Source organism: Okibacterium sp. HSC-33S16 (assembly GCF_024171565.1).
Lineage (GTDB): Bacteria > Actinomycetota > Actinomycetes > Actinomycetales > Microbacteriaceae > Mycetocola_A.
In genome coordinates, this window is record NZ_JALJZZ010000001.1 from 455,566 (window position 1) to 513,236 (window position 57,671).

Annotated in this window: 51 protein-coding genes, 1 pseudogene and 1 riboswitch (2 of these 53 only partly in view); of the genes and pseudogenes, 25 read left to right on the top strand and 27 right to left on the bottom strand. The window is 65.2% G+C overall.

The window, feature by feature from the left end:
* The 7 genes from L1277_RS02235 to L1277_RS02265 all read right to left on the bottom strand — a co-directional run.
* Nucleotides 1–157, bottom strand: the 5' portion of a protein-coding gene (locus tag L1277_RS02235) for a GNAT family N-acetyltransferase (protein WP_253374718.1). 371 nt of this gene lie to the left of the window's left edge; the window shows 157 of its 528 coding nt (coding positions 1–157); its start codon is at nucleotides 155–157; its stop codon lies off the left edge, out of view.
* Nucleotides 158–184: 27 nt separating this feature from the next.
* On the bottom strand, nucleotides 185–436 hold the full coding sequence (locus tag L1277_RS02240; RefSeq protein ID WP_253374719.1) for a hypothetical protein: 252 nt from the start codon (nucleotides 434–436) through the stop codon (nucleotides 185–187).
* Between the two features lie 72 nt (nucleotides 437–508).
* A complete protein-coding gene (locus L1277_RS02245; RefSeq protein ID WP_253374720.1) occupies nucleotides 509–1,651 on the bottom strand; it encodes a cysteine desulfurase family protein in 1,143 nt (380 codons plus the stop codon).
* On the bottom strand, nucleotides 1,635–2,510 hold the full coding sequence (nadC, locus tag L1277_RS02250) for a carboxylating nicotinate-nucleotide diphosphorylase (protein WP_253374721.1): 876 nt from the start codon (nucleotides 2,508–2,510) through the stop codon (nucleotides 1,635–1,637). Before nadC ends, L1277_RS02245 begins: the two co-directional genes overlap by 17 nt.
* Nucleotides 2,504–4,072, bottom strand: a complete 1,569-nt coding sequence (gene nadB, locus L1277_RS02255; RefSeq protein ID WP_253374722.1) for an L-aspartate oxidase — start codon at nucleotides 4,070–4,072, stop codon at nucleotides 2,504–2,506. Before nadB ends, nadC begins: the two co-directional genes overlap by 7 nt.
* A 2-nt stretch (nucleotides 4,073–4,074) precedes the next feature.
* Complete coding sequence (nadA, locus tag L1277_RS02260) at nucleotides 4,075–5,373, bottom strand: quinolinate synthase NadA (RefSeq protein ID WP_253374723.1); 1,299 nt, start codon at nucleotides 5,371–5,373, stop codon at nucleotides 4,075–4,077.
* 2 nt (nucleotides 5,374–5,375) lie between these two features.
* On the bottom strand, nucleotides 5,376–6,086 hold the full coding sequence (locus L1277_RS02265; protein WP_253374724.1) for an NUDIX domain-containing protein: 711 nt from the start codon (nucleotides 6,084–6,086) through the stop codon (nucleotides 5,376–5,378).
* Nucleotides 6,087–6,251: 165 nt separating this feature from the next.
* Nucleotides 6,252–6,341, top strand: a riboswitch (glycine riboswitch).
* Between the two features lie 172 nt (nucleotides 6,342–6,513).
* Between L1277_RS02265 and gcvT the strand changes: the two genes are divergently transcribed.
* From gcvT to gcvP, 3 genes are read left to right on the top strand one after another with little or no spacing between them, the layout of a single operon-like run.
* Entirely contained in the window at nucleotides 6,514–7,635 is a 1,122-nt protein-coding gene (gcvT, locus tag L1277_RS02270; protein WP_253374725.1) for a glycine cleavage system aminomethyltransferase GcvT, read from the top strand.
* A 3-nt stretch (nucleotides 7,636–7,638) separates the two neighbouring features.
* Nucleotides 7,639–8,013: a glycine cleavage system protein GcvH gene (gene gcvH, locus L1277_RS02275; protein ID WP_253374726.1), complete on the top strand. Its 375-nt coding sequence runs from the start codon at nucleotides 7,639–7,641 to the stop codon at nucleotides 8,011–8,013.
* Nucleotides 8,013–10,874, top strand: a complete 2,862-nt coding sequence (gcvP, locus tag L1277_RS02280; protein WP_253374727.1) for an aminomethyl-transferring glycine dehydrogenase — start codon at nucleotides 8,013–8,015, stop codon at nucleotides 10,872–10,874. The genes gcvH and gcvP overlap by 1 nt, the downstream gene beginning before the upstream one ends.
* 133 nt (nucleotides 10,875–11,007) lie before the next feature.
* Here gcvP and L1277_RS02285 read toward each other — a convergent pair whose 3' ends face one another.
* From L1277_RS02285 to L1277_RS02295, 3 genes are all read right to left on the bottom strand, one after another.
* Nucleotides 11,008–12,588: a cation acetate symporter gene (locus L1277_RS02285; RefSeq protein ID WP_253374728.1), complete on the bottom strand. Its 1,581-nt coding sequence runs from the start codon at nucleotides 12,586–12,588 to the stop codon at nucleotides 11,008–11,010.
* Nucleotides 12,585–12,935, bottom strand: coding sequence for a DUF485 domain-containing protein (locus L1277_RS02290; protein ID WP_253374729.1), 351 nt, complete (start codon nucleotides 12,933–12,935; stop codon nucleotides 12,585–12,587). Before L1277_RS02290 ends, L1277_RS02285 begins: the two co-directional genes overlap by 4 nt.
* A gap of 99 nt (nucleotides 12,936–13,034) precedes the next feature.
* Nucleotides 13,035–13,802: a CPBP family intramembrane glutamic endopeptidase gene (locus L1277_RS02295; protein ID WP_253374730.1), complete on the bottom strand. Its 768-nt coding sequence runs from the start codon at nucleotides 13,800–13,802 to the stop codon at nucleotides 13,035–13,037.
* Between the two features lie 230 nt (nucleotides 13,803–14,032).
* Here L1277_RS02295 and L1277_RS02300 point away from each other — a divergent pair, with 230 nt between their 5' ends.
* From L1277_RS02300 to L1277_RS02350, 11 genes are all read left to right on the top strand, one after another.
* Nucleotides 14,033–15,724 carry an ABC transporter substrate-binding protein gene (locus L1277_RS02300; RefSeq protein ID WP_253374731.1) on the top strand — a complete coding sequence of 564 codons (1,692 nt, stop codon included), beginning with the start codon at nucleotides 14,033–14,035 and terminating at the stop codon, nucleotides 15,722–15,724.
* Between the two features lie 122 nt (nucleotides 15,725–15,846).
* Nucleotides 15,847–16,776, top strand: coding sequence for an ABC transporter permease (locus L1277_RS02305; protein WP_253374732.1), 930 nt, complete (start codon nucleotides 15,847–15,849; stop codon nucleotides 16,774–16,776).
* Entirely contained in the window at nucleotides 16,766–17,716 is a 951-nt protein-coding gene (locus L1277_RS02310) for an ABC transporter permease (RefSeq protein WP_253374733.1), read from the top strand. The genes L1277_RS02305 and L1277_RS02310 overlap by 11 nt, the downstream gene beginning before the upstream one ends.
* A complete protein-coding gene (locus tag L1277_RS02315) occupies nucleotides 17,713–19,461 on the top strand; it encodes an ABC transporter ATP-binding protein (protein ID WP_253374734.1) in 1,749 nt (582 codons plus the stop codon). The genes L1277_RS02310 and L1277_RS02315 overlap by 4 nt, the downstream gene beginning before the upstream one ends.
* A 309-nt stretch (nucleotides 19,462–19,770) precedes the next feature.
* Nucleotides 19,771–21,678, top strand: coding sequence for a translational GTPase TypA (gene typA, locus L1277_RS02320; protein WP_253374735.1), 1,908 nt, complete (start codon nucleotides 19,771–19,773; stop codon nucleotides 21,676–21,678).
* 134 nt (nucleotides 21,679–21,812) lie between these two features.
* Complete coding sequence (locus tag L1277_RS02325; protein WP_253374736.1) at nucleotides 21,813–22,547, top strand: AzlC family ABC transporter permease; 735 nt, start codon at nucleotides 21,813–21,815, stop codon at nucleotides 22,545–22,547.
* Nucleotides 22,544–22,858, top strand: a complete 315-nt coding sequence (locus tag L1277_RS02330) for an AzlD domain-containing protein (RefSeq protein WP_253374737.1) — start codon at nucleotides 22,544–22,546, stop codon at nucleotides 22,856–22,858. Before L1277_RS02325 ends, L1277_RS02330 begins: the two co-directional genes overlap by 4 nt.
* A 57-nt stretch (nucleotides 22,859–22,915) precedes the next feature.
* Nucleotides 22,916–23,428, top strand: coding sequence for a DUF6113 family protein (locus L1277_RS02335; protein ID WP_253374738.1), 513 nt, complete (start codon nucleotides 22,916–22,918; stop codon nucleotides 23,426–23,428).
* A 39-nt stretch (nucleotides 23,429–23,467) separates the two neighbouring features.
* A complete protein-coding gene (gene fdxA, locus L1277_RS02340) occupies nucleotides 23,468–23,791 on the top strand; it encodes a ferredoxin (protein WP_253374739.1) in 324 nt (107 codons plus the stop codon).
* A 3-nt stretch (nucleotides 23,792–23,794) separates the two neighbouring features.
* Entirely contained in the window at nucleotides 23,795–24,913 is a 1,119-nt protein-coding gene (dapC, locus tag L1277_RS02345; RefSeq protein WP_308215070.1) for a succinyldiaminopimelate transaminase, read from the top strand.
* Between the two features lie 146 nt (nucleotides 24,914–25,059).
* Nucleotides 25,060–26,367, top strand: coding sequence for a citrate synthase (locus tag L1277_RS02350; RefSeq protein ID WP_374110144.1), 1,308 nt, complete (start codon nucleotides 25,060–25,062; stop codon nucleotides 26,365–26,367).
* A gap of 62 nt (nucleotides 26,368–26,429) precedes the next feature.
* On the opposite strand, the gene L1277_RS02355 is transcribed toward L1277_RS02350, so the two are convergent.
* Nucleotides 26,430–28,964, bottom strand: coding sequence for a penicillin acylase family protein (locus L1277_RS02355; protein ID WP_253374740.1), 2,535 nt, complete (start codon nucleotides 28,962–28,964; stop codon nucleotides 26,430–26,432).
* A gap of 40 nt (nucleotides 28,965–29,004) precedes the next feature.
* Nucleotides 29,005–29,970 (bottom strand): 2,3,4,5-tetrahydropyridine-2,6-dicarboxylate N-succinyltransferase, encoded by a 966-nt coding sequence (gene dapD, locus L1277_RS02360; RefSeq protein ID WP_253374741.1) that lies wholly within the window; start codon nucleotides 29,968–29,970, stop codon nucleotides 29,005–29,007.
* 63 nt (nucleotides 29,971–30,033) lie between these two features.
* Here dapD and dapE point away from each other — a divergent pair, with 63 nt between their 5' ends.
* The 3 genes from dapE (at nucleotide 30,034) to L1277_RS02375 (ending at nucleotide 32,599) form a co-directional block, all read left to right on the top strand.
* Nucleotides 30,034–31,137: a succinyl-diaminopimelate desuccinylase gene (dapE, locus tag L1277_RS02365; protein ID WP_253374742.1), complete on the top strand. Its 1,104-nt coding sequence runs from the start codon at nucleotides 30,034–30,036 to the stop codon at nucleotides 31,135–31,137.
* Nucleotides 31,124–32,329, top strand: coding sequence for a hypothetical protein (locus L1277_RS02370; protein ID WP_253374743.1), 1,206 nt, complete (start codon nucleotides 31,124–31,126; stop codon nucleotides 32,327–32,329). The genes dapE and L1277_RS02370 overlap by 14 nt, the downstream gene beginning before the upstream one ends.
* 93 nt (nucleotides 32,330–32,422) lie before the next feature.
* A complete protein-coding gene (locus L1277_RS02375) occupies nucleotides 32,423–32,599 on the top strand; it encodes a DUF3117 domain-containing protein (protein WP_147782794.1) in 177 nt (58 codons plus the stop codon).
* Nucleotides 32,600–32,669: 70 nt separating this feature from the next.
* Here L1277_RS02375 and L1277_RS02380 read toward each other — a convergent pair whose 3' ends face one another.
* On the bottom strand, nucleotides 32,670–33,299 hold the full coding sequence (locus tag L1277_RS02380; RefSeq protein ID WP_253374744.1) for a class I SAM-dependent methyltransferase: 630 nt from the start codon (nucleotides 33,297–33,299) through the stop codon (nucleotides 32,670–32,672).
* An 81-nt stretch (nucleotides 33,300–33,380) separates the two neighbouring features.
* Between L1277_RS02380 and L1277_RS02385 the strand changes: the two genes are divergently transcribed.
* Nucleotides 33,381–33,812, top strand: coding sequence for a Sec-independent protein translocase TatB (locus tag L1277_RS02385; RefSeq protein ID WP_253374745.1), 432 nt, complete (start codon nucleotides 33,381–33,383; stop codon nucleotides 33,810–33,812).
* 7 nt (nucleotides 33,813–33,819) lie between these two features.
* Here the strand turns inward: L1277_RS02385 and L1277_RS02390 are convergent, their stop codons facing one another.
* The 4 genes from L1277_RS02390 to L1277_RS02405 are packed head-to-tail and all read right to left on the bottom strand — an operon-like array spanning nucleotide 33,820 to nucleotide 37,622.
* Nucleotides 33,820–34,659, bottom strand: a complete 840-nt coding sequence (locus tag L1277_RS02390) for a hypothetical protein (protein ID WP_253374746.1) — start codon at nucleotides 34,657–34,659, stop codon at nucleotides 33,820–33,822.
* Between the two features lie 12 nt (nucleotides 34,660–34,671).
* Nucleotides 34,672–35,844, bottom strand: coding sequence for a P-loop NTPase (locus tag L1277_RS02395; protein ID WP_253374747.1), 1,173 nt, complete (start codon nucleotides 35,842–35,844; stop codon nucleotides 34,672–34,674).
* On the bottom strand, nucleotides 35,831–36,283 hold the full coding sequence (locus L1277_RS02400) for a DUF1003 domain-containing protein (RefSeq protein ID WP_253375268.1): 453 nt from the start codon (nucleotides 36,281–36,283) through the stop codon (nucleotides 35,831–35,833). Before L1277_RS02400 ends, L1277_RS02395 begins: the two co-directional genes overlap by 14 nt.
* A 52-nt stretch (nucleotides 36,284–36,335) precedes the next feature.
* A complete protein-coding gene (locus L1277_RS02405; RefSeq protein WP_253374748.1) occupies nucleotides 36,336–37,622 on the bottom strand; it encodes a magnesium transporter MgtE N-terminal domain-containing protein in 1,287 nt (428 codons plus the stop codon).
* Nucleotides 37,623–37,721: 99 nt separating this feature from the next.
* Between L1277_RS02405 and L1277_RS02410 the strand changes: the two genes are divergently transcribed.
* On the top strand, nucleotides 37,722–38,231 hold the full coding sequence (locus L1277_RS02410) for a general stress protein (RefSeq protein ID WP_253374749.1): 510 nt from the start codon (nucleotides 37,722–37,724) through the stop codon (nucleotides 38,229–38,231).
* 67 nt (nucleotides 38,232–38,298) lie between these two features.
* On the opposite strand, the gene L1277_RS02415 is transcribed toward L1277_RS02410, so the two are convergent.
* Nucleotides 38,299–39,735, bottom strand: coding sequence for an aminopeptidase P family protein (locus tag L1277_RS02415; RefSeq protein ID WP_253374750.1), 1,437 nt, complete (start codon nucleotides 39,733–39,735; stop codon nucleotides 38,299–38,301).
* A gap of 46 nt (nucleotides 39,736–39,781) precedes the next feature.
* Complete coding sequence (locus L1277_RS02420) at nucleotides 39,782–40,822, bottom strand: endonuclease/exonuclease/phosphatase family protein (RefSeq protein WP_308215071.1); 1,041 nt, start codon at nucleotides 40,820–40,822, stop codon at nucleotides 39,782–39,784.
* A 78-nt stretch (nucleotides 40,823–40,900) separates the two neighbouring features.
* On the opposite strand from L1277_RS02420, the gene L1277_RS02425 reads away from it, so the two are divergent.
* Nucleotides 40,901–41,779, top strand: coding sequence for a PHP domain-containing protein (locus tag L1277_RS02425; protein WP_253374751.1), 879 nt, complete (start codon nucleotides 40,901–40,903; stop codon nucleotides 41,777–41,779).
* A gap of 172 nt (nucleotides 41,780–41,951) precedes the next feature.
* Here L1277_RS02425 and L1277_RS02430 read toward each other — a convergent pair whose 3' ends face one another.
* Both L1277_RS02430 and L1277_RS02435 read right to left on the bottom strand, forming a co-directional pair.
* Complete coding sequence (locus L1277_RS02430) at nucleotides 41,952–42,134, bottom strand: hypothetical protein (protein ID WP_253374752.1); 183 nt, start codon at nucleotides 42,132–42,134, stop codon at nucleotides 41,952–41,954.
* Between the two features lie 145 nt (nucleotides 42,135–42,279).
* On the bottom strand, nucleotides 42,280–43,698 hold the full coding sequence (locus L1277_RS02435; RefSeq protein ID WP_256481410.1) for a DEAD/DEAH box helicase: 1,419 nt from the start codon (nucleotides 43,696–43,698) through the stop codon (nucleotides 42,280–42,282).
* Nucleotides 43,699–43,849: 151 nt separating this feature from the next.
* On the opposite strand from L1277_RS02435, the gene L1277_RS02440 reads away from it, so the two are divergent.
* Nucleotides 43,850–44,563 carry a ferritin-like fold-containing protein gene (locus L1277_RS02440; RefSeq protein ID WP_253374754.1) on the top strand — a complete coding sequence of 238 codons (714 nt, stop codon included), beginning with the start codon at nucleotides 43,850–43,852 and terminating at the stop codon, nucleotides 44,561–44,563.
* On the opposite strand, the gene L1277_RS02445 is transcribed toward L1277_RS02440, so the two are convergent.
* The 3 genes from L1277_RS02445 to L1277_RS02455 all read right to left on the bottom strand — a co-directional run bounded on the left by L1277_RS02445 (nucleotide 44,553) and on the right by L1277_RS02455 (nucleotide 45,619).
* A complete protein-coding gene (locus tag L1277_RS02445; protein WP_253374755.1) occupies nucleotides 44,553–44,954 on the bottom strand; it encodes a type II toxin-antitoxin system VapC family toxin in 402 nt (133 codons plus the stop codon). The two genes, L1277_RS02440 and L1277_RS02445, sit on opposite strands and share 11 nt — an antisense overlap.
* Before the next feature lie 147 nt (nucleotides 44,955–45,101).
* Entirely contained in the window at nucleotides 45,102–45,389 is a 288-nt protein-coding gene (locus tag L1277_RS02450) for a hypothetical protein (RefSeq protein ID WP_253374756.1), read from the bottom strand.
* A 5-nt stretch (nucleotides 45,390–45,394) separates the two neighbouring features.
* On the bottom strand, nucleotides 45,395–45,619 hold the full coding sequence (locus L1277_RS02455) for a DUF3107 domain-containing protein (protein ID WP_253374757.1): 225 nt from the start codon (nucleotides 45,617–45,619) through the stop codon (nucleotides 45,395–45,397).
* Between the two features lie 137 nt (nucleotides 45,620–45,756).
* On the opposite strand from L1277_RS02455, the gene L1277_RS15740 reads away from it, so the two are divergent.
* Entirely contained in the window at nucleotides 45,757–48,912 is a 3,156-nt protein-coding gene (locus L1277_RS15740; RefSeq protein WP_253374758.1) for a UrvD/REP family ATP-dependent DNA helicase, read from the top strand.
* The gene (locus L1277_RS02465; RefSeq protein WP_253374759.1) at nucleotides 48,909–52,202 is read left to right on the top strand and encodes an ATP-dependent DNA helicase; all 3,294 of its coding nucleotides are present in this window, start codon (nucleotides 48,909–48,911) and stop codon (nucleotides 52,200–52,202) included. Before L1277_RS15740 ends, L1277_RS02465 begins: the two co-directional genes overlap by 4 nt.
* Here L1277_RS02465 and L1277_RS02470 read toward each other — a convergent pair.
* On the bottom strand, nucleotides 52,106–53,509 hold the full coding sequence (locus L1277_RS02470; RefSeq protein WP_253374760.1) for a phosphotransferase: 1,404 nt from the start codon (nucleotides 53,507–53,509) through the stop codon (nucleotides 52,106–52,108). The genes L1277_RS02465 and L1277_RS02470 overlap by 97 nt on opposite strands.
* A 95-nt stretch (nucleotides 53,510–53,604) precedes the next feature.
* Here L1277_RS02470 and nudC point away from each other — a divergent pair, with 95 nt between their 5' ends.
* Both nudC and L1277_RS02480 read left to right on the top strand, forming a co-directional pair.
* A complete protein-coding gene (nudC, locus tag L1277_RS02475) occupies nucleotides 53,605–54,696 on the top strand; it encodes an NAD(+) diphosphatase (protein ID WP_253374761.1) in 1,092 nt (363 codons plus the stop codon).
* Nucleotides 54,693–56,441: an ATP-dependent helicase gene (locus L1277_RS02480; RefSeq protein ID WP_253374762.1), complete on the top strand. Its 1,749-nt coding sequence runs from the start codon at nucleotides 54,693–54,695 to the stop codon at nucleotides 56,439–56,441. Before nudC ends, L1277_RS02480 begins: the two co-directional genes overlap by 4 nt.
* Here the strand turns inward: L1277_RS02480 and L1277_RS02485 are convergent.
* Nucleotides 56,413–57,222: pseudogene (locus L1277_RS02485) on the bottom strand (hypothetical protein); the annotation flags it as partial. The gene L1277_RS02480 and the pseudogene L1277_RS02485 overlap by 29 nt on opposite strands.
* 64 nt (nucleotides 57,223–57,286) lie before the next feature.
* Nucleotides 57,287–57,671 carry the 3' portion of a zinc-dependent metalloprotease gene (locus tag L1277_RS02490; protein WP_374110146.1) on the bottom strand. Its footprint extends 986 nt past the window's final position, so the window shows 385 of its 1,371 coding nt (coding positions 987–1,371); its start codon lies beyond the right edge, outside the window; its stop codon occupies nucleotides 57,287–57,289.

Sequence of the window (57,671 nt, forward strand, 5' to 3'; positions counted from 1 at the left end):
TGTCTGCGGCGTCGGCCCGATCACCTCGAGCCGCGCTGATCGGGTCATCCGACATCAACCTGATCAGCGCCGCCAGGTCGTCGCCAGTTGCGCGCCGGAGCGTCACCTCGCCAGAACGCGCGGTCAGGGCAGTGGGAAGGCTCAGCGCTGCAATCACTCGCCCAGTCTGGCACCGGCTTCGAGGCTAGAAGTCACTTCCCCGTGAGTCGTACCCCTTCGGGTAAACGCGACCGGGTGGCTTCGCTGGAGTCGAGCGCTGCGCCCGCGTCGCGCGGTACGGCTGACCGTCCGTCGGGTTGGCTGCCGGTAGCCAGTTCGAGAGGATGCTCACCTCCGGAACCACGACCTTCTCGGCCTTGCGCATGTTGCTTTTCTCGTCCGCCGGACGAGCCTCATCTGTGCCGACTCTGCGAACCGGCCCCCATGCCTTGCTCATACCCTCACCGTACGCCTCCGCCCGGGGTTGTCAAGCACTGCTGGTCGTGCGCCACCGCTGCGTCGGCGGGCGTCAGCGGCGAATATTCGAGAGCGAGAAAACGGATGCCGCGACGGCGTTCGCCACCGCCTCGAGCTCCTCCGCTGTAATGTCCGCCGAAAACGTGAATCGCACAGCCGTCTGCGCCAGCTCCGCCGGCAACCCCAGCGCGGTGAGTACGTGTGACGGCTCGCTGCGTCCGGCCGCGCACGCTGACCCGCTCGACGAAATGACTCCGCGCCGCTCGAGTTCGAGCAACACAGCCTCGCCGCTCGTTCCGGGAAAGCAGAACGAGGCGTGACCGGGGAGACGGCGGGAGGGATGCCCGGTCACGATCGCGCCCGGTACGAGCGCAGACACGCGCTCAAGGAACGACGTGCGAAGAATGGCGACGCGCGCCGTGGCATCCGCTCGCTCGCCTTCGGCCAGTTCAAGTGCCGTGGCGAACGCGACGGCGAAAGCGACGTTTTCGGTGCCGGAGCGGCGACCGCGTTCCTGCCCGCCGCCGTGGATCAGCGGCTCGATGGGGAGCCGTCCGCGGATGGCAGCGACGCCGATGCCCTTGGGTGCTCCAATCTTGTGGCCGGAAAGCGAGAGCGCATCGACGCCGAGCGTGGGAACCGAGAGGTCGAGCCAGCCCGCGGCCTGCACGGCATCACTGTGGAACGGGACACCGTGCTCCTGCGCGATCGCGGCGAGGGCCGGGATGTCCTGGATGGTGCCGATCTCGTTGTTGGCGTACATCACCGAGACGAGCGTGGTGTCGTCGCGGAGCACGCTCGCGAGCGCATCCGGCGTCACGGTGCCGTCGGCGGTCAGCGGAACGTACGACACCTCGAAGCCGTGCAGGCGGGTGAGGTACTCGACCGACTGCAGCACGGCCTCGTGTTCGATCGCTGTGGTGACGAGGTGCCTGCCGCGCGGTGCGCCAAGCGCGATGCCCTTGATCGCGAAGTTGTCGGCTTCGGTGCCACCCGACGTGAAGACGACCTCACTGGCACGCACGCCGAGCACGGCTGCCACGCGGGCCCGGGCGTCGGCGAGGGCGGAGGCCGCGCGCTCGCCGACGGTGTGCACGCTCGACGGGTTGCCAAATTCACCGGTCAGGTACGGCCACATTGCCTCGAGTGCCTCACGGCGCACCGGAGTGGTTGCGGCGTTATCGAGATACAGCATCGGGATCCGCCTCGAGCACGACATCGAGACCGAGGTCGAGTGAGCGCACGCTGTGGGTGAGCGCGCCCGAGGAGATCACGTCGACGCCGGTGTGCGCGATCTCGCCGACCGTGTCGAGAGTGACGTTTCCGGAGGCCTCAACGAGCGCCCGGCCGGCGATGAGGGCGACCCCGGCGCGCAGCTCGTCCAGGGTGAAGTTGTCGAGCATGATCGTGTCGACACCCGCGGCGAGCACCGGCTCGATTTGGTCGATGCGGTCGACCTCCACCTCGAGGTGCGTGGTGTGCGACAGCCGGGCACGCACGCTACGGAGCGCATCGGTGACCGAGATACCGCCGGCCGTGAGTACGGCCAGGTGGTTGTCCTTCGCCATCACGGCGTCGGAGAGTGAGAACCGGTGATTGAACCCGCCGCCCGAGCGCACGGCGTGACGCTCGAAGGCGCGAAGGCCGGGCGTGGTCTTGCGGGTGTCCACGATGCGCGCCTTCGTGCCGGCGAGCCGGTCAACGTAGCGGGCGGTCTGGGTGGCGATGCCCGACATGCGCTGCACAAAGTTGAGGCCAATGCGTTCGGCCTGCAGGACGCCGCGGGCCGGTCCGGAAACGGATGCCAGTGCATCACCCGGGGCGAACGTTTCGCCATCCGCGATTCGCAGGGTGACCGTGATGCTCGGGTCGGTGAGCCGGAAGGCGGCGGCAAACACGTCACCGCCGCTGAACACGCCGGCTTCCCGCGCCGTGAGGGTCGCGGTCGCCACCGCGGTCGCGGGAATCAGGGTCTCGCTTGTGAGGTCACCCCAGGGGGCGTCTTCCTCGAGTGCAGCCGAGACGACGCGGTCGATGTGGTTCGAAGTCAGCATGCGGGAGATACCTCTCGGGGACGGTGTACCGACGCGGGGTCGGTGAGATAGATCGGGCCGGCCAGTGTCGGCTCAGTGGCGGGGAAGTCAGTGCGGGTGTGTGCGCCACGCGATTCGGTGCGCGCGAGCGCGGCCGCGACGAGCGCGCAGCCGAGCGCGAGCAGGTTGCGGTCTTCAAGCTCTCGCTCGCTGGTGGCGGGCAGGTCGAAGGCGCTCCACGCCGCGAGAACGCCAGTCGCGTCGAGGAGCGCGTCGGCCGAGCGGTGCAGCCCGGCGCTCGACCACAGCAGGCGCTGAAGGGCGTCGCGGGAGAACGGTGGAATATCGCTCGTGAATCCCCGCTCGATCGGACCGAGCGCCGACGCGGGGCGCACTCCGTCGAACCGGGCTGCGTGAGTGAGGTCGCCCGAGAGGGCCCGTGCGGCGCGATGCCCGAACACGGCGCCCTCGAGCAGTGAGTTTGAGGCGAGGCGATTGGCGCCGTGCACCCCGGTGCGAGCCACCTCGCCGAGGGCGAAGAGCCCGGCAATCGACGTGCGACCGTCGAGGTCGGTGGCGATCCCGCCCATCCAGTAGTGGGCGGCCGGTGCGACGGGAACTCCGACACGCGACCAGTCGATGCCTGCCGCACGGACGGCCGCGTCGATGCTCGGAAAGCGCGTGGCCAGGAACGAGGCGCCGAGGGCGGTGGCGTCGAGGGTGACCGGCCGCCCGCCTTGCGCGGCCATGGCTGCCGCGATGCCCCGGGCGACGACGTCGCGGGGTGCGAGTTCTGCGTCGGGGTGCACGTCGACCATGAACCGGTGCCCGGTTTCATCGCGCAGCATGGCACCCTCACCGCGCACGGCCTCGGAGATGAGGAAGTTGCCGGCGGTAACCAGGGCGGTGGGGTGGAACTGGTAGAACTCGAGGTCTGCCATCACCGCACCGGCCCGCACTGCAGCAGCAGCCCCGTCGCCGGTGGCGGCCGGTGGGTTGGTGGTGAACGGGAAGAGTTGGCCGGCCCCGCCGGTCGCGAGGAGAACGGCATCGGCGTCGAGTCGGAACGGCACGGCGTCCGGTCCCTGCAACTCGGCACCGGCTACCCGGCCGTCGGTGAGCACCAGGTCGCGGAGGAAGGTGCCCTCGAGCACCGTCACGTTGCTCGCGCGGAGGCGTTCGACGAGCGCAGCCTCGATCACGGCCCCCGTCGCGTCACCGCCGGCGTGCAGCACCCGGGGGTAGGAGTGCGCGGCCTCGCGTCCCCGGGAGAAGTCGGTGCCGTCGCGGTCGAAGGCGACGCCGAGCTCGACCAGTTCGCGAATCCGCAGCGGTCCTTCCGCACAGAGCACCCGAACGGCGTCGACGTCGCAGAGGCCAGCACCGGCCACGAGCGTGTCGGCGACGTGGGCGTCAACGCTGTCGTCGTCAAACATCACCCCGGCGATACCGCCCTGGGCGAACCGGGTGTTGCTCATGCCGAGTGCACCCTTGGTGATCAACGTGACGGCGGAGCTGGCGCTCGCCGTGAGCGCTGCCGTGAGGCCGGCAATTCCCGACCCGACGACAAGAACCCGAGGCATGGTCAGGCTCCGGTGGAAATTGGAGGCTTGGCCGCAAGCATCCGCTCCAGGGCAAGGCGCGCCGGTTCGGCCACGTCGTCCGAGACCGTGATTTGGTTGAGCACGACCCCGTCGAGGAGAGAGTCGAGCACCCAGGCCAGGTAGCCCGGGTGGATTCGGTACATGGTCGAGCACGGGCAAATCACCGGGTCGAGGCAGAAGATGGTGTGCTCGGGGTGTTCGGCTGCGAGCCGCTGCACGAGGTTGATCTCGGTACCGATGGCGAAGGTGGTGCCGGCCGGCGCCGCCTCGATCGCCTTCCGGATGTAGTCGGTCGAGCCGTACTCGTCGGCCGCGTCGACGACGGGCATCGGGCACTCCGGGTGCACGATCACTCGAACACCGGGGTGCTCGACGCGGGCCTTCTCGATCTGGTCGACGGTGAACCTGCGGTGCACCGAGCAGAAGCCGTGCCAGAGGATGACCTGTGACGACTCCAGCGCGAGCGCGTCGTTTCCGCCAAACGGCTTGTTCGGGTTCCACATCGGCATTTGCTCGAGCGGCACACCCATGGCTTTCGCGGTGTTCCGGCCGAGGTGCTGGTCAGGGAAGAACAGCACACGCTGCCCACGCTCGAATGCCCACGCCAATACGGTTTCCGCGTTCGATGATGTGCAGACGATGCCGCCGTTACGGCCGCAGAATCCCTTGAGCGCAGCCGAGGAGTTCATGTAGGTGACGGGAATCACCGGAACGCGCCCCGTGGCATCCGGTTCCGTTCCGAACAGTTCGGTCAGTTGTTCCCAGCACTCCTCGACCTGGTCGATGTTGGCCATGTCGGCCATCGAGCATCCGGCCGCGAGGTTCGGCAGAATGACCGCCTGCTCGGGGGTCGAGAGCAGATCGGCGGTCTCAGCCATGAAGTGCACCCCGCAAAAGACGATGGCTTCGGCATCGGTTCGAGCTCTCGCGGCGGTGGCGAGCTGGAACGAGTCGCCCACATAGTCGGCATATGCGACAACTTCGTTGCGCTGGTAGAAGTGCCCGAGGATGACGAGTTTGTCGCCCAACGTTTTCTTTGCAGAGCGGATGCGACGGTCTAACTCGTCGCTCGACGCCTCGCGATAGAAGGCGGGCAGTTCCCCCTGGCGCGGGGAGCCGACCGGAATAAGATCACCCATCGATGATCCGGGGCCGTAGCTCGGTGGGCGGGAGTCGAATACCCAGGGCTTGGCTACGAGGTCGGGGCTGCAAGCGGCGCCGGGGGCGGAGCCGGACGCGATCTCGATGAGAGTGGTGTCGACGGAGGCGGTGAGGGTCATGATCATCCTTGAGTGCGGCCGGGGAGCGGGCGGGCGCCGAGGGGGCCGCTCGTCGTGTCGGGAGCCGCTGTGTTGTATCGATAGAGACGGGCGGGGCGATGACGTCCCCCGGTTCGCAGCTGTTCGGTTGGAACAACCTGGCCGGAGCTCTCGACCTGGCGCCGGAAGTTGGCGGGGTCGAGGGGTTTCTGCAGCACAGCCTCGTGGACTTCGCGCAGTTCGGAAAGGGTGAAGGTGTCGCCGAGGAAGGCGGAGGCGATGTGGCTGTACTCGAGCTTGTTGCGGAGCCGCCACAGGGCGTAGTCGACGATGACATTGTGGTCGAACGCCAGCTCAGGAACAGAGTCGGCCTCGAACCAGCGCACGTTCTCGGTCTCGACTGCGACGTCGGCCTCGTCAGACCGCACCAGTGCCCAGTAGACGATGGAGACGACGCGCTCGCCGGGGGAGCGGTCTGTGTTACCGAACGCGTAGAGCTGCTCGAGGTACTGCGGGGTGAGGAGCGTGGTTTCGGCCAGGGTGCGCGCGGCCGATTCTGCCAGGTCTTCGTTCGGGCCGAGGGGCCCGCCGGGAAGCGCCCACCTGCCGTCGAACGGTTCACGGATGCGGCGGACGAGGGGGAGCCAGACGGTCATCCGGTCGTCGGCTGGTGACCGACGCAGCGCGAAGATCACCGTGGAGACGGCGACCTCGACGGCAGCGGCTGCGGTCATGTCGGCCTCCGTTCAGATCCAGTTAAAGTCACCGTGACCATAACTAATCTCATCTTAGTGTCAGAGTGACCAGAACTGCGAGAAAAACTTTCCGCATGTCGCCGGCAGCCGAGCGCTGTCAGCGTCGCTCACTGTAGGCTGAAGCAAAACCAAATATCGGGCCGCGCACGCGATGCGGGAGAGCCGGGTTCGCCCCGGCACCGAAGGAGCAAGCCTCCCTGCCAATCTCTCAGGTTTATGTACCGCATCGAACTGGCCACTCTGGAAAGTGAACGTCCGCGTTCCGCCGACGGTGAAAGCCGCCTCCCGACATCGTCGGGTGGCGCGTGAAACTCTCAGGCTCATGACAGAGGGGGAGTTCCTCAGGCACCTCGAGTGCCGCGACCGCTTTTGCGACCGTCGCCGACGTGCGACACCTGGAGAACTCGTGTCAGATCCCGTACCAGAACGCACCAGCCCGCTACACGCGGTGCACACCGAGCTTTCAGCGAGCTTCACCGACTTTGCCGGGTGGCAAATGCCGGTGCGCTACACGAGCGACCTCGCCGAACACGCTGCCGTTCGTTCGGCTGCCGGTATTTTCGACCTGTCTCACATGGCGGAGATCCTCGTCTACGGAACACAGGCCGGGGAATTCCTCGATTTCGCGCTCGCCGGGCGACTCTCGGCGATCGATGTGCTGCAGGCGAAGTACAGCCTGCTGCTCACCGAGGGCGGCGGCATGCTCGACGACGTCGTGGTCTACCGGCTGGGCGAGACGACCTTCCTCGTGGTCGCCAACGCAGGCAACCGGGAGGCCGCGTGTGAGGCCCTGCAGAGCCGGGCGGCGACCTTCGACGTGACCGTCGACGACCAGAGCGACGACTACGCGCTCATCGCCGTGCAGGGCCCGCGCTCCCGCGCCATCCTCGAAGCGACGACGGGCATCAGCGAGCTCAGCGTCCCGCTCGACGAACTCAAGTACTACCGTGCCGCCGATGCCTTCTTCAACGGTGTCCCCATGGTCGTCGCGCGCACCGGATACACCGGTGAAGACGGATTCGAGCTCTACCTGCGCACCGACGCCGCCGTGCCACTGTGGCGCGCCCTGTCGGAAGCCGGAGAGGCGCACGGGCTCGTCCCCGCCGGGCTCGCCAGCCGCGATACCCTGCGCCTCGAAGCCGGCATGCCGCTCTACGGCCACGAGCTCAGCACCGAGACCTTCCCGGTTCAGGCAGGACTCGGCCGGGTCGTCGCGCTCACCAAGGAGGGCGACTTCGTCGGGCGTTCCGCCGTCGAAGCGGGGCCAGCCGCTGATGCCCGCGTTCTCGTTGGCCTGGTGTCAGAAGGCCGCCGTGCCGGCCGGGCCGGGTACGCGCTTGTCTCGGGCGACACCGAGGTTGGGATCGTGACGAGCGGTGCGCTGTCACCGACGCTCGGGCATCCGATCATGATGGCCTACGTCGACCCCGCCCTCTCAGAAGTCGGCACCGAACTCGCCGTCGATGTGCGAGGCACCAGAATTCCCGCAACCGTCACCACACTGCCGTTCTACCGGAGAGAGAAGTAAGCCATGTCGGACAAGACCACCCTCAAGTACACCCCCGAGCACGAGTGGCTCGACATCGACGGTGACGTCGCGACCGTCGGTATCACCGACTATGCCGCTGAGAAGCTCGGCGACGTCGTCTTCGTTGAGCTCCCCGCCGTGGACAGCGACCTGGCGTCCGGAACTGTCGTCGGTGAGATCGAGTCGACGAAATCGGTCGGCGAGCTCTTCGCACCGGTCAACGGATCGGTGGCCGAGGCCAACTCCGCCGTGGTCGACGACCCCTCGCTCGTCAACAGTGACCCGTTCGGCGACGGCTGGCTCATCAAGGTGCGGTTCACCGAACTGCCCGAGAACCTGCTCAGCTGGGACGAGTACTCCGCACTGGTCGGCGAGTAATGCCGGAGCTGTTTTCAGAACGCCACATCGGAACGGATGCCTCGGCGCACGCCAGCATGCTGGCTGCGGTCGGCTACGACTCGGTCGACGCGCTCGTTGAAGCCGCTGTCCCCGAGTCCATCCACGTCCAGGAACTGCTGAACTCCTCCATCCCGGCAGCGGCCAGCGAGCGGGAAGCCCTCGCCGAACTGCGCGAGCTCGCCAACCAGAACACCGTGCGCACCTCAATGATCGGGCTCGGCTACTACGGCACCCTCACGCCAGCCGTGATCAAGCGCAACGTGCTCGAGAACCCGTCCTGGTACACCGCGTACACGCCGTACCAGCCGGAAATCTCCCAGGGCCGGCTCGAAGCGCTGATCAACTTCCAAACCATGGTCACCGACCTCACCGGTCTCGACACCGCCAACGCGTCGATGCTCGACGAGGGCACGGCCGTCGTCGAGGGTATGCTGCTCGCCCGTCGGGCATCGAAGCTCACCACGAACGTTTTTGTGGTCGATGCTGATGCGTTCCCGCAGACCAAGGCGCTGCTGGCGAGCCGGGCAGAAGCCGTTGGCATCGATCTCGTTGAGGTCGACCTCGCCGGTGGCGCCGCGCTGCCCGAGGACGCGTTTGGTGTCTTCGTGCAGTACCCGGGAGCGAGCGGACGAGTGTGGAATCCGGCATCCGTTCTCGCAGCGGTGAAAGACCAGGGCGGGCTCGCCGTTGTCGCGGCCGACCTGCTCGCGCTCGCCCTGCTGACCTCGCCGGGTGAACTCGGTGCAGACATCGCGGTGGGCACGAGCCAGCGCCTCGGTGTTCCGATGGGCTTCGGCGGACCGCACGCCGGCTACATGGCGGTGCGCAAGGGACTCGAGCGCCAGCTGCCTGGCCGACTCGTTGGAGTGAGCCAGGACGCCGCCGGGCACCCCGCCTACCGGCTCACCCTGCAGACCCGCGAACAGCACATTCGCCGTGAGAAAGCCACGTCAAACATCTGCACCGCCCAGGTGCTCCTCGCGGTGATGGCATCGATGTACGCCGTGTACCACGGCCCTGCTGGCATCCGCCGGATCGCTGCCGAGACCGCGGCACGCGCGGACGCGCTCGCCGCTGTGCTCACTGGATACGGACTCACGCTCGTGAGCGAGTCGTTCTTCGACACGATCCGGGTCCACGTTCCTGGCGAAGCCTCGACCGTTGTGGAGCGCGCCCGCGAGCTCGGCATCAACCTGCACCTCGTCGACGACGCAACGGTCGGTATCTCCGTCGACGAGACCACCACCGAGGCCGAACTCCGCGCCGTCGTCGTGGCGTTCGGGTTCTCGGCCGACGAGTCCTTCGCCGGGCTCGGCTCCGAGTCGACGCGGCTGCCCGAGGACCTCGTTCGCTCGAGTGAGTACCTCACGCACCCGGTGTTCAACACCCACCACTCCGAGACCGCCATGATGCGGTACCTCAAGCAGCTCGCCGATCGCGACTATGCGCTCGACCGCGGCATGATCCCGCTCGGCTCGTGCACGATGAAGCTCAACGCGGCCACCGAGATGGAAGCCATCACCTGGCCCGAGTTCGCGAGCCTGCACCCGTACGCTCCCGAAGCCGACGTGCTCGGCTACCTGGGACTGATCGAACAGCTCGAGAGCTGGCTCGCCGAGGTCACCGGATACGATTCCGTCTCGCTCCAGCCCAACGCCGGCAGCCAGGGCGAACTCGCGGGGCTCCTCGCGATTCGCGGCTACCACCGGTCAAACGGCGATCTGAACCGCACCATCTGCCTCATTCCATCCAGCGCGCACGGCACCAACGCGGCATCCGCTGTGCTTGCCGGTATGAAGGTTGTCGTCGTCGCGTGCGATGACATGGGTAACGTCGACCTCGACGACCTGCGCGCGAAGATCGAGCAGCACGCCGAGAACCTGGCCGCGCTCATGATCACCTACCCGTCGACCCACGGCGTGTACGAGCACGAGGTGACCGCCATCACGCAGGCCGTTCACGACGCGGGCGGACAGGTCTACGTCGACGGAGCGAACCTCAACGCGCTGCTCGGCTACGCCCGGTTCGGTGACTTCGGTGGCGACGTCTCGCACCTCAACCTGCACAAGACGTTCTGCATCCCACACGGTGGGGGAGGCCCCGGCGTCGGACCTGTTGCAGCAAAGGCGCACCTCGCGCCGTTCCTGCCCGGTCACCCGATGGCGCAGCGCGACGACCACGGCGCATTCACGCACGCCGGCGGCCCGGTTTCGGCGGCACCATACGGCAGCCCGAGCATCCTGCCGATTTCCTGGGCATACGTACGCATGATGGGTGCGGAAGGGCTCAAGCAGGCCACCGGCGCCGCGGTCCTCGCCGCGAACTACATCGCCGTTCGGCTGCGTGAGCACTTCCCGGTGCTCTACACCGGCGACAACGGACTGGTCGCACACGAGTGCATCCTCGACCTGCGTCCGCTCAAGGAAGCAACCGGTGTCACTGTCGATGACGTCGCCAAGCGGCTCATCGACTACGGTTTCCACGCGCCGACGATGTCGTTCCCGGTCGCAGGCACCCTCATGGTCGAACCGACCGAGAGTGAAGACCTCACCGAGATCGATCGCTTCATTGATGCGATGATCGCGATTAAAGCCGAAGCGGATGCCGTCGGTGCCGGCACGTGGCCAGCCAACGATAACCCGTTGGTGCACGCACCCCACACCGCACAGTCGGTCATTGAGGGCGACTGGGACCACGCGTACACCCGTGCCGAGGCCGTCTACCCGGTGAGGTCGCTCATCCGCGGCAAGTACTGGCCGCCGGTGCGCCGTGTCGACAACGCGTTCGGTGACCGCAACCTGGTCTGCGCCTGCCCGCCGCCGGAGGCGTTCGCCGACTAGGCACCGCGCTGGCGCACGGATAACGGCCCGAGGTAAGGACGAAGTTTGACACGTCATCCATACCTCGGGCCGATTGCCGTATCTCGGGCGGTTTACTCTCTTCCACAGAGGCACCGGGGCGCGAGCGTGAGGCTTAGTGCGAGGAGGCTTTCTCCGCACCGTGACCGGTGAGGGAGCGCACCTCCATCTCGGCGGCGATACGCGGATCTTCCTTCACGCTTGAGGTGATCGTGCCGAGCCAGCCCAGCAGGAAGCCGAGCGGGATGGAGACGATGCCCGGGTTGTTGAGCGGGAACCAGGAGAAGTCCACGTCCTTGAACATTGACGTCTCCGCACCGGAAATGACCGGCGAGAAGATGATCAGGATCAGCGCCGATGCCAGCCCACCGTACATGCTCCAGAGCGCACCACGGGTGGTGAACTTGCGCCAGAACAGCGAGTACAGGATGGTCGGCAGGTTGGCGCTGGCCGCAATGGCGAAGGCCAGTGCGACGAGGAAGGCAATGTTCTGCCCCTGCACGCCGATGCCGCCGATGATGGCGAGGAGTCCGATCACCACAACGGTGATGCGGGCGACCTTGACCTCGCCGTTCGGCGGGACCGCACCCTTCTTGATCACGTTGGCGTAGACATCGTGAGCGAATGACGTCGCGGCTGTGATGGTGAGCCCGGCGACGACCGCCAGGATCGTCGCGAACGCCACCGCCGAGATGATGCCGAGCAGGATGGAACCACCCAGCTCGAACGCCAGCAGCGGAGCGGCGGAGTTCACTCCACCCGGCGCGGCCAGGATGGTGTCCTTGCCGACCAGGTACGCCGCGCCGTAGCCGAGCACGAGTGTGAACAGGTAGAACAGGCCGATCAGCCAGATCGCCCAGACCACGCTGCGACGTGCTTCCTTCGCGGTCGGCACCGTGTAGAAGCGCATGAGCACGTGGGGGAGACCCGCCGTCCCGAGAACGAGCGCGAGTGCGAGCGAGATGAAGTCCAACCGTGACGTGCCCGTGACGCCATACTGCGCACCAGGGTTGAGGATGCCTTCACCGGCCACCGAGACGGCGTTACCGAGCAGCGCCGAGAGGTTGAAGCCGTTGAGCGCGAGAACCCAGACCGTCATTACTCCGGCGCCGGCGATCAGCAACACAGCCTTGATGATTTGCACCCAGGTCGTGCCCTTCATGCCACCGATGAGGACGTAGGCGATCATGATCACGCCGACAACGGCGATGACGACCGACTGTCCAACCCGATCGTTGACCCCGAGGAGCAGTGACACCAGCCCACCGGCGCCGGCCATTTGGGCCAGCAGATAGAAGAAGCACACAGCGAGCGTCGCGGTCGCAGCCGCAAGGCGAACGGGGCGTTCCTTCAGGCGGAAGGAGAGAACATCCGCCATCGTGAATTTTCCGGTATTGCGAAGCAGTTCCGCGACCAGAAGGAGTGCGACGAGCCAGGCCACGAGGAAGCCGATGGAGTAGAGGAATCCGTCGTACCCATTGACCGCGATGGCGCCGCAAATGCCGAGGAACGATGCCGCCGAGAGGTAGTCACCCGCGATGGCTGTGCCGTTCTGGCCACCATTAAAGGATCGACCCGCCGCGTAGAAGTCGTTCGCTGTCTTGTTTGAGCGTGAGGCCCTCAACACGATGATGAGGGTCACGACGACAAACGCCGCGAAGATGGAAATGTTCAGAATCGGGTCGCCAACAGTCATGCTCGCTCAGCCTCCTCGAGCTCGTTGCGGAACTTCTCGGCCGCCGGGTCAAGCTTCCGGTTGGCGAATGAGACGTACCAAGTGGTGATCGCGAAAGTTGTGACGAACTGGCTCAGGCCCAGGATCAGACCGATGTTGATGTTGCCGATGACCTTGGTTGACATGAAGTCGTGCGCGTAGTCGGCGAGCAGCACGTATGCGAAGTACCAGAGCAGGAACGCAACGGCGAGCGGGAAGACGAAACTTCGGTGCCGACGTTTGTGGGCGATGAAGTCGGGGGATTGTTCGATGGCTATGTAATCGATCGCCGAGCCTGGGGTGTGGGTACCCGTGTCGTCGTGTGGCATGGTCCTCCTCAAGTTCGCGCAACGTTGCGCGGCGCACCACCCTGTGCGCTCCGGCAACCATAATCGTTTGTTGCTTCAGCAAACAAGGGCTTGTGCGTCTTACTGAGGCACCTTGAAAAAGTCGGGGAACAGGGCGACTGCGAGCGGATAGCCAACGAACGAGACCACGTCGAGCAGTAAGTGGGCGACAACGAGCGGCATGACACGGCCCCATCGTCGGTAGCACCAGCCGAACACGATGCCCATCACGACGTTGCCCACGAACGGTCCAATGCCTTGGTACAGGTGATAACTGCCACGAAGAACCGCAGCCGAGAAGATGATCGTCCAGTCGGACCAGCCGCGCTCGCGCAAGCGGGTGAACAGGTAGCCGATGACGATGACCTCTTCGACGAGGGCAGCGCGGAGCGCCGAGAGAACCAAAATCGGGGCGGTCCACCAGTAGCCGTCGAGCGGTGAGACATCCAGCGGCACCGTAATGCCGAGTGCTTTGCCGACGAGGTACAGGGCGATGCCCGGAATGCCGATCGCGAGGAACAGGGCGGCCCCACGGCCCGCATCCCGACCGGGCTGCGCGAATGTGAGCCCGATACGCGCTGGTCCGCTCATCCGAGCGGTCCAGAGCAAGTAGAGCGCCAAGGCGACAACGAAAAGTTCAAAGAAGATGCCGAGAAATTGATACGTGAAGTCGAGCCATTCGCGCGTATTGCGAGACGGATTGAGACTCGCGCTCTGCTCCGAAAGGGGCACGCCCGCTGTGAGCCTGGCGATCAGTGACACGACGGAATAGACGGCGGAGGCGCCAACCGAGAGCCCGAGAACGATGGTGATCTCCCACCACGCGCGTGCCCGTGAATTGTGAATCATTGCGCCCCTTCGCTATCTCCGTGGTCATCCTCGCCCGAGATTTGCGTATGCACTCGATCATGTGCAGAAATCGTGCGAATTACACAAGAATCTGCAAGTTACGTTTCCAGTAAGTAACGATTCACCCGAGAAATTTGCAGATGGGCCTAAGCCTACTTATGGTTCTTTGTATCCAGCACCGCAGTCGGGGCACAATTCTGTCTGCCGTGCGAACTTGCACAGGAGGAAAATTGAAAAGATCACGCGTAGGCCTTGGGGCCGTCGCGCTGTTGTCTGCCGGCGCACTTGCGCTGACCGGCTGCAGCAACAGCGGTGGTTCCGGCGAGAAGTCGTCGGGTGCCAACACTGACGCCATCATCACAACCAACGGCAGCGAGCCGCAGATGTCTCTGCTTCCCGCGAACACCACCGAGACCGGTGGCGGAAAGATCATGACGTCGATCTTCGCCGGACTTACTTCGTATGACGCTGACGGCGCCATTGAGAACGAAGTGGCCAAGTCGATCGAGTCTGATGACGCCACGAACTGGACCGTCACGCTCGAAGACGGCTGGAAGTTCACCAACGGTGAAGACGTCACGTCTGACTCGTTCGTCGACGCATGGAACTACGCCGCGCTGTACGACAACGCACAGGGCGGATCGTACTTCTTCGACAACATCGTCGGATTCAGCGACCTGCAGAACGCGGTCGACGACCCCAGCGGCGCGGTTGACGAAGAAGGCAACCCGCTGAAGGTCGGCGCTCCGCTCGCCGAAGAGATGTCCGGCCTCAAGGTCGTCGACGACAAGACGTTCACCGTCGAGCTCGCCAACGCAGAGGCTGACTGGCCGCTCCGCCTCGGATACACGGCATTCATGCCGCTGCCGAGCGTTGCGTTCGAGGACATGGAAGCTTTCGGTGAAAGCCCGATCGGCAACGGCCCGTACATGCTCGATGGTAAGGACGCCTGGGTTCACGAGGAAAAGATCAACCTCGTCACTAACCCGGACTACGACGGCGTTCGCAAGCCCGTCAACGGCGGCCTCGAGATCATCTTCTACGCAACGCAGGACGCCGCATACGCCGACGTTCTCGGTGGAAACCTCGACGTTCTCGACGCCATCCCGGACTCCGCATTTGAGACCTACGAGAGCGACTTCGGCGACCGTGCGGTCAACCAGCCGGCCGCGATCTTCCAGGGCTTCAACATGCCGTACTACCTCGAGCACTGGAGTGGCGAAGAGGGCAAGCTCCGTCGCGCGGCAATCTCCATGGCGATCAACCGTGAGGAGATCACTGACGTGATCTTCCAGGGCACTCGGACCCCGGCTACCGACTTCACCTCCCCGGTGATCGACGGCTGGACCGACAAGCTCGAAGGCGCAGAGGTTCTCGAGTACAACCCTGACGAAGCTAAGAAGCTGTGGGCTGAAGCAGACGCAATCGCCCCATACGGCGACACCGTCTTCGACATCGCATACAACTCCGACGGCGGCCACCAGGGCTGGGTCGACGCTGTTACCAACAGCATCGCCAACACGCTCGGCATCACCGCCCAGGGCAAGCCGTACCCGACGTTCGCTGCAGCGATCGACGACCGCGACAACGACAAGCTGACCGGTGGCACGCGCGCCGGATGGCAGGCCGACTACCCGTCGCTGTACAACTTCCTCGCTCCGCTGTACCAGACCGGTGCCGGATCGAACTACGAGGACTACTCGAGCGAAGAGTTCGACAACCTCCTCAAGGAAGGTGGCCAGGCGGAGACCGTTGAAGACGCAACGGCGAAGTACCAGGAAGCTCAGGAAGTCCTCCTCAAGGACCTCCCGGCCATCCCGCTGTGGTACTCCAACGTCACCGGCGTCTCGGCTGACACCGTTGACAACGTGGTGTTCGGTTGGGACTCGGTTCCGCTGTACTACCAGATCACCAAGGGCTAGGCTTTCCAGCCCAGACCGACCGAAGTGAAATGTCCGGGGCGAATTCGCCCCGGACATTTCATTGACTAGAATCAACCAGTGATTGTGACATTCATGTACGTTCGACCCGGCGAAATAACCTGATGCTCTGGTACACAGGTAAACGCATCCTCCAGATGATCCCCGTCTTCTTCGGGGCCACATTTTTGATCTACTTCATGGTGTTCTCCCTACCCGGAGATCCCATTGCTGCGCTGTTTGGTGATCGACCGCCAGCGCCGAGCGTGATCGCGCAAATCCGGGCTGAGTACAACCTCGACAAGCCATTCATCGTTCAGTACTTCCTGTACATCGGCGGGCTCTTCCAGGGCGACCTGGGGACTACTTACTCCGGCCGTCCCGTCGCTGATGTCATGGCATCCGCTTTCCCGATCACGGCACGCCTCGCACTTCTCGCGCTGGTATTCGAAGCATTCGCTGGAGTCCTGGTTGGCCTCATCGCCGGACTTCGCAAGGGCAAGTGGTTCGACGCGACCGCCCTCGTCGTCAGCCTCCTCCTGATCTCAGTGCCAACCTTCGTAGTTGGTTTTGTTCTGCAGTATGTCTTCGGAATCCAACTGGGTTGGTTCCGGCCAACCGTGAGCGGCGACGCTCCCTGGGGCGAACTCGTTCTCCCGGCCATCGTCCTTGCGTCCGTCTCATTTGCCTACATCGTGCGTTTGACGCGCGCGAGCGTTGCCGACAATCTCAATGCTGACTTTGTTCGCACCGCAACGGCCAAGGGCCTTTCACGCCGTCGCGTTGTCACCGTCCACGTTCTGCGGAACTCGCTTGTTCCCGTCGTGACCTACCTCGGAGTTGACCTGGGTGCGCTCATGGTCGGCGCAATCGTCACAGAGGGCATCTTCAACATCAATGGCGTGGGTGGAACCGTCTACCGCGCGGTGACGCTCGGTGAAGGTCCAACCGTTGTGTCATTCATCGCGGTCATGGTGATCATCTTCGTGGTGGCCAACCTGCTCGTTGACTTGCTCTACGCTGCACTGGACCCAAGGATTCGTTATGCAAAATAAGAACTACACTCCGCAGGGTCACTACGTTGCACCCCTCGAGGAGACGCCCGTTGCGGCCATCGACAAACTCGATGAGTCGCAGAAGGCTCGAAGCACCTGGGCTGATGCCTGGGACGCCATGCGCCGTCGACCCACCTTCTGGATCTCGGCCGTTCTCATTCTCCTGATTGTGGTCGTCGCGGTATTTCCTGCTTTGTTCACGTCGGTTTCGCCTGACAAGAACTGTCTCCTGGCGAACAGCAACGGCGGCTCAGAAGCGGGACACCCGCTCGGGTTCACGCGTCAGGGCTGTGACGTCTACGCTCGCCTGATCTTCGGAACGCAGGCGTCAGTGACGGTCGGTCTTCTCGCCACGCTGCTCGTGACGCTGGTCGGCATCGTCATTGGTGCGCTGGCGGGTTACTACGGTGGCATCCTCGACACGCTGGTCTCGCGACTTGGCGACATCTTCTTCGCGATCCCGACCGTTCTCGGCGCTATCGTTCTCATGAGCGTGCTCCCGAACCGGACCCCGATCACGGTCGCACTCGTGCTGTCGATCTTTGCCTGGCCGCAGATTGCTCGCATCATGCGTGGTGCCGTGCTGAGTGCGAAGAACTCCGACTACGTCATGGCCTCGATCGCGCTGGGTGTGTCCCGGTTCAAGATCCTCGTTCGTCACGTGGTGCCGAACGCGATCGCCCCGGTGATCGTGATTGCGACCGTCTCACTCGGAACATTCATCGTCGCGGAGTCGACACTGTCGTTCCTCGGCATCGGCCTTCCGCCGAGCGTCATGTCCTGGGGTAATGACATCGGTCAGGCGCGCACCTCGATCCGCACCAGCCCGCAGACGCTGCTTTACCCGGCAGCGGCCCTCTCAATTACTGTGCTCTCGTTCCTCATGCTCGGCGATGTCGTCCGTGATGCACTCGACCCGAAGGCGAGGGCACGTCGATGAGCCTGCCAGTAACGGATGCCGCGACCTCGCGGTATGACTCTTCTCACGAACCACTTCTCCAGATCCGCGATCTTGAAGTGGGCTTCCAGACTCAACGTGGCCTCGTTCCGGCCGTTCGTGGCGTCGACCTCACGCTGTACGCCGGCCAGACGCTCGCCATCGTGGGCGAATCCGGTTCAGGAAAGTCGACGACCGCACAGTCGATCATCGACTTGCTTCCCGGTACCGGGAAGGTCACAGCCGGACAGATCCTCTTTGAGGGTCGCGACCTGACGACCCTGTCTGCTCGCGAGATCCAGGAGGTGCGTGGAAACCTTATTGGCTACGTGCCCCAGGACCCGATGTCGAACCTCAACCCGGTCTGGAGCATCGGTTTCCAGGTCGAAGAGGCCATCAAGGCGAACAACATCGCGCAGGGTAAAGAAGCACGCCTTCGCACCATCCAGGTGCTGCAGGAAGCGGGCCTGAGCGACGCGGGTGACCGTCTCAAGCAGTTCCCACACCAGTTCTCCGGCGGAATGCGCCAGCGGGTTTTGATCGGTATCGGTCTTTCGAGCCGACCCAAGCTCCTGATCGCGGACGAGCCCACCAGTGCGCTGGACGTCACCGTGCAGCGGCAGATCCTCGACCACCTGGGTACGCTGACCCGCGACTACGGCACCAGCGTGCTATTCATCACCCACGACCTGGGCCTCGCGGCCGAACGCGCCGAGCAGCTCGTGGTGATGTACAAGGGCAAGGTCGTTGAGTCCGGCCCATCGCAGCAGATCCTCGCAAACCCGCAGCACCCGTACACCCAGCGGCTCGTCGCTGCGGCACCGAGCCTCGCCTCGCGCCGTATTCAGGCCGTCAAGACGCATGATTCTGTCGAAGGCGAGATCTTCGCCCAGGGCGCCATCGACAACACGCTTCTCGAGCGTGCGGCCGAGCGTGAGAACGCGGCCCCGGCCAAAGATCTCATCTCGGTGCGCAACGTCTCCAAGGTCTACCGCATCCGCAAGCAGGGTTTCCGGACCGACGAGCTCAAGGCTGTGAACGACGTTTCCTTCAGCGTTCAGAAGGGAACGACGACGGCTCTGGTCGGGGAGTCGGGCTCGGGCAAGTCCACCGTCGCCAAGCTCCTCCTGAAGCTTGAGTCGATCACCAGCGGTGACATCGAGTTCGACGGCCACGACGTCTCTGCGCTCAAGGGCGCGGAGCTGTTGAAGTTCCGTCGTCGCGTGCAGCCGGTGTTCCAGGACCCGTACGGTTCTCTCGACCCGCAGTACAGCGTTGGCAACACCATTGCCGAGCCGCTGCTGGCCCACAAGGTCGGCACGGCACGCGAACGCCAGATGCGCGTCCTCGAACTGCTCGACCAGGTATCGCTCCCGGCCTCAACCCGGTATCGCTACCCGAGTGAGCTGTCCGGTGGACAGCGGCAGCGTATCGCGATCGCTCGCGCCCTCGCGCTCAAGCCGGATGTCCTCGTTCTCGATGAGGCGGTGTCTGCTCTCGACGTTCTGGTTCAGGGGCAGATCCTCAACCTCCTCACCGAGTTGCAGACCGAGCTTGGACTGACCTACCTCTTCATCACCCACGACCTCGCTGTCGTGCGGCTCGTCGCAGACAACGTCTGCGTGATGAGGAAGGGTCAGATCATCGAATCGGCCACCACCGATGAAGTGTTCGATAATCCGCGCGAGACATACACGCAGGACCTCCTCGCCGCCATCCCCGGAGGAAACTTCGAGTTCGGCCGCTAAGAGCGCTTAGTGAGCACCGGCGCGACGCCTGGAGATCCCATCTCCGAGCGTCGGGCCGGTGCTCTTTTTCGTGGAATGACGAGTTGTCGGGGGAGCGTTCACTCCTGAGGGCGGATGCCACGCGGCACGCCAGCGCGGCGACCGCGCGAGACGCGAAGCGTTGCCATTGACCAAACCTGTGGGCCGTCCCAGCGAACGAACGGCTCTGTGCGGTAAGATATTCTGTTGGGTCGAATTCTGTCCCGCATTTGTACATTTCTCGTCGCGCTCATCGTACTCGCGACATCTCTTCTTGTAAGGAATTTTTTCATGGCGCTTGCTTCGCGCGACGACCTCCGAAACGTAGCTATTGTTGCTCACGTTGACCACGGCAAGACGACGCTGGTTGACGCCATGCTCCGTCAGACGGACTCGTTCGCCGAGCACTCACACCTTGAAGAACGCGCCATGGACTCGAACGAGCTCGAGCGCGAAAAGGGCATCACGATCCTCGCGAAGAACACCGCGGTGTCGTACAAGGGCAAGCACGCCACCAACGGCCCCATCACGGTCAACGTGATCGACACCCCGGGTCACGCTGACTTCGGTGGCGAGGTCGAGCGCGGCCTGTCCATGGTTGACGGCGTCGTTCTGCTCGTTGACGCGAGTGAGGGCCCGCTGCCGCAGACCCGCTTCGTGCTCCGCAAGGCCCTCGAAGCCAAACTGCCCGTCATCCTCCTGGTCAACAAGACCGACCGCCCGGACGCTCGTATCGACGAGGTCGTTGCCGAGAGCCAGGACCTCCTGCTCGGCCTGGCCAGTGATATGGCTGACGATGTGCCCGACCTCGACCTCGACGCCGTCCTCGACGTCCCGGTTGTCTACGCATCCGGTCGTAATGGTGCTGCGAGCTGGAACAAGCCCGAGAACGGTGCTCTTCCCGACAACGATGACCTCGAGCCGCTGTTCGACGCCATCATCAAGCACATCCCGGCTCCCGTCTACGACGACGAGCACCCTTTCCAGGCTCACGTCACCAACCTCGACGCGTCGCCGTTCCTCGGCCGCCTCGCACTGCTGCGTGTCTTCCACGGCACGATCAAGAAGGGCGAGACCGTTGCCTGGGTCAAGCACGATGGCTCGGTTCACAACGTGCGTGTGACCGAACTGTTCATCACCAAGGCTCTGGACCGTTACCCCGCCGAAAGCGGTCGCCCCGGTGACATCGTCGTCGTGGCCGGTTTCCCGGACATCACAATCGGTGAGACGCTGGCTGACCCCAACGACGTGCGCCCGCTCCCGACGATCACCGTCGACGAGCCTGCAATCTCGATGACCATCGGAACCAACACTTCGCCGCTCGTCGGCAAGGTTAAGGGACACAAGCTCACGGCTCGGATGGTCAAGGACCGTCTCGACCGCGAGCTCGTCGGTAACGTCTCGCTGCGCGTCCTCGACATCGGCTCCCCGGACAAGTGGGAAGTACAGGGTCGAGGTGAACTCGCGCTGTCCATCCTCGTCGAGCAGATGCGTCGCGAAGGCTTCGAGCTCACCGTCGGTAAGCCGCAGGTGGTTACGAAGAAGGTTAACGGCAAGACCCACGAGCCGTTTGAGCACCTGACCATCGACGTCCCCGAGGAATACCTCGGAGCGATCACCCAGCTCCTCGCCGCTCGTAAGGGCCGCATGGACAACATGGCGAACCACGGCACCGGCTGGGTTCGTATGGAGTTCATCATCCCGTCGCGTGGACTCATCGGATTCCGTACCGAGTTCATGACCATCACCCGTGGTACCGGGATCGCCAACGCCATCTCGCACGGCTACGACGAGTGGGCCGGACCCATCGTCACCCGTAACAACGGCTCGATCGTTGCCGACCGCGCCGGTGTCGTGACGCCGTTCGCAATCATTGCCCTGCAGGAGCGGATGACGTTCTTCGTCAACCCGACTGAAGAGGTCTACGAGGGAATGGTCATCGGTGAGAACTCGCGCGCCGACGACATGGACGTCAACATCACGAAGGAAAAGAAGCTGACCAACATGCGTCAGTCGACCTCAGACACCTTCGAGTCGATGACGCCGTCACGTCAGCTGTCGCTCGAGGAATGCCTTGAATTTGCTCGTGAAGACGAGTGCGTCGAAGTGACTCCGGGCATGGTTCGGATCCGCAAGGTCGAGCTCGACGCCAACGCGCGCGCCCGGGCAACCTCGCGACTCAAGAAGCAGAACGAGTAATACTGACCACCGCGTGAGCGGGAGAGCGCCCGGGATCGACGATCCCGGGCGCTTTGTCGTTGCGGATAATCTTGACTCATGTCCTGCACGTGCCCCGACCCGGTCTTCGTCCCGACGGCTCGAGCAGGGGTGTCATGGGCCTGAGGAGCAGAACGTCTCGACCGGTCCCGCCGCTGACCGTCGCCACCCGCCAGGGCGTCGCGGTGGGTATCGCGACGGCGGCATACGGGGTGTCGTTTGGTGCGCTTGCCGTCGCAGCGGGCCTGGACGTCTGGCAAACGTGTGTGCTCAGCCTCCTCATGTTCACCGGGGGCTCGCAGTTCGCTCTCGTGGGCGTTCTGGCCTCCGGCGGGGTGAGCGCGGGGCCCGCTGCCATCGCGAGCGCCGTGCTTCTCGGGTCCCGAAACGCCGCATACGGCATGCGCATGAAGCCGGTGGTCGGCGGCAACGGCTGGCTGCGCGATGCCGCTGCTGCGTGGATCACCATCGATGAGTCGACCGCCGTCGCCCTCGCCCAGGACGACCCAGCCGCACGTCGACGTGGATTCTGGGTGACCGGAGCCGTCGTCTACATCGGCTGGAACCTCACGACACTGATCGGGGCACTCATCGGCGATTTGCTCGGGGACACGCGCGCCTACGGCCTCGATGCCGCAGCCGCGGCCGCGTTTCTCGGACTCCTGTGGCCCCGGTTAAAGAGCCACCAGACGATCGCGGTCGCCGGTGCGGCGGCAGTGCTGGCCGCTGCGCTCACCCCCGTTGTCGCGCCGGGGCTGCCCGTAATCGCGGCCGCCCTCGTTGCCGTTCTTGTCGGGACGACCAACTGGTTGGGGTCGCGCGATGAACCGCAGGCGGAGGCAGGGACATGACACTGTGGCACATCGTCCTCGTCGCCTCCATAGCGTGCGTCGTCATCAAGCTCGCCGGGTATGCCGTGCCGCCACACTGGCTCGAGAAGCCTGCGACGGCCCGGACCGCCGACTTGCTCACCGTTGCGCTGCTCGCTGCCCTCATCGCCGTCCAGACACTCGGCAGTGGCCAACAGCTCGTTCTTGACGCGCGGGTTCCCGCGCTCGTTGTCGCTGCGGGGTTGTACTGGCTCAGGGTTCCGTTCCTCGTCGTGGTCATCGCCGCAGCGGCAGTTGCCGCCGTTCTTCGGGCTACAACGGGTATGGCCTAGAGTCAAGCGGCTCCGCGCGTTCAGCTGGGGGCTGATCGCCGTCGATACACTGAGGTCGTGAGCGGATACAACGGCAGCCAGAACCAGTACGCTGAGCCGCATCGGCCGCTCGGGACGACGGACCCGTACGCAGCTCCGCTCGAGGCTCCGGCGTCATCCACACCGCCCGCATCGACACCCGGCGGCAGGGTCGTCAGCTGTATCCTCGCCCTGGTCGTCGGTGCCGTGTTCGGCGCGGTCGGCACAGTTGCACACCAGTCGACACTGAACCTCGGGGACACCCGGATCCCGCTCGGGCTTCCATTGGCGCTCGTGGGCGTCCTGGCCCTGCTTCTCGGTTTCCGCCTTCTCCTTCGCGACCGGCTCGTTGTGTTCTTGGCAGCGGTGGGGATCGTCGCGGTCATCGCTCTCTTCTCGGTGCCCAGTCCCGGTGGAGCGGTGCTCATTCCACAGGGTCTCGCGGGCATCATCTGGACCATCGGCCCCGTGCTGATCGCCACCGTCGTCGTCGCGTGGCCACGGCTGCCGGAACGGATCACTCCGCCCGGCACCCCTCCCGCCGAGGCGTAGACTGAACGAAGCCGTCATTTCGGAAGGAACCGACCAACTGTGACCTATGTCATCGCCCTCCCTTGCGTGGATGTCAAAGACCGTGCGTGCATCGATGAATGCCCCGTCGACTGCATCTACGAGGGTGAACGCTCGCTCTACATTCACCCCGACGAGTGCGTTGACTGCGGTGCCTGCGAACCGGTCTGCCCGGTCGAGGCCATCTACTACGAAGATGACCTCCCGGAAGAGTGGGCCGACTACTACAAGGCCAACGTTGAGTTCTTCACCGAGGTGGGTTCGCCCGGCGGCGCTGCCAAGGTCGGCGTGATCAAGTACGATCACCCCGTGATCGCGGCTCTTCCGCCCCAAGCCGGCGCCTAAGGCGTGGCTCTTCAGCCTTTACCGGACTATCCATGGGATGCCATGGTGCCGTTTGCGAATCGTGCGCGGCAGCATCCGGATGGAATCGTTGACTTGTCGATTGGGTCGCCGGTCGACCCCACGCCCGACGTCATTCGAGCGGCACTGGCCGGTGCGACTGATGCTCACGCCTACCCGACGACCGCCGGAAAGCCCGCACTCACCGAGGCGATCGCCGCATGGTTCGATCGGCGCAGGGGAGTCCCCGGCCTCACTTCGAAAAACGTGCTGCCGACAATCGGCTCCAAGGAGCTCGTCGCGCTTCTGCCGTTCATGCTCGGAATCGGCGAGGGTGACGTCATCGTTCACCCCCGCGCTGCTTACCCGACCTACGCCATCGGCGCCGCCATGTGCGGTGCAACGGCGGTGGCGTCAGATGACCCCGCCGAATGGCCCGTCGGCACGAAACTGATTTGGCTCAATTCGCCCGGCAACCCAGACGGAAACGTTCTCGACGTGGACGACCTGCGTCGCAGTGTAGCCCGGGCACGCGAACTCGGCGCACTCATCGTCAACGATGAGTGTTATGCCGAACTGGGCTGGTCAGGCCCGTGGTCCGTGGATCCAATTCCGTCGATTCTTGATCCGCAGGTTACCGACGGAAATGTCGTCGGCATCCTCGCGATCTACTCGCTGAGCAAGCAGTCCAACATGGCCGGGTACCGCGCCGCGTTCGCTGCGGGCTGTGCCGCAACCCTCGCCCGCCTCACCACGGTTCGGAAGCACGCCGGGCTTATGCTGCCCGCTCCGCTGCAGACGGCGATGATCGCGGCCCTCGCCGACGACGAACACGTTGCGGCCCAAAAGGCGCGGTACGCCGCTCGCCGAGCGTTGCTCCTGCCAGCGTTGGAGCGTTCCGGATTCCGACTCGACCGCTCTGAAGCGGGACTCTACCTCTGGGTCACCGAGGGTCGAGACGCATGGGAGTCGATCGGCCGGCTCGCGGATCTCGGCATCCTCGCGGGGCCCGGTACGTTCTACGGGGACTTCTACCCGCAGCACATTCGGTTATCGCTGACAGCGACGGACGAGAGGATTTCCGCTGCCGCGGAACGCCTCGCCAGCGCCGCCGTTGGAGGATAACTCCAACAGAAAAGCCCAAGCGTTGGCCGATGCGGTAGTTGGTCGCTCAGCGGATTAGGCTGTATCCGGACCCGTCGCCGCGGCCACTCATTCGCGGGGCAGGAACGCCGCACAATTACCTGGAACAACCAGTACAAGGAGGCGCCGTGGGCGACGTCGAGCAGGAGTTCAGCGAAGTGACAGAAAAAGCCACCCTGACTTATCCAGGCGGAACCGCAGAGTTTCCGATCCTGAAGTCGAGCCAGGGCGCATCGAGCCTTGACGTTTCAACGCTGACACGCCAGTCGGGTCTCACCGCACTTGACTACGGGTTCGTGAACACGGCCGCAACGAAGTCGTCGATCACGTACATCGACGGTGACGAGGGCATCCTGCGCTACCGCGGATATCCCATCGAGCAGCTCGCCGCGTCGTCGACATACCTTGAAGTGGCGTGGTTGCTCATCTACGGCGAGATGCCGACCGCCGACCAGCTTGGCGAGTTCGACGAGAAGATTCGTCGCCACACTCTGCTGCACGAAGACCTCAAGCACTTCTTCTCCGCCCTGCCGCACACGGCTCACCCGATGGCGGTGATTTCGAGCGCCCTCTCGGCACTGTCCACCTACTACGAGTCGGCCGCAGACCCGCGCGACCCCGAACAGGTCGAACTCACGACGATCCGCCTGCTGGCGAAGCTGCCGGTGATTGCGGGCTACGCACACAAGAAGGCCCTCGGCCAGGCGTTCCTCTACCCGGACAACAGCCTGAGCTTCGTCGACAACTTCCTGCGCCTCAACTTCGGCAACATGGCCGAGCCGTACGAGATCGACCCGGTGCTCTCCAAGGCCCTCGACCGACTGCTTATCCTGCACGCCGACCACGAGCAGAACGCGTCGACCTCGACCGTTCGACTCGTCGGCTCGACCGGTGCGAACCTCTACGCCTCGGTCTCCGCAGGGATCAACGCTCTGTCGGGTCCGCTGCACGGCGGCGCCAACGAGGCCGTCCTCGAGATGCTCGGCCGTATTCGCGACTCAGGCGAAGGCGTCGCGAAGTTCGTCGAGCGTGTGAAGAACAAAGAAGACGGTGTCAAGCTCATGGGCTTCGGACACCGCGTCTACAAGAACTACGACCCGCGGGCGAAGATCGTCAAGGAGAGCGCAGACGAGGTGCTCGCCCAACTCGGCATCTCGGACCCGCTGCTCGACCTCGCTAAGGAGCTCGAGCAGATCGCCCTCGAGGACGACTACTTCAAGGAACGTCGCCTCTACCCGAACGTCGACTTCTACACCGGCGTCATCTACAAGGCCATGGGATTCCCGACACGCATGTTCACCGTGCTGTTCGCGATCGGCCGCCTGCCCGGCTGGGTGGCGCACTGGCGCGAGATGAACACAGACCCGCAGACCAAGATCGGTCGCCCGCAGCAGCTGTACACCGGCTCGGTCGCCCGGGACCTGCCCCAGCGCTAGACACGCACGATCGAACAGCCCCACCGACGTTTCGTCGGTGGGGCTGTTTCGTGCCAGGACGTTTAGGGGGAGAGCGTCAGGACGTCCGCTGCTGCCTGCCGAATGGCATCCGTTGTGAAATTCCATTGCCGCGTTCGATGCTCCTGCCACAGCGTCGTCTGGTCGGTGTATGTTGCCGCGAAAGCGTGACCGGATGCTCCGGCCAGGTTGATCCAGGTGGAGCTGTCGAAGTCGGCCACATCGATCACCTGGCGCATGGACGGCACCCAGTCGACGACGTAACCGTTTGGCGCGTACCACCCGGCCGCATCGACGACGGCGGAACCGCCGGCGAGCTCGTATGGTCCACGGTTGAACAGCCACTCGATCGGGGCGATGCCGGACTCACCGAAGCTCGCGTTGCGGAGCGTGAGGGTGTGCAGTTCACCCCACGACCACGTGTCAGGATCGTCGCCCATGCGGTCGACGGCTTCGGTCCACGCGGCGCTCAGAGCAGCGGTGAGGGCATCGTCGCGGTTGCGGGTACCCGCTTTCTCGTTCGTCCACCACGGCGAGTTGGGCTGGGTGAGCAGCTCGCTCACCACCTGGAACCACTGTGACCCGCCGGCCGGTGGCAGGTCCTCTGGCAGCTGCGGTGCGAAGGTGTCCTCGAGCAGATTGCGCCAGAAGATGTTGAAGTATGCGCTCTGTGCGCTGTCGGCATCATCGGCGAAGTCCCATCCGTCGAGCAGCGATGTACCGTTTTTGGCGTTACCCGCCGGGGTCAGTTCGGCGAGGTACGGGGCGACGGTCTCGGCAAAGGCGTTGTGGTTATCGGCCTGGATGTCGCTCATGAGCTCGGGCGTGATCGGGGTCGCCGCGTCGATGAGGGCCCGAATCCGTTCGTCGATGCGCTCGGCGCGGTACCCGGCGTCCCAGTCGCGGGTGATCAGGTAGGGAAAGGTCGGCCCAACGACCGCGTTGTTGGCCGTGACGATGTAGCCCGATGGCGGGTTGAATTGCGTCGGCAGCGCCTCGAACGGGATGTAGCCCTGCCAGCCGGAGGCGCTGGTCCAGCCGGGCTGGGGAACCGTTCCGTCACCTGAACTGCGGATCGGGATGAGTCCGGGTGCTTGATAGCCGATGTTGCCGTCAACGTCGGCGTAGACGAGGTTTTGCGACGGCACTTCGAAGAGCCTCGCCCCCTCGCGGAAACTGGCCCAGTCGGTCGCCGTGTTCACCGCGAAGATCGCCCCGGCGGTGCGCCCGGGCGTGAGCGCCGTCCACTGGAGGGAAAGCTCGTACGTACCCTCAGGCACGCCACTGACGGCCGGGTAGTCGGTCGCGATGTCCTCAAAGTCACCGGTCAGGCTGGTGACCAGTGGTCCGCGCCCGGTCGAGCGGATCTGGATCGGCACGTCCTCGCCCCCGGCCACCTTCACCACCTCCTCGCGCACGGTCAGGGGTCGAAGCGTTCCGTCGAGCTCGTAGTTGTCGTCGGCGACCTTCTCGAGGTAGAGGTCGGCGGTGTCCGGCCCGAGGTTGGTGAAGCCCCACGCCACCCGGGCGTTGTGACCGATGATGATGCCCGGCATGCCCGAGAAGCTGAACCCGGCCACGTCGAACGGGCATTCCGCCGACACTTTCGTGCAGCGCAGGCCCATTTGGTACCAGACCGAGGGGAGTGACGGGCCGAGGTGCGGGTCGTTGGCGAGGAGCGGTTTGCCGCTCGCGGTGAGGTCGCCAGACACCACCCAGGAGTTCGACCCGATGTCGCTTCCGGCGCGGCCGAGCAGTGTCGGCATCGACGCCACGATTTTCTTGAGGGACAACAATGACGTGACGGATGCCTGTGCGCTTTTTTCACTGTCGCCGGTGGCGTTTCCGAATGGCCGGGCGTCGTTCGACAGCACTGTCGGATTCTCCCCGTACGGGTAGGGCGGGTAGACATGCGCCACCTGCTCGGGGGTGAGGCTGGTGGCGAGGATCGTTCGGTCGATTTCGTCCTCGAGGTTGGAGCGAAGGTCCCAGGCCATGGCTTTGAGCCAGGCCACTGAGTCGGCCGGCGTCCACTTCTCTGGCTCATACCCGGGGTTCTGCAGGCCAAGCACCGCATACTCCAGCGACAACTCGGCACCCGACCGCGCATCAAGATAGGCGTTCACCCCGTCGGCGTACGCCTGGTACCAGCTCAGCGTGAGCGGGTCGAGCGCCTCCACCTCCTTCTCGGCGACCTTGCGCCAGCCGAGGGTGCGAACGAAGGTGTCGGTTCCCACCTGTGACTCGCCGAACAACTCGGCCAGTCGACCACTCGTCACGTGCCGACGGAAATCCATCTCCCAGAACCGGTCCTGGGCGTGCACAAAGCCCTGGGCCCGAAACAAATCGGTGGCCGAGTCCGCCTCGATCATCGGAATCCCGGCATCGTCGCGGGACACGGTCACCGAGTTGTCGAGGCCGGGCACAGTGAGCTCGCCGCTGACCTGCGGAAAAGAGCGCTGCACCGTGAACGCCACGAAGCCAGCGGCGACAAGCACCAGGACGACGAGAAGGCCCACAGTGCTGAGCAGTACGGTGAACCAGCGCGATCGCGCCGTCCGGGGCGTCCTGGGAACCACATCACTCCTTTGTGAACGGGCTAAGTCGTGCGGCCTGAGGTCAGGCGTGCAACGCTTCGTTGAGCTGGATTCCCGCTCCAGTGCGGTTCAACACTTCGACGGCGCCGGTGAGGGAGTTCCGTCTGAAGAGCAAGTTTGGCACGCCGGAGAGCTCAACGGCCTTCACCGTCTGCGGTGCGCCGTCGGCGGTTTTCGGTCCGCCGACGACGACGACCTTGGTTCCGGCCGTGACATAGAGCCCAGCCTCGACGACGGAGTCGTCTCCGATCGAGATGCCGATTCCGGAGTTCGCGCCGAGCAGCGCGCGCTGGCCAATAGTCACCCGTTGGGTTCCGCCTCCGGAGAGGGTTCCCATGATCGAGGCGCCACCACCGATGTCGGAGCCGTCGCCGACGACGACACCCTGGGAGATTCGACCCTCGACCATCGAGGCGCCCAGCGTTCCGGCATTGAAGTTCACGAAGCCCTCGTGCATCACCGTTGTGCCCGGTGCCAGGTGTGCGCCGAGTCGCACGCGCGACGCATCGGCGATGCGCACCTTCGGCGGGGTCACGTAGTCGAGCATGCGCGGGAACTTGTCGATTCCGGTGGCCGAGATGCCGGCACGGGACAGGGCCGGTCGCAGTGTGTCGAAGTCGGCAGGGTGGACGGGCCCCGCGTTTGTCCAGACGACGATCGGCAGGTGACCGAAGATGCCGTCGAGGTTGAGACTGTTGGGTGCGCTGAGCAAGTGTGACAGCAGGTGCAACCGAAGGTAGGCGTCTGGCGTGTCCTTCGGAGCCGCCTGCAGCTCGATCTCCACGGTGACGATGTCGATGCGCACGTTGCGCCGTGTATCTTCGCCGGCGAGTGCCTCAATCGCGGCCGGGGCAATCCACCGCTCACGACCGGCCGGAATCCTTCCCAGCTGCGGTTCCGGGTACCAGGTGTCGAGGACGGTGCCGTCGGCGGCGATGGTGGCGAGGCCATAGCCCCAGGCGTGCGTGGGAAGAGCGGAGTCGGTCATACTCCAAGGCTAGCGAACGGGGATGACGTTCGGCGCGGCGGGCCGCGACCGTAGACTGATCGCATGCCGGAATCGCCTGTGTCACCGTCCGTTTTGTCCCTCTCAGCCTCGAGCATCGACATCACCCAGGCGATTTGCGACATCGAGTCGGTCTCCGGAAACGAAGCGCCGCTCGCTGATGTGATCGAGCGCACACTCCTCGACTACCCGCACCTCGAGGTCATCCGCGTCGGCAACACCGTCGTGGCACGCACTTCCGGCGGCAAAGCACAGCGCGCGATCATCGCCGGGCACATCGACACGGTCCCCGTTCACGCTAATCTTCCTACCCGGTTTGAGACCGTCGACGGCCGGGAGTACCTGTGGGGCCGCGGCACCGCAGACATGAAGAGCGGAGTGGCGGTGCAGCTCAAGCTCGCGGCCGAGCTCACCGACCCGGCCATCGACGTGACCTGGATGTGGTACGACGGCGAAGAAGTGGAGAGCGCCAAGAACGGGCTCGGTCTCCTCGCCGCCGCTCGACCGGACCTCTTCGTCGGGGATTTCGCGATTCTGGGTGAACCCACCCGCGGCGACATCGAGGGCGGCTGCAATGGCACTGTCCGGATCGATGTGGTGACCCGCGGACTCCGAGCGCACTCAGCCCGCAGCTGGGTGGGCGAGAACGCCATCCACAAGATCTCGCCCGTCCTAAACATCCTCGCCGCTTACCTGCCCTCATCCGTCGAGGTCGACGGGCTGGTCTACCGTGAGGGACTCAACGCCGTCGGCATCAGCGGTGGCATCGCGGGCAACGTCATTCCCGACGAGTGCCGGGTGCACGTGAACTACCGCTTCGCACCGAACCGCTCGGCCGCCGAGGCGATCGAATACCTGCGCGAACTGTTCACCGGGTTCGAGGTGGAGGTGCGCGACGCCGCCGACGGCGCCCGACCAGGACTCGACGCTCCGCTCGCCCAGGAGTTCACCCGCGCCATTGGCGGACAGGCGTTGCCGAAGTACGGCTGGACCGATGTTGCACGGTTCTCGGCGCTCGGCATCCCGGCGGTCAACTACGGCCCCGGTGACCCGTTGACCGCGCACGCCGACGACGAGCGTGTCGCCCTCGACGAGATCGTGGCGGTCGAGAACGGATTGCGCACCTGGCTGACCGGTGCGCTCGCCTAAGCTCTGGCACTCGCTGCGCTGGCAGTGGCGCGTCCTCCTCATCGCGCTCGCCGGTCGGCTGATCAGCTCGGTCATCCTTCTGGCCTTCGCCCGGGTGCAGCCTGCCAACGCGTGGACCGGAGCCTCTCCGTCGTACCCCGACTTTGCGTCGATGTGGGACGGTCGCTGGTACGAGATCGTCGCGTTCTCCGGGTATCCAACCGACTTGCCCATGACCGCAGACGGCCACGTCGCCGAAAACGCCTGGGCGTTCATGCCGGTCTACCCGGCTGTCGTCCGCATCCTCATGGGGCTCACCGGCCTCGACTGGGCACCCGCCGCCGTGACGGTCTCCGTTCTCGCGGCGCTGGCGACCTCCCTCGTCTTCTATCGGTTGATGCGGCTCGTCCTCGGCGAGGGCACGGCGCTGTTCAGCGTCGTGGTGTTCTCGGTCGCCCCGCTGTCACCCATCCTGCAGGTGGCATACGCCGAGTCGCTGCACCTCCTCCTGCTCTCCAGCGCCCTCTACCTCGTGCTCACCCGGCGCTACCTCGTCGCGCTGCCGGTCGTCCTGGTGATGTGTCTCACTCGCCCCGCCGGCCTCGCATTCGCGTTGTTTCTCGTATTGCACGTCCTCGTGCGCTGGGTTCGCCGCCGATCCACCGGTGACACGGTTCACGACCTCGTGCCTCCGTTCCTGCTCGCGACGGCGAGCGGAGCCCTCGGACTTGCCTGGCCAGCCATCCCCTGGGCCGTCACCGGTTCGATCACCGCATACACCGACACCGAACTGGCTTGGCGCAGCGCCTACATCGGCCACGGCCACCTTCTGCCGTTCGCCCCGTGGTTCCAGGGCGTCCAGTGGTGGGCGACCAACGGCCTCGGGCTGTCCGGCACCGTGTGGTGGGGCGGCATCGGCGTCGTTTTGTTCGTCACACTCGCGGTCATCGGGCTGCTCTCGCCGGCGGCCAAGCGGCTCGGCGTCGACCTTCGGCTCTGGCTCGCCAGCTACCTCATCTACCTGTTCGCCGTCTTCTTCCCCCAGTCGAGCACGTTTCGCCTGCTCGTTCCGCTCTTCCCCGCGGCGGGCGCCCTCGCGGTTCCCCGATCACCGGTCTATCGCGTGCTTCTGGTTCTGGTCTCCATCGCCGCCCAGATCGGCTGGGTCTCGATCGCCTGGCGGGTCGACGGCTACGACTGGACTCCGCCCTAAACCGCCCCAATTCGGGTGAGTGTGACGGTCGATTTCGCTCGTTCCCCGTGGGTAGCGGATAATAGGAGGACAAAGCAACGAAAGGGGAGCCGAATGGCAGCGATGAAGCCGAGGACTGGCGACGGGCCAATGGAGGCCGTGAAGGAGGGTCGGTTGATCATCGTGCGGGTTCCGCTCGAAGGTGGAGGCCGCCTGGTTGTGTCAGTCAACGACGCCGAGGCCCGAGAACTTCACGATGCGTTGGCTGGAGTCGTAGCAGCCGCCAGCTAACTGATTTTTTTACATCAGCGGATGCCTGTGGTCGCCGACCACAGGCATCCGCTGTTTAATTTTCGAAGCGTCAGGCGCGCTTGGTGATTTGCAACAGACCGTCGCCGACCGGGGAGAGGGCGCCGACGACGGCGCCAGACGACGCGATCTCCTGCACGAGGAGACGGAATGCGCTCGTGATGTCGTCGCGCTGGGCCGGGTCGGCCACGCGGCCCTTCCAGAGGGCGTGTGGCACGAGGACGGTGCCACCGATGCGGGCGAGACGCAGGCCGTGCTCGACGTTCTCGATCACCTGGCCGGGGTCAGCGTCGACGAAGACGATGTCGTAGGAGTTCTCGTTCATGCGGGTGAGCACGTCGAGCGAGCGGCCCGTGATCAGGCGCACCCGGTTCGGGGCGATGCGGGCGTCAGAGAACATCTGCCGGGCGTACCCCTGGTGTTCGGCCTCGGAGTCGATGGTGGTGAGCACTGACCGCTCAGAGGGTGACAGCAGCCAGAGTCCGGAGAGGCCGGCACCGGTTCCGATTTCGACAATGTTGACCGCTGCTGTGGTCGCCGCGATGACTGCGGCCTGTGCGCCCATGGCCGGTGAGATCGGTTCGATGCCGAGTTCGAGCGACTGGGCACGCGCCTTCTGGATCGAATCGGACTCGGTGACGATGTAGTCGGCGTATTTCCAGTTCGAATCTTGTTCAGACACTTCAGCTCCCGTGTGGTTCGACCCCACAGTATCCCAGCGTCATCACGCCATTTGTCAGGCGCGGCGCGATAGTCTGAACTCGTGTTCTTCGGCCTCACTTTCGAGAAGCTCCTCATCATCGGGGTGATTGCTGTCTTCCTGCTTGGGCCGGAGCGGCTTCCCGGCTATGCAGCGCAGTTCGCCCGCCTCATCCGCTCGCTGCGCGACATGGCGCAGGGAGCCAAGGAACGCATGCGCGACGAGATGGGGCCGGAGTTCGACGAGGTCGACTGGAAGAAGCTCGACCCCCGCCAGTACGACCCGCGCCGCATCATTCGAGAGGCGCTGCTCGATGACTCGCCGCCGGCGCCGGTGATCTCGCCGCCCAGTTTCGATAAGTCGGCGTCGACGGCCACGGCCGATGACGACGTCATCTGGCAGAAGCCGCGGCTGAGTACGGCCGCTGACCGGCAGCGCAAGATCATCGAGGGCGAAACGGTCGCCGCACCGCCGTTTGACCTCGAAGCGACCTAACGATTTCTCACGGCATCCCGCAGACGGACTTCACAAAGGCATAGAGCGCCTGGCGCGTGCTGTCATCGACGGGGAACCGCGAGACGCCGTCGATGCCGTCGATCCGCACACTGAGCACGAGCACGGTGCCAATCTTGTCTTCGGCGAGAGCGTGGCTGTCGCAGCGCGCGGGTCGAATGCGCAGATCCACGGTCTGAACAGCGGATGTCGCCTCCACCGTCAGCGAGAGCGGCCACCTCTCGGCTCCGTCGGCGGGTGCGAGCAGGGGAGTGGAGCCGACTCCGGTGAGTTGCACGGTGCCGTCGGCGCCGGTCGGCGTGAGCCGGAGGGAGAGCACCGCCACCGCGTCGTCGCCGGAGCCCTCAAGGCCCAGCGGGCCGGCGAGGTCGATGGCGGCAATCCGGTTGAGGCGAACAGTCACGCAGCCGGTGTCGTGAAGGCGGGGGAGAGTCGCGAGCGGATCATCGGGCGTCACCGTGACGGCGCGACTGCTTCCCGATGTCCGGACGGAGAGAGTTGGCGCCGCTGTGGACGCCGCGTCGCAGTCGAGGGCAGGGACGTCGGTTCTGAGATCGACGGTGCGCCCAGCATCGAGAGTGGTCGCGGACCATTCTGCGGCGTCGCTGAAACCGGCCCAGGTCAGGTCGGAGCGCGTGAGCGTCACCGCCGACGGCCCCCCGTTGATGACGCGGAGCACGAGTGTGCCGCTGGTGTAATCGGTGCGACCCTGCATCACCTCAAACCGCACACCGTCGAGCGGGGCCGGAGATGGGGCCGCCGAGCACCCCGCCAGCGCGGGAAGAAGGGCAGCGGCGATGACTCCTACCCAGAGAAACCGCCGCCGCATGACTGCCGCCACTCAGACCGGGGCGAGCCCCAGTGAGCGACCGACGAGGCCGCGACCGCGGGAGAGCAGTGCGTCGGCGACCGAACGGATCGCGACGCTCGCCGGGTCGTCCGGATGCTCGAGGACCACCGGCGCACCGGCGTCGCCACCGGCCCGCAACGGCACACTGAGCGGAACGCTCGCGATGAGCGGCACCGCGTCGCTATCTGCGCTCAAGCGGCGCGCGACCTCCGCTCCGCCACCCTCACCGAAGAGGGAGAGCACCGAGCCATCGGGTTGGGCCAGCCCGGCCATGTTCTCGATCACGCCAATGACCTTCTGGCCGGTTTGCCGGGCAACGATGCCGCTTCGTTCGGCGACGTCGGCGGCGGCAGGCTGCGGTGTGGTGACAACGAGGACCTCGGCGTTCGGAAGCAACTGGCCCAGCGAGATCGCCACATCACCGGTGCCGGGCGGCAGGTCAAGGAGCAGCACGTCGAGGTCACCAAAATAAACATCGGTGAGGAACTGGTTGAGCGTGCGGTGAAGCATCGGTCCGCGCCAGGCGACGGCCTGCGGTTTGGTGTCATGTCCTGCGGCCTGACCGAGGAACATGCCGATCGAGATGACCTTCACGCCGTAGCCGATCGGAGGAAGGATCATGTCTCCCACCTGTGTGGGTGTGGTGATGGTGCCCGGCTGCGCCGTGGCATCCGTCAGTCCTAACAGGCCGGGGATAGAGAAACCGTGCACGTCAGCGTCGACGATGCCAACGGAGAGTCCCCGCGAGGCCAGTTCGGCCGCGAGGTTAGCGGTGAGTGTCGACTTGCCGACGCCGCCCTTGCCGCTCGTGATGGCGTACACCCGGGTAAGCGAGTCGGGGCCGAATGGCATGTGCCTGGCTCCGCGCGAGCCGCGAAGTGATTCGGTGAGGGCGCGGCGTTCGTCTGCGGTCATCACGCCCACCGAGATGTCGGCGCGGGTGACGCCGGGCACACCAGCGACGGCGGCGGTGACGTTGCGTTCGATCGCCGTGGCGGCCGGGCAGCCGACGATGGTGAGTTTGATGGCGACCGAAGCCGTGCCGTCCTCGGTCACTGAGACGTCGCCGACCATGCCCAGCTCGGTGATGGGACGCCGGATTTCCGGGTCGATCACGGAGCTCAGCGCCGTGCTGACGCGGGAGACCAGATCAGCGGGGAGCATCGTCCTTGTCTTTCTCGAGTTCGTCGAGGAGGCTGCGCAGTTCCTGCCGGATGAAATCCTTCGACGCCATATCCTTCATGGCGAGCCGCAGGGCGACGACCTCGCGGGCAAGGTACTCGGTGTCGTTGAGGTTGCGCTCGGAGCGCTGGCGGTCCTGCTCGATCTGCACGCGGTCACGGTCGTCCTGCCGGTTCTGCGCCAGGAGGATGAGGGGGGCCGCATACGACGCCTGCAACGAGAGAATCAGCGTCAGTGCCGTGAAACCCAGGGCCGCCGAGTCAAAGCGGAAATTCTCGGGACCCCAGGTGTTGTAGGCGATCCACGCGAGGCAGAAGATCGTGAGCCCGGCCAGGAACCCCGGGGTTCCCATGGCACGAGCGACCCACTCGGTGAATCGACCGAACCTGTCGCGTGACTCACGTTTGCGCCCGGGAAGCATCGAGGTGCGAAGCCCCTTTGGAGCGTCGAGGCGCACGTCGTTCTTGCGGTTCCTAGCCACGAACTGCCCTCCTTCCCTGTGGTCTATGCGTCATCACTGGTTCATCGTCGTTCTGACTTCGCCAGTCTTCGGGCAACAGGTAGTCGAGGACATCGTCAATTGTCACCACCCCGACGAGTCTGTGAGTGTCGTCGACGACAGGCACCGAAACGAGGTCGTAGCTCGCGAGGATCCGTGACACCTCCGCGGCCGATGACTTGGCGGTCACCGGATCGAGGCTCTGGTCCATGATCGCGCCGAGCCGTTCGTGTGGCGGATAGCGCAGCATCCGCTGGAAGTGCACGATGCCGAGGTAGCGCCCCGTAGGCGGTTCATACGGCGGAAGCGTGACGCACACGGCGGCGCCAAGCGCCGGCGGCAGTTCCGGTCGCCGAATGAGTGCGAGCGCTTCGGCCACCGTGGAGTCGGCCGAGAGGATCACGGGCTCTGTCGTCATCAGGCCACCGGCGGTGTCCGGCGCGAAGGCGAGGAGCATGCGCACATCTTCGGCCTCTTCGGGCTCCATCAGTTCGAGCAGGTGTTCACCACGCTCAAGCGGAAGCTGCGCGATGAGGTCTGCCGCATCGTCTGGCTGCATCTGGTCGAGAACGTCTGCAGCACGCTCGTCGCCGAGTTCGGTGAGGATCGACACCTGATCGGACTCCGGCATCTCCTCGAGCGCGTCCGCCAGACGGTCGTCGGGAAGCTCTTCGACGACCTCGATCATGCGGTCCTGCGGCAGGTCGAGCAGGGTGTTGGCGAGGTCGGCCGGTTTGAGGTCGGAGTAGGTTGCGATGAGTTGCTCAGCCGATTGGGCTTCAGACCCGGTCTGCTTCTCCCGAATCTCGCGCCAGGTGGCGAAAGTGGTGGTTCCCTTGGCAAACGGCGACGCCGACAGCTTCGGCCTGCGCACAAAGTACTGGCTCACGGCCCACGCGCCCGGCCCGACTTCCTCAATGGCGACGTCTTCGATGGTGGCCTCGCCCGATCCGTCAACAAAGAGCACCTTGCGGCCGAGCAGTTCGGCGATCACTCGAACTTCACCGCCGCGCTGCTCAAAGCGGCGCACGTTGATGAGGCCCGTGGTGATGATCTGGCCGGAGGCGATCGACGTCACGCGCCCGATCGACACGAAGACGCGTCGTTTGCCGGGGATTTCGACGATCAGGCCGACCACGCGGGGCGGGTCGTTTTTTCGGTAGACCACGAGCACGTCACGCACCTTGCCCACACGGTCACCCGCGGGGTCGAAGACTGTGCACCCGGCCAACCGGGCGACGAAAACTCTCGAGCCACTCACCCCTCTAACTTAGTGCCGATTGCCGACAGAAGCTGGAGAGTCGGTGAAGCGGATGCCATGGGGCTGCGTTCAGCCCCATACCGGTGGGAGAATGGGAGAGTGAGCAATCCACAACAGCGCCGCGGCGCCAACCAGTACCCCTTTGAGGCCATGATTCCGCGGGGGGAAACCGTCGCAAGCTTCGAGAGCTACAAGCAGGCGCAGAGTGCCGTTGACACGCTCGCGCAAGCCGACTTTCCGGTGAAGCAAATCTCCATCGTCGGTGACGGGCTCAAGAGCGTCGAACGGGTAACCGGTCGCCTGAGCTACGGACGCACCGCCGGAGCCGGCGCGCTGAGCGGCGCCTGGCTTGGCCTCTTCTTCGGGCTGCTGCTCATCATCATCAACCCCGCAGCCAACTTCACGTTCGTCGGCGCAGCTGTGCTCATCGGTGCCGCATTCGGCATGATGTTCTCCGTCGTCTCCTACGCGCTCAATCGCCGCCGCAAGGACTTCACCTCGGTGATGCAGGTGATCGCCACGAGTTATGCGGTCACGGTCGCCCCCGAGCTGGCCAACCGCGCCCGCAACCTCCTCGATGGATCGGCGCAGGAGCAGCAGCAGCCGTAAGACCGGTTCTTACACGACACAGGCCGTGCCCGAGGGGCGCGGCCTGTGTCGTGTATCGAGTGAGCGGTTAGCGCTGCGAGCCGGCGATCCAGGCCTCAACGTCGTCTGCCGTGCGCGGAATCGCGGCAGAGAGGTTCTCTGCGCCGTTCGCGGTGACGAGGATGTCGTCCTCAATGCGCACGCCGATTCCGCGGAACTCCTCCGGCACGCTGAGGTCATCGGGCTGGAAGTACAGGCCAGGCTCGATGGTGAAGACCATGCCCTCCTTCACTTCGCCGTCGTGGTACATCTCCCGGCGGGCGCGAGCGCAGTCGTGAACGTCGAGCCCGAGGTGGTGGCTCGTGCCGTGCACCATGTAGCGGCGGTGGAACTGTTTGGTGGGGTCAAGTGACTCCTCGGCGCTCACCGGGAGCATTCCCCACGCAGCCGTGTGCTTCGCGATGACCTTCATGGCTTCGGCGTGCACGTCGCGGAAAATGATGCCGGGGCGAACAATCGCGAACGCAGCGTCTGCGGCTTCGCGCACCGCTTCGTAGACCGCGCGCTGCACGTCAGAGAACCGACCGTTGGCGGGGAGCGTCCGGGTGATGTCTGCGGTGTAGAGGCTGTCGACCTCGACGCCGGCGTCGAGGAGCATGAGGTCGCCCGGCACGACGGGGCCGTCGTTGCGGGTCCAGTGCAGGATGCAAGCGTGCGGCCCGGACGCGGCAATGGTGTCGTAGCCGACGGCGTTGCCGTCGAGTCGCGCGCGGGTGTAAAACACGCCCTCCACCGCACGTTCGCCGCGCTCCTCGGCGGTGATGCGCGGGAAGTCGGCGATGACGTCGGTGAAGCCTCGGGCCGTTGCGTCGACGGCGAGGCGGATCTGCGCGATCTCGAACTCATCCTTAACGAGCCGCATCTCCGAAAGGAAGGTGGACAGTTCGTCGTCCTCATTAACCGTCAGATCGGCATCCGTCGTGTGAAAATCTTCGAGCGCAGCGGTACGGATGTCGAGGTCTGCGGCGACCTGCGCCAGCGAGGGACGCGGGCCGATCCAGAACTCACCGATGGCCGGGTTGGCATAGAACTCGCTCGAGCTGCGATCAGCGCGCTCCCGGAAGTAGAGCGTGGCGTCGTGGCCATCACCGGCGGGCTCCAGCACCAGCACCGAATCGGGTTCGCTGTCGGCGCCCCAGCCGGTCAGGTGGGCAAATGCCGAGTGCGCACGGAACGGGTAGTCGGTGTCGTTGGAGCGTTCCTTGAGCGAACCGGCTGGCACCACAATGCGCTTGCCGGTGAAGGCCGCGGAGACGAGCGCACGGCGCTTCGCAGCGAACGGGGCCTGCTCGCGTGCGGCGGGCAGTTCGTCAACCCGGTCGGCCCAGTTGGAGCCGATGTAGTCCTGAAACTCGGTTGACGCCGGGGTGGTGGAGCGGTTTGACGTGCCCCTGGGCTCTTCGCTCGTGGTTTCTTCGCTCGCCGGCGCGACGCCGGTGGTGGATTCGATGGTTTCGCTCTGCATCCCTCCATTGTCCACCCGACGGCGGGGCAGAGCGAGGCCCGCCTGGTTAGCCTTCGGCGGGTGTGCGGCTTAACTGCACGATGACCGGGCGGTGGTCGCTACCGGTGCCGTCGACCTCGGTCGCTACCCGCATGCCCGTGACCGTCCAATCCGGCGTCGCCATGACATGGTCGATCGGAGCGCCGAGCAGTGCAGGAATTTTGCTTGGCCAGGTGCCGACCGCGCCGTTGCCCGACGCGCGGCCCGCGTCGACACACGCACCGAGGGTCGCCTCATCGGTCGAGCCGAGCCCGGCCATGTTGTCGACGGTGGCGTTGAAGTCTCCCGCCATGATGACGCTGCCTGCGACACACTGGTTGGAGAGCCAGTCGAGGTCGTCGCGCCAGTTCTCCATCTGGCCGTCGATGGGCGCAACGGCGTGGGCGGCCACGATGGTGGGGCCGTCGCCATTAATCGGCTTCACGATGACGGTCGGCAGAACCTTGGTGTTTTCGCTGCGCTCTTCGTTGCTCGTGACCTTCGTGTAGTCGCCAAGGTCGGGGCTCACCAGGACCGTGGTTGAGCGAGCAGGAGAGATCTGGTCGAACCATTCGGTGTGCACCCACATGGGTCGACCGACGTCGCGCATCGCCTCGGCGATCTCGATCCCTGTCTCCTGGGTGGTCTCGGGCAGTGAAATCACATCGACGTCCGCCTCGACGGCGAGCTTTGCTACAGCCGCAGACCCCGGTGCGTCACCGAGGGTGTTCCAACTCATTACGGTAATCGAATCCGGTGCCTTGTCGGCGAATTCAACAGTGCCGAAACCACGACCATTTAGAATCACGACGTTGACAATCGCGAACGCAACGAGCAGCACGACCATGGTTCCCGCGAAAGCACGAAGCGGGCGCGCCGCTGCCAGCAGGAGAAAAAGGACGGCGGCGAGAACGGCACCGGCGGTGACAAGTGAGCGCATGCTAATGACCTGGGCGAGGATCCATGTCGTGTGGAAGCCGAACAGGCTGGGCCAGGTGATGATGAGAAGCAGTACAGCGACCGCGATGGTCACAACGGCGCCGAGGAACTTGAGCATTGTGAGCCCCACACTATCGATACCAGCCGTCACCCGGCTGGGAACCGCGCCGGTGCCTGGAGCTGCCTCTGTGCCCCATACACTGGCTCTATGTCAGGGGATATGTTGTTCCGCGGGCCCAGTGACCTGCACACGCACTCGCGGGTATCGGATGGCACGGAATCACCGTCCCGGCTGGTCCGCGAGGCGGCGGCTGCAGGGCTTGGCGCAGTCGCACTGACCGATCACGATTCGACGGCCGGCTGGCATGAAGCGTCCGGTGAAGCGCAGAAGCAAAACATCACGTTCATCCCGGGGATGGAATTCAGCACGCGCTACGGCTACAAGAGCGTCCATCTGCTTGCGTACCTCTTCGATCCGCTGTCCGCTGATCTCGTGGCCGAGACAGCGCGGATCCGCGAGTCACGTCTCAAGCGCGCGGAGTCCATCGTGCGGCGCATTGGCGTCGACTACGACCTTGACTGGGACGATGTGCTTGCCCAGACCACGCCAGGGGCGACAGTGGGACGTCCGCACATCGCCGACGCTCTCGTCGCGCGGGGGCACGTGCCGACGCGAAGCGAAGCGTTCACCGGCATCCTGCATCCACGAAACGGCTATTACCTGCCGCACTATGCCCCCGACCCGCTTCTTGCGGTGACGCTGGTGCGTCGGGCCGGGGGAGTGCCCGTCATTGCTCACCCGGCGACGCGCGGGCGGGACGCCATGATCGACGAGCAACACCTGTCACAGCTCGTCGACGCCGGCCTGTTCGGTCTCGAGATCGATCATCGTGAGAACACGGACGACGGCAAGGTGCGGCTGCGGGAACTGGCGAAGAAATTTGGTCTCGTCCTGACCGGGTCAAGTGACTACCACGGTGCGGGCAAGCCCAACCGTCTCGGTGAGAACACCACGGCGGATGAGGTTCTCCAGGCGATCATCAATGAGGGAACCGGTTCGAGCCCCGTCTACCCCGGCGCGCGGTAGCGCAGGCGTTCTGCTGCGGCGTTGCTCCGTCAGTAGTGGCGATGCCGTTCGTTGCTCCGCCAGTTGTGGCGAGGAAAGTCAACCTTTTCTCGCACATAGTGACCGAGATTCTGGTGCGACGATCAGTAATGACCGAGCGCTAGCGCATGGGCATTGCCGCGGCGTTATTCGGTCAGTAGTGGCGGTGGGCGTTCGCTGCTCCGTCAGTTGTGGCGACAGTTGTGGCCGTGCTGATCGTTGCTCCGTCAATAGTGGCGACAGCTGTGGCGAGGTAACTCGTTGCTCCGTCGGTAGTGGCGACGCAGAGCGTTGCTCGGTCGATTGTGGTGAGGAAAGTCGACTTTTTCTCGCGCATAGTGACCGAGATTCCGCTGGAACGACCAGTAGTGACCTCGATTTCGCGTGAGTGACCGTTTCTGACCGAGCACCGCCGGTCAACCACCAACACACAGGCCCGCCCGACACATGGTCGAACGGGCCTGCTTAAGGTGGACGAGTTGCTACTCGGGGCGGTTCGTGCGCCGACGAGTGCGGGTGCGACGGCGAGGACCGCTGTTGCCGTCGTGGTGCTCTGTACCCTGGCCGTCGTGAGTGCCGGCGGCGACGGGAGCCTCATCGCGAGTCGCTTCCGTGGAGGCCGGCGCGGTGCGAGTGCGCGTCCTGCTCCGGCTCGAACCACGTGACCCGCCGTCTGTGCGTGCGCTGCCCTCGCGACGTGCGCCGTCGCGTGAACCGGTGCGCTTCTCGGACGGGGCACCAGATGCAGTGGATGCCTTGAGCCGGCCCTTGGTTCCCTCGGGAATGTTGAGGTCGGTGAAGAGGTGCGGGCTCGACGAGTACGTCTCGGTCGGCTCCGGCTGACCGAAGTCGAGCGCCTTGTTAATGAGCGCCCACTTGTGCAGGTCGTCCCAGTCCACGAAGGTCACGGCAATACCGGTCTTGCCGGCGCGGCCAGTGCGACCGACGCGGTGCAGGTAGGTCTTCTCGTCTTCGGGAATCGTGTGGTTGATCACGTGGGTGACGTCGTTGACGTCGATTCCGCGCGCCGCGACATCCGTTGCAATGAGGACGTCCTTCTTGCCCGCCTTGAACGCGGCCATGGCCCGCTCACGCTGCTCCTGACCGAGGTCGCCGTGCACGGCGGCGGCGTTGAAGCCGCGGTCGTTCAGTTCCTCGACGAGCTTCGCTGCCGCACGCTTGGTTCGGGTGAAGATGACGGTCTTGCCGCGTTCTTCAGCCTGCAGGATGCGGGCGATGACCTCGTCCTTGTCCATGTTGTGTGCGCGGTAGACGAGGTGCTTGATGTTGGCCTGGGTGAGGCCCTCATCGGGGTCAGACGCGCGGATGTGGATCGGCTTTGACATGAACCGACGCGCCAGCGCGACGATCGGGCCCGGCATGGTTGCCGAGAAGAGCATCGTGTGCCGGGTAGCCGGGGTCTTCGAGAAGAGCTTCTCAATGTCGGCCAGGAAGCCGAGGTCGAGCATCTTGTCGGCCTCGTCCAGCACCATCTCGCGCACGTTCGAGAGGTCGAGGAGTCGCTGGTTGTTGAGGTCGATCAGGCGGCCTGGCGTGCCGACGACAACCTGCGCGCCTGCCTTGAGCTGCTCGATCTGGCCCTCGTATGCCTTACCGCCGTAGATCGAGACGATCTTGGTCGGGCGGTTGCCCGCTGCGAGCTCGATGTCCTCGGTGACCTGAACGCAGAGTTCACGGGTCGGAACAACGATGAGCGCGACAACGCCGGGAGCCGGGTCGCTGCCGATGCGCTGGAGAAGCGGAAGGCCGAACCCGAAGGTCTTGCCGGTTCCGGTCTTCGCCTGGCCGATGATGTCCTGCCCGTCGAGGGCGAGGGGGATGGTCTGTTCCTGGATGGGGAAGGGCGAGAGGATGCCCTTCGCCGCGAGGGCGTCGGCCATATCCTGGTCGACGCCGAGGTCAGTAAAGTTCACGTTTATAGTTGCCTGTTCATGCATAAAAGAGGTCTACGCCCTGCATGTTTACCCAGGCGTAGGGTCCCGATCCGTTGCCGGGACAGTTCCACACTACCCGAGCACCTATGCTTGAGCCGTGGTTTCATGGTTTCGCTATCCCCGGCCGGGTGCGCCGCTGCCCCGACTTCGGTCACGTGCAAGCCACCTCGTCTCGACCAAAGTTGACTTCGCCGAACTGGCTCCGGACACCTCGAGCTATCTCGGCCTCGTCGCTTATCTCCAGCTCGGCTTCTTCCAGTCGATCTCCATGGTCTCCGCGATCAGCGAGTTGGCGGCGAAGGAGACCCTCTCGACGGCTGCAGGTTTTGCGCTGGCCAAACACCACGGTCTCGTCGCCGAGATCCGTCGCCGTGGCGAAGACCCGACCGAGGCAATGGCACCGTATGTCTCTCGAGTTGACCGTTTTCTCACTCTGACGCGCGGAGCATCCGTCAATGAGAATCTGCTGAGCATCTACATCACGCAGGGATTTCTCGACGATTTTTTTATTCGGCTCTCGGACGGGCTGCCGCACGATTCGGGCGCGCGGTATGCAAGCCTTCTCGGAGCCGATTCCGGTGCGGCCGGGATTGTGTCGTTATTGACGGATGCCATCGGCGTCGATCCCAAGCGCGCTCATTTCCTTGCCATGTGCGGCAGGCGACTGCTGGGCGACACCCTTCTCCTCGCGCAGTCTGCGCTCGTTCTCGAGGGTCACAGCGAGTCGGAGGAAGCGCGCATCGAACCCGTCTTCACCGAACTGATTGCGACGCATACGCGGCGCATGGACGCCCTCGGCCTCACGGCCTAAGCAGGTCGTCGACCGACGCGAGTTCGACGACGCCAGCGACGCGCCCGGCGAGCTCATTCTCGAGCGTCACAAACGCGTCACCCTGCAACTGGGTGAGCGCGATGTACTCGGCGTCGTAGGTCGAGGACCAGCCGAGTTCATCGGCGACGATCCAGGCGCGGCGTCGGAGAGCAGAGTCGCCGAGGAGGCGGATCGACAGGTCGGAGAAGCGGGCCAGCTGGGCCATCGCGTCGTGCGGATCCAGTTCGCCGCGCGCCACGGCTTCGTGGAGCAGTGACAGCAGTTGGGATCGAATCAGGCTGGGAGCCAGGAGGGAGTGGGCGGGAGCCACCGAGAGTTTCTCGTGCAAGAGATGCAGCACAACCGAGGCGTCGACCACAAACCGTGTCATCTGTGTCGACCATGTGCCGGGACCATGGTTTTACTTTCGCACGAACCGCGTTGGCCCAAAAGGGCAATTGCCGACCACGAAGAGTTGTGAGACACGAATGGCCGGGCGCTCATGCGCCCGGCCATTGATGTGTGTGCTTCTGCTGCGTCAGCCACCTAGAGCGACAAGTCGCTTCTCGTCTGACGTCGCTCGTGTGCGTCCGAGAACCAGTGCAACGACCGCCGAAACGACGGCGGAGGCCAGCAGGGTGACGACCCAGATCATGCCACCGTCCCACGCCCAGCCGAGCCAGGTCAGACCGAGCCAGACGACACCGGCGACGATGCCGCCGATCGCGGGCATCAGGGCAACCCCGTGCGTGTCGCGCCGCGGCGCCAGGTACCTGGCGCCTGTTCCGAGCGCGATGCCGAACAGCATGATGAAGAGGAGTTCCACGAGGACTATCCGACGAAGCCGATGCGGCGGGTTTCTTCGCTGCCGATCTCGACGTAGGCGAGGCCAGCGGTGGGGATGATGTAGCTCTTTCCCTTGTCGTCGCTGATTGTGAAGTAGCTCTTGCTCGAGTCGAGAGCGTCGGCGATGAGCTTCTCGATCTCTGATGTCGACTGGGACGACTCAAAGCTGAGCTCGCGACCGCTGTTCGTAATACCGATACGGATTTCCACTTGGCAGCACCTTTCGTTGCGTTACGCCCCACATTACGGCAGTTGATCAACGGCCCTCGACCTCGGGGCACTCGCCGAGAGCGAACAGTGCGGCGGTGCGTCCGGGGGATGTCGGTGGTGGCGAATAGCGTGGTCGTGTGGCTATTCGAGGATTCCAGATCGAGCGCGACGTTCACACCGTCAGCGACACCGTTTCCCTCGATGAATCACAGCGAGCGGCCGTGAACCTGGCTGACGGTGCGTCCGCCGCTGTGTCAGGAGCGCCCGGCAGCGGGAAGACCACCACCGTGGTCGAACTCGTCGCCGATCGCATTCTTCACCGGGAATACAATCCGGGCGAGGTGCTTGTCCTCGCTCCGAACCGGCGTGCTGCTGCACGGTTGCGTGACCGATTGGCCCTGCGAATCGGCGTTCCGACCCCGGGCCCGCTCGCCCGGACCTTGAGCTCGGTCGCGTTCTCCATCGTCGGCGCTCGAGCGGCGCTCGAGGGGTATGACGCCCCGAGGCTGCTCACCGGAGCCGAGCAAGACACCGTGCTTGCCGAGATGCTCGCCGGGCATGAGCTTGACGGCACAGGACCTGCATGGCCCGACCCGTTGGTTGCCGACGTTCGCCGGCTGAAGGGCTTCCGCACCGAATTGCGCGAGCTGATGATGCGCACCGTCGAAGCGGGGCTCCGCCCCGAATCGCTCGCCGGCCTCGGCCGGGCACACGGACGCGAGGAGTGGGTCGCGGCCGCCCGTTTCATCGACGAGTACGAGCGCGTCGTCGACAGTTTCGGCACGCAGTACCTCGACTCAGCGGAGCTCATCGCCCAGGCCACGGCCGAGCTGCGCCGCGGTTTCGGGTTGGAGGGTATTCGACTCGTTGTGGTCGACGACCTGCAGGAGCAGGGCAGCAGTGCGCTCACCCTCCTGGGCGTGCTCGCCCGCCGCGGTGTATCCGTGGCTGCTTTCGGTGATCCTGACGTTGCGGCCACGACGTTCCGCGGGTCGGATCCGGCCGCACTCGGTTCACTCGGCGCAACCCTCGGGGTACCCGTGACTGCGCTGACGCTGAGCACCGTGTACCGGCACGGGCCGGGCCTCCGCACGGTCGTGCAACAGATCACCAGTCGGGTCGGCGCTGCGGGCACTGTGGTTCATCGCTCGGCGGCGGCGGCGGCCACCGAGGGTGTTGACGTCGACGAAGCCGTCATCCCACCGGTTCTCCGGGTCGAGGCAACGTCAACAGCCGCGGAATACCAGGCGCTCGCGCGTGTGCTCCGTGAGCACCATCTCTTCGGTGACATCCCGTGGCGGAGGATGGCAATCATCGTGCGCTCCGGCGCGACGATTCCACAGCTGTCGCGCTCGCTCGCCCTCTCCGAAGTGCCGACCTCAACCCCGGCGGGCGGGCGTAACATCCGTTCTGAGTTTGCGTCAGGCCAGCTCATCGACGCTGTCGCACTGGCGCTCGGCCGCATGCAGCCCGACGCCGACCTTCTCACACGCCTGATCACCGGTCCACTGTGCGGACTCGACCCGGTTGCGCTTCGACGGGTACGGCTGGCCCTCCGCCACGAGGAAATCGCCGGCGGAGGAAATCGCTCCGGCGACGACCTGCTGATCGACGCGGTCGCTCAGCCCGGGCGGTTCGCCACCATCGACTCTGCGGCCGCCCGCGCTGTGGGTCGATTCGCGACAACTTTGGCTCAGGCCACCTCCGAAGGAGCGGCAGGCGCCAGCGTCGAAGAACTCTTCTGGTTGTTCTGGGAGCGCAGCGGCCTGGCCGCGTCCTGGTCAGCGCAAGCGCTGGGCTCAGGATTGGCCGCTGACGAGGCCAACCGACACCTCGACAGCGTGATGGCGCTGTTCACCGCTGCCAAGCGCTTTGTGGAACGGAACCCCGCCGAGCCCGCAGGCAGGTTCATCGACGAGGTACTCGCCTCTGAGGTGCCTGAAGACTCCCTGACGCCGCAGGCCGCGAGCGACGCCGTCTTCATCGGAACACCGAGCGGTGTGGTCGGTGCGGAGTTCGACGTGGTCGTCGTCGCCGGGCTCCAGGACGGTGCCTGGCCCAACCCACAGGTGCGCGGCACCCTGCTGTACCCGCAGCAACTCAGCCAGGTGGCCGCTGGATTGCCGGTCGCCGATCTGGACGCCCGCGCCGAGGTGATGTCAGACGAGCTGCGGATGTTCGCCCTCGCGGTGTCTCGGGCCCGCCACCAGGTCGTGCTCAGCGCCGTCGTGAACGACGACGAGCAGCCTTCGGCTTTCCTTCGTTTCCCAGCCATTCGCGCCAGTGAGGTGCGTCGAACGGCTGACGCGCGGCATCCGTTATCGCTTCGAGGCATGGTGGGTGTTCTCCGAAGGCGATTGGTGACCACCGGTGATGCGGGCGCGGCCGAGGCGCTGGCCAGGCTTGCGGCCGAAGGCGTTCCGGGCGCCGACCCGAGGGAGTGGTACGGGTTGCTCGACCCGTCGACGACCGAACCGCTCGTCGACCTCACCGATCCTGACGCCCGGGTATCGGTCTCGCCGTCGAAGCTCGAAACCTTCGAGAAATCACCGCTCGCCTGGTTCATCGATACCATGGCCGCTGCCCCATCGGGACTTGCCGCTGGAATCGGAACCGTCGTACACGCCGCCATGGAGCATGCGGGTCACATTCCCGCGGGCGAACTGACGCCGGCCGACGTCAGCGTCGAAGCGTTGTGGCAACAGATCGACGCACACTGGTCGGAGCTGTACTTCGAGTCACCGTGGCTGGCGGAGCGGCAGCGACGTACCACGCACCAACTGGTGGAGGGGCTGAGCCAGTACCTCACCAATTTCCTCGCGGCCGGAAGTGAAACGATCAGCGCCGAGGGCACCTTCGCCGTTGAACTCGGGCAGGTCACCCTGTCTGGCAAAATCGACAGGGTCGAACGGATGCCCAACGGTGAGGTTGTCATCGTTGACCTCAAGACGGGCAAGAATGCGCCGACAAAGTCCCAGGTCGCCGATAACCCGCAACTGGGCGGCTACCAGCTCGCTCTCGCCGCGAATGCGATCGAGGGCACGTCGGCCGACGATGCATCGGGCGGAGCAGCCCTGCTGTACGTGTCTGGCGGAGCGAGGGGGAAGTCCTACAAGGTGCTCGCCCAGCAAGCGATGACCGACGAGCAGCGAGCCGATTTCGCCGAGCGCGTGGTTGCCGCAGGCACCGGCATGGCCGCCGCCGAGTTCGTCGGCGTGCAAGACCTTGACGAACGAGACCCGAAAGCAGGTTTCATGTACCGAATCCACCTCGTGGCGGCGGTGTCCGCATGACCCGGCCGACCTACTCCGCCCGCGACATCGCCGGGCTTCTCTCGCTCCCGTCGCCCACAGACGAGCAGGTTGCGGTCATTGAGGCGCCGCTCACCCCGGCCCTGGTTGTCGCGGGAGCGGGCAGCGGTAAGACCGAAACCATGGCTAACCGCATCGTCTGGCTGCTCGCCAACGGTTACCTTCGCGTTCCTGAAATCCTCGGCCTCACCTTCACCCGTAAGGCCGCCGGTGAGCTCGCCACCCGGGTGCGCGAACGCATCGGTCAGCTGCAGGACGCCATTGCCGACACCGACGAGGCTGCCGACATCGACGTGCTCGAAGCGCCGTCCATCGCGACATACAACTCGTTTGCGAGCAGTCTCTTTCGGGAGTATGCCCGGCTCATCGGTCGTGAGCCCGACCAGACCGTCATTACCGAGGCATCCGCCTGGCGGCTCGCCCGGTCCATCGTCGTGGGCAGCACCGACGAGCGGCTCCCCGCCCTGGACAAGAGCGTCGACCAGATCACCGCAGCGGTCATCTCACTCAGCCATGCCCTGAGCGACAACGATATTTCACATCGAACGGATGCCATTCGGCACTTCTCCGAGGAATTCGCAGGTATCGCAGCCCTCGATATTCACGATGGCACTCGTTCCAAGAAGACACCGTTTGCGTGCGTGACCGACTCGGTGCGCGACGTCAGCGCGCTGGGCGTCCTTCTCGACCTCGCCGAGAAGTTCGCGGATGAAAAACACCGCCGTGGATACATGGAGTTCAGCGACCAGGTGTCGCTCGCGCTGGAGATTTGCCGCCGGGTGCCTCGCGTGGTTGACGAGTACCGCGCCCGGTTCAAGGTCGTCATTCTCGACGAGTACCAGGACACCGCCGTTGTGCAAACCGACCTGCTCGCCATGCTGTTTTCCGGTCACGCCGTGATGGCCGTAGGCGATCCCAACCAGTCGATCTACGGCTGGCGGGGAGCGTCAAGCGCCAACCTCGCGCGCTTCGCCGAGGACTTTGGCCGTGCAGGGGGAGCAGCCACCTTCGCTCTCTCCACCAGCTGGCGCAACTCGGCCCGTGTTCTCGACGCGGCCAACGCCATCGTCGCGCCGCTGCCGGTTGCCGCCTCCGTTCCGGTGCAGCGACTCACGTCGCCGCCGTGGTCCGGTAACGGCGACGTTCGCGTTCTCTTCCCTGAGACGGTCGTCGACGAGGCCGATGTCGTGGCCGGCTGGCTCGCCGCCGAGCTCGAACGGCCGGCCGCCAACGGCTCACGCCGCAGCGCCGCCATGTTGTGCCGGTCGCTCAAGAACGTCACGGTCTTCACCGAAGCGCTGGCCCGCCACAACGTTCCTTTCCACATCCTCGGCGTTGCTGGACTTCTCGAGCAACCGGTCATCGTCGACCTGGTCTGTGCACTGCGGGTACTCAACGACCCCACCGCAGGCAGCGAGTTGATCCGACTGTTGACCGGGGCGCGCTGGCGTATCGGAGCCAAAGATATCCAGGCGCTCAGTTCGCTGGCGCGCTGGCTCGCCGACCGCGACCTGTCGCAACAGCCCATCTCCGCTGAGGTCAAGCAAAAGCTCTTCGAATCGGCCTCCTCTGACGACGGCAAGTCCATCGTTGACGCCCTTGATTTCCTGCAGACCGCGCCGGCGACCCACACAGCGCTTCGACAGTTCAGCGAGACAGGGCTTGAGCGCATGCGGGCGGCGTCTCGCCAACTGACCGCACTCCGCAGACGCTCCGGACTCGACCTGTACGACCTCGTCAACCTCGTCGTGCAAGAGTTCCTGCTCGATATCGAGGTTGCTGCGAACGACCAGTCGCCACTCGGCCAGCCCAGCCTTGATGAGTTCACCGAACAGATTTCGTCGTACCTCTCTCTCGACGAAAGCGGCTCCCTCGGCTCCTTCCTGTCCTGGCTTGCCGACGCGGAGCAGCGCGAGAACCTCAGCCCCCGCGGCGAGGACCCCGAGCCTGGCACTGTGCAGATCCTCACCATCCACGGCTCGAAGGGACTGGAGTGGGACAGTGTCGTCGTTCCTCGGATGGTCGCCGGTGAGCTGCCGTCGCCCCTGCGCAGCAAGCGTGGTTGGACGGCTTTCGGCGAGCTGCCGTTCGAGTTCCGCGGTGACCGCCATGAGCTTCCGGTCTTCGCCTGGCGTGGAGCGGCCACCCAAGCCGACGTTGACGACGCCTATGCGCAGTTCGGCAGCGATCTCGACGCCCGAAACGATGCTGAGCAACGCCGGCTGGCCTACGTGGCGGTCACGCGCGCCAAGGACGCTCTCCTGGTGACCGGCTCGTTCTGGGCAGCACAGAAGCAACCTCGCGGCCCGGGTGCGTTCCTCACCGAGATCGTCGACGCCGTACCGGGATCCTGCGATGAGCTTCCCGAGCGCCCGCAGGCTGAAGAAAACCCGTTGGCGGCCGACGAGAAGTTCGTGGTGTGGCCGCTCAACCCGCTCGGAGCCCGCGCCGACGCCGTGCACGCAGCGGCCGCCGCGGTGCGCGATGCTGACCCTGCCGGAGACACTCCGTGGTCGGGCGACATTGACCTGTTGCTGGCCGAACGTCGCCGCCGCCTGCACACCGAAGAATATGTGGCGATGCCTGACCGGGTACCCGCTTCCCGGTTTAAGGACTTTGTGACGGATGCTGCGGGGCTGGCAGCGCGATTACGTCGCCCCCTTCCAGAGAAGCCGTACCGCCAAACCCGGCTCGGCACCCTGTTCCACAGCTGGGTGGAACAGCGGTCGGGGATCGCCGGTGGGCAGGAGAGCCTCGACGCCGACCGGTTTGAACTTGACAGTGATCCCGACTCAGGCTCGGGCACGGGGGAGGGCACGCTCATGCCCGTTGAGCAGCAGGAGCTCGACGCCCTGCAGGCGCTCCAACGCACGTTTGAGGCCTCCGAATGGGCCGACCTCCAGCCGATCGACGTCGAGCGCGAAATCAACTTTGTGCTCGAAGGGCAGATCATCATCTGCAAGCTCGACGCCGTCTACGAGCGCAACGGGCGGTTCCAGATCGTGGACTGGAAGACTGGTCGCGCACCGAAGACGTCCACTGAGCTCGACGAACGCCAGTTCCAGCTTGCCCTGTACCGCCAGGCCTACGCCGAGTGGAAGGGTGTGGATCCCGAGCTCATCGACGCCGTGTTCTACTACGTCGCTGACGACCTGGTGCTGCGGCCGGAGAACCTCTACTCGGCTGACGAGCTCGGTCGACGTTGGGTCAACGGAGTGATCTCCCCCGACTCCGCTGCCTCGAGTGTCGAGAAGTCCAGTTCGGCGGTGTAGGCGTCCGGCGCCGAGTCGGAGCCGGACGAGTTCGCAGTGCCGGCCGAACTCGCAGGGCTGGCGGTGCCAGCCGAACTCGCCGGGCGCGAACGGGCATCGGCGGTTGGGTGGTCCGCATCCTGCGCGACCCGAGACGCCGCGGCTGCCTGCTGCACGCTGACGAGGTTGATGGGGCCGGTCTCGATCGCATCCGTGTTCGACAAAGAATTCGCGTTCGTGTCTTCGTCGCGCGTGCTCCGGCCGGCATCATCCGCAGCTAGCGCTTCTTCGAGCTGTGAGCGGTCGTAGCTGTCGGTCTCCATGGCGATACCGCTCGACGACGGAGCGGAACCGCGTGTCTGGGGCGTGTGTGCGAGCATCTCTTCGACATCGGCGACGGCCATGATCGGACCGGTCTGCGGTGACAACGGGTGCATGAGATCGCCAAGCACATGGTCGACCAGTCCATCGAGCAGCGAAACGGCGTCATCAATGACCTGCTGGTCACGAGTGTCGACACCGTGCAGGAGCCAGCGAGCGAGCTCGAGTTCGGCGTGAAGCATTGAGCGCTGGCTGATCAGGCGGTCAGGGTGCCGGGTGGCGCTCAACCGGTAGGCGGCCAGGACGCTGTCTGCGGCCTCGCCCGCGCCGCTGAGCCAGTGCAGGTCGCGGGCCGGGTCGCCAACGCGCAGGGAACCCCAGCCGATGACGCCCGTCACGATGGGACCCACCTCGTGGTCAGTGATGACGAACGACTCGGCGCTCAGCGAGCCGTTGATCACCGTCGGCTGGAACTGCCAGAGCGCGTCGTCTGCGGCCGCGTCGGTCCAGCGCTGCTTCACAGCCGCGGGAAGCAGCCGAGTCGCCGCGGCGCGTTCGATGATGTTGTGTGCCGCCGTGCGGCAATCTGCTGCGGTCAGCGCCGGCAGCCCGACCTCCGCAACGAACGAGCCGGGAAGCGAGTGAATGGCGGCAATGGCCGCGCCGATCGAGGTGGCGACACCGTCACCGGCAGGAATGCGTGCGGCGTCGACGTTGTATCCCGGAAGGTAGTCGTACACGACGGCCCGGGTGCCGCGGATCGATGCCTGGCCCTGCACCGTTGGTACGTCAAACGGCAGGCGGCTGCGGATTCCGGCGGTCATGGCGGAGAGCGCAATCAACTCGACCGACTGGTCACTCGCCGACTGCTCGTTGGCGGGAACACGGATGACGAGTTCACGATCGTCTGTTGTGCGCAACAGCGCCGAATCGAAGTCGCCGGTCTGGCCGTGACCGAACGGGCCGCTTCCTACGAGCTGCAGGTCCGCGACAGCTGATGTTGCCAACGCGGCTAGAGTTAGATGCGATCTGGCCATGGCATCTAGGTTAGGTCGCCGAGCGGCGTGGCAGCCACACGCCACGCCCTTCTGAACCGGAGTGTATGTCGTTGATTCCTGCCGCACTCGCTGATCTCCCGCTGACACCGAGCGCCGTAGACCGCGACGCTGATCTGAGGGAACGTCCCGATCTGTTCGCCGAACTCGCGACAGACCCGGCCTCCCGCGTCCTCGTGTTGTGGCGGGGACGGTTGCTTCTCGACGGCGACGACATGCGATTCTTCCCGGCCGACGTCCCGGTGGGCGACTCGACGCTTGCCTACCTCGGACGCACACTGGTTGACGCCCCATCGCTTCCCACCGGAACACGCGTGGTGCTCGCCATCGCTCCCGACGACGTTGCCCGGGCTCTCGAAGCTGATGAGGAGAAGTGGGTCACGTTCCGCACGGCGGCACCGCTCCTCAGCGAGCCGTTCTCGAGCCTCGGAACCGAAGCGGTCGCCCTCTCCAACTGGCACCTGAGCTCCGCCTTCTGCCCCCGCTGTGGGTCAGCCACTCAACCGCAGAGTGCCGGATGGGCCCGGCGCTGCCTGGCGTGCAAGAACGAGATCTTCCCCCGCACCGACCCGGCCATCATCGTTCTCGTTCTCGACGATGACGACCGCCTCCTGCTCGGCTCGAATATTCTCTGGCCCGAAGGCCGGTACTCTCTGCTGGCCGGGTTCGTGGAGGCCGGAGAGTCGCTCGAGCAGGCCGTCATCCGCGAAATTCTCGAGGAGGCCGGGCTGCACGTCACCGACCCGCACTATCTCGGCTCACAGGCCTGGCCGTTCCCACGGTCGATCATGCTCGGGTTCTCCGCCCGGGTGGCCCCCGGCCAGGACCCGGCAGCAATCGAACCGGACGGCGCCGAGATCGTCGACCTGCGCTGGCTCAGCCGAAACGACCTTCGGGCCGAGGCGTCGACCCTGCTGCTTCCCGGCTCCACCTCGATCGCTCGAGCCCTCATCGAACACTGGCTTGCCGCTGACGGCGGCCCGTCACTGGACGAGGCCGCGCGGGCCGCGACCACCCGATCGGAGTTGACGCAGGCAGAGGACGCTGCGCACACCGACCCCATCACCGAGGCGGATTCCGGAACCGAGGCCGAGCCAGCCCCTCCGACCGACGCTTCGGCACCGGGGACGACCGAATGACGGCATCCGTCACCGAACCATCAGCGCTCCTCGCCGGGCTGGACGACGACCAGAGAGTCGCGGCCGAAGCCCTGCGCGGACCGGTCTGCATTCTCGCCGGAGCCGGCACCGGCAAGACCCGGGCGATCACGCACCGCATCGCATACGGAGTCGCGACAGGAACCTACGCGGCCAACCGGGTGATGGCGCTCACCTTCACCAACCGCGCGGCCGCTGAGCTGCGGGGGCGACTCCGCCACCTCGGCGCCGGATCGGTGCATGCCCGCACCTTCCACGCCGCAGCGCTCAGCCAGCTCAACTACTTCTGGCCGCACACGGTTGGCGGCACCATGCCCGCCCTCATCAACAGCAAGGGCCGGATGCTCGGTCACGCGGCAGAACGGCTGCGGCTCAAACTCGACACGGCGACCCTGCGAGACATCGCCGCTGAGGTGGAGTGGCGCAAGGTGTCCGGCCTGAGCGTCGCACAGTACGCCGCAGCGGGCCGGCCGGCGCCGCAGGGCCTCACCGGCGAACAGGTCGCCGACATGCAGCAGGCCTACGAAGACCTGAAGGACGAGCGCAAGCAGCTCGATTTCGAAGACGTGCTCCTCGCCTGCGCGGGCATGATCGAAACGGAGCCCGCCGTCGCCCTGCAGGTTCACGAGCAGTACCGGTTCTTCGTGGTTGACGAGTACCAGGACGTGTCGCCGCTTCAGCAGCAGCTCCTGGACCTGTGGATCGGCGCCCGCAACGACGTCTGCGTGGTCGGTGACGCGAGCCAGACCATCTACTCCTTCGCCGGCGCGAAGAGCGACTATCTTCTCGATTTTCCTTCGAGACATGCGGATGCCACCGTCGTGCGTCTCGAACACAATTATCGGTCGACGCCGCAGATCGTTGACACCGCCAACCGGCTGATGCGCGGACGAACGGGTGCGCTCACGCTCCAAGCTCACCGGTCCGCTGAAGCCCAGCCGACTCCGGAAATCACCGCGTACCCGCACGACCTGGCCGAGGCGCGTGGCATCGCGCAGTCGGTTCTCGCCCAGATCGCCTCGGGCGTCAAGCCGGAGAACATCGCGATCCTCTACCGCATCAACGTGCAGGCCGCAGCGCTGGAGACCGCGCTCAGCGATGTGGGAGTGCCGTATCTGCTGCGCGGAAGCAAGCGGTTCTTCGAGCTGCCCGAGGTGCGCCAGGCGATCCTCACCCTACGCGGCGCCTCGGTGTCGGTCACCGGCGAACCGCTGTTCAAGTCGGTGTCTGACGTGCTTCGCTCGCTGGGCTGGACCCAGACCGCACCCGAGACCGCCGGCGCGGTACGGGACAAGTGGGAATCGCTCAACGCCATCATGGGTCTCGTCGATCAGATGCCCGCTGGCACCACGTTCCGGCAGTTCACCGATGAGTTGCTTGAACGCCAGGCCGGCCAGCACGAGCCCACGGTGTCTGCCGTCACCCTCGCGACGCTGCACTCGGCGAAGGGCCTCGAGTGGGACGTCGTGTACCTCCCTGGGCTCAGCGAGGGCCTCGTGCCGATCAGTTACGCGAAAACGTTCGAGCAGATCGACGAGGAGCGGCGCTTGCTCTACGTCGGAATCACCCGAGCGCGGTCGCGGCTCTTCCTGTCATGGGGGGAGCAGTCGGGCCGCGGGTCTCAGCTTCGGGAACGGTCTCGGTTCCTGACAGAGATCGGCATCCGCAATCCGGGTGTTGCCGGTGCTCGACGCGGCGACCCGTCAACGAATTCGCGTCGAAACTGACGCTCGCGAAGGCGAGGTCTGAGCTGCCGTTCCTGAGCCGGGCCTCCACCAGCCGCACGGCGAGCCCGGCAACGGTGCTGACGAGCGGCTCGCGTTCCGACACCGCACCCTGCCCGAGGAGCTGTGAGGCGATGGCCGGCCACGCCGGATCACGGTCGGCGGTCCACCGGGCCAGGCAGTGCAGGCACGGGCCGACACCCGGCTCGACCAGTGGTCCGATCCGCACCCCGGTATCGGTGTAGACCACGGCAAGATGCGGGATGTCGCGGCTCAACCAGCGGATGTACCGGCTCGGTTCCAGCACATGGTTCGCAACGAGAATCGCCAGCCGTGGCCGACGCGGTCGGAACGCATCCGCGTGAGCGGACCCCGCGTTGGCGTACCCGGTGTTCGCGTACCCAGCGTTGCTGAACCCTGCGTTGGTGGATGCCGTGCTCGTGAACCCGGCGCTGGCCAGCAAATCACGAACCAGCTGCGCGGTTGGGCCTGTGCCCTCGACGACACACGCCCCGTCGCTCGACCGAAACGGTTCCGGGCTCAGGGCGGGTGAGATCCGTTCGAGGAACTCGGGCAGTTCTCCGGGAGGAAGACCAACTTTGAGGGCCAGCCGATCGAGTTCCTCGCGGCTGACACCGGCCATCAGCGCGCCGATGATCTGTTCAAACGGTCGGCTGACGTCGACCAGTGTGGCCACCGGGGTTTCGGCGCCGATCTGAATCGACGTGGTGTCTCGCCACACCACGGGGTAGTGCGGATCGAGTCGAAGGAACATGCTCGACATCCTGCCGCAGCGCGGTTGCGGCCGAAAAAGTTATCCACAACAGCCCGGGTCGAGCGGTCTCCGGCTAGACGTTCGGTGGTGTCTCGTCGTTCGAGCCGAGCGATCCGCCGCTCTCCCCGCGGAGCAGGTCTTCGAGCGCGGTGTCGAACTCATCGGGCTCGGGCACCTCGCCGCGGGCACGCGCCTCCAGCCGCTCGATCAGAGACGTCGGGTCGTCGATGTCGCCAGCCGAGGGGATGAGATCGGGGTGCGACCACAGGGAGTCCCGCTGTTCGTTACCGACAGCATCCGTTATTTTCTGCCACATCGCCGCAGCCTCGCGCAACCGACGAGGGCGAAGCTCGAGGCCGACAAGCGTGGAGAACGCAGACTCCGCGGGGCCACCGGTCGCCCGGCGACGCTTCACGGTCTCGGCGACAGCGTCAGACTTCGGCAACCGCGACGTGGCA

What these genes read in the sequence shown, in the direction of transcription:
- L1277_RS02315 (WP_253374734.1), top strand. Translation starts at nt 17,713, where the DNA reads ATGAGCCTGCCAGTAACGGATGCCGCGACCTCGCGGTATGACTCTTCT.
- gcvH (WP_253374726.1), top strand. Translation starts at nt 7,639, where the DNA reads ATGTCGGACAAGACCACCCTCAAGTACACCCCCGAGCACGAGTGGCTC.
- L1277_RS02390 (WP_253374746.1), bottom strand. Translation starts at nt 34,659, where the DNA reads ATGCGGCGGCGGTTTCTCTGGGTAGGAGTCATCGCCGCTGCCCTTCTT.
- L1277_RS02415 (WP_253374750.1), bottom strand. Translation starts at nt 39,735, where the DNA reads ATGCAGAGCGAAACCATCGAATCCACCACCGGCGTCGCGCCGGCGAGC.
- L1277_RS02435 (WP_256481410.1), bottom strand. Translation starts at nt 43,698, where the DNA reads ATGGCCGACGCCCTCGCGGCGAAGGGCATCCTCTCGCCCTTCCCCATC.
- L1277_RS02240 (WP_253374719.1), bottom strand. Translation starts at nt 436, where the DNA reads ATGAGCAAGGCATGGGGGCCGGTTCGCAGAGTCGGCACAGATGAGGCT.
- L1277_RS02325 (WP_253374736.1), top strand. Translation starts at nt 21,813, where the DNA reads ATGGGCCTGAGGAGCAGAACGTCTCGACCGGTCCCGCCGCTGACCGTC.
- nadC (WP_253374721.1), bottom strand. Translation starts at nt 2,510, where the DNA reads ATGCTGACTTCGAACCACATCGACCGCGTCGTCTCGGCTGCACTCGAG.
- L1277_RS02395 (WP_253374747.1), bottom strand. Translation starts at nt 35,844, where the DNA reads ATGCTCCCCGCTGATCTGGTCTCCCGCGTCAGCACGGCGCTGAGCTCC.
- nadA (WP_253374723.1), bottom strand. Translation starts at nt 5,373, where the DNA reads ATGACCCTCACCGCCTCCGTCGACACCACTCTCATCGAGATCGCGTCC.
- L1277_RS02480 (WP_253374762.1), top strand. Translation starts at nt 54,693, where the DNA reads ATGACGGCATCCGTCACCGAACCATCAGCGCTCCTCGCCGGGCTGGAC.
- nadB (WP_253374722.1), bottom strand. Translation starts at nt 4,072, where the DNA reads ATGCCTCGGGTTCTTGTCGTCGGGTCGGGAATTGCCGGCCTCACGGCA.
- nudC (WP_253374761.1), top strand. Translation starts at nt 53,605, where the DNA reads ATGTCGTTGATTCCTGCCGCACTCGCTGATCTCCCGCTGACACCGAGC.
- L1277_RS02310 (WP_253374733.1), top strand. Translation starts at nt 16,766, where the DNA reads ATGCAAAATAAGAACTACACTCCGCAGGGTCACTACGTTGCACCCCTC.
- L1277_RS02465 (WP_253374759.1), top strand. Translation starts at nt 48,909, where the DNA reads ATGACCCGGCCGACCTACTCCGCCCGCGACATCGCCGGGCTTCTCTCG.
- L1277_RS02245 (WP_253374720.1), bottom strand. Translation starts at nt 1,651, where the DNA reads ATGCTGTATCTCGATAACGCCGCAACCACTCCGGTGCGCCGTGAGGCA.
- L1277_RS02285 (WP_253374728.1), bottom strand. Translation starts at nt 12,588, where the DNA reads ATGACTGTTGGCGACCCGATTCTGAACATTTCCATCTTCGCGGCGTTT.
- L1277_RS02445 (WP_253374755.1), bottom strand. Translation starts at nt 44,954, where the DNA reads ATGACACGGTTTGTGGTCGACGCCTCGGTTGTGCTGCATCTCTTGCAC.
- L1277_RS02330 (WP_253374737.1), top strand. Translation starts at nt 22,544, where the DNA reads ATGACACTGTGGCACATCGTCCTCGTCGCCTCCATAGCGTGCGTCGTC.
- gcvP (WP_253374727.1), top strand. Translation starts at nt 8,013, where the DNA reads ATGCCGGAGCTGTTTTCAGAACGCCACATCGGAACGGATGCCTCGGCG.
- L1277_RS02265 (WP_253374724.1), bottom strand. Translation starts at nt 6,086, where the DNA reads ATGACCGCAGCCGCTGCCGTCGAGGTCGCCGTCTCCACGGTGATCTTC.
- typA (WP_253374735.1), top strand. Translation starts at nt 19,771, where the DNA reads ATGGCGCTTGCTTCGCGCGACGACCTCCGAAACGTAGCTATTGTTGCT.
- L1277_RS02430 (WP_253374752.1), bottom strand. Translation starts at nt 42,134, where the DNA reads ATGCGCGAGAAAAAGTCGACTTTCCTCACCACAATCGACCGAGCAACG.
- dapE (WP_253374742.1), top strand. Translation starts at nt 30,034, where the DNA reads ATGCCGGAATCGCCTGTGTCACCGTCCGTTTTGTCCCTCTCAGCCTCG.
- L1277_RS02290 (WP_253374729.1), bottom strand. Translation starts at nt 12,935, where the DNA reads ATGCCACACGACGACACGGGTACCCACACCCCAGGCTCGGCGATCGAT.
- L1277_RS02295 (WP_253374730.1), bottom strand. Translation starts at nt 13,802, where the DNA reads ATGATTCACAATTCACGGGCACGCGCGTGGTGGGAGATCACCATCGTT.
- L1277_RS02425 (WP_253374751.1), top strand. Translation starts at nt 40,901, where the DNA reads ATGTCAGGGGATATGTTGTTCCGCGGGCCCAGTGACCTGCACACGCAC.
- L1277_RS02375 (WP_147782794.1), top strand. Translation starts at nt 32,423, where the DNA reads ATGGCAGCGATGAAGCCGAGGACTGGCGACGGGCCAATGGAGGCCGTG.
- dapD (WP_253374741.1), bottom strand. Translation starts at nt 29,970, where the DNA reads ATGACCGACTCCGCTCTTCCCACGCACGCCTGGGGCTATGGCCTCGCC.
- L1277_RS02305 (WP_253374732.1), top strand. Translation starts at nt 15,847, where the DNA reads ATGCTCTGGTACACAGGTAAACGCATCCTCCAGATGATCCCCGTCTTC.
- L1277_RS02400 (WP_253375268.1), bottom strand. Translation starts at nt 36,283, where the DNA reads ATGCTTCCCGGGCGCAAACGTGAGTCACGCGACAGGTTCGGTCGATTC.